This window comes from Bacillus cereus group sp. MYBK95-2, from assembly GCF_051915225.1.
In the GTDB taxonomy this organism is placed as follows: domain Bacteria; phylum Bacillota; class Bacilli; order Bacillales; family Bacillaceae_G; genus Bacillus_A; species Bacillus_A cereus.
Window position 1 is genome coordinate 519,043 of the sequence record NZ_JBQAEH010000003.1, and the last position, 57,003, is coordinate 576,045.

The window sequence follows — 57,003 nt, forward strand, 5'->3', positions numbered from 1 at the left end:
AAAATTAGAGTTGTATAAAGAAAAGTTATAATTCGTGTTTTGAAAGGTATATTGTTCGTGAGATATGAAAAATATACCTTTTTTCTTACAAAATGCTACTTTATTTTAATTCCTTTTGTTTCATCGTTCCCTTCTGAGAAAAAATTCGTTACAATGTAGTTGTATGGTAATAAACTTATGAATTTAAAAAATGTAATGAAAACCGCAAATGAAAATGAATTGATAATCCTCAATTTTAAATGAAAACCCTTTTATACATAAATAACAAGTAAAGTTCCTTCTTTTAAATAAACTCAAACAAAACGATTTGATATAAATGTTTTTTATAGAAGTATGGATGATGTACGGAGGCAATTACAAATGAAAGAAAATAAGAAGAGTAAGAAAAGACGAATCTTTCAAGTATTTTTACTAATGATTTGTTCTGCTATTTTATATGTAAGTTATGCAGCTTACGATATTTGGAGTTATCGTTTTAAAGCAAATGATGACGTGAAAACGGATGCTGGTATCGTACTAGGAGCAGCTTCATGGAACGGAAAACCATCTCCTGTATTTAAAGAAAGAATTAATCATGCGATTTCTTTATATAAGAACGGAAATATTAAAAAGATTATTTTTACAGGTGGTACAAAGTTCGAGGCAGAACTTGAGGAAGCACGTACTGCAAGAGTATATGCAATGAAACAAGGTGTAAAAGAGGAAGATATTTTAATTGAAACTAAATCCCTTTTCACTGAAGAAAATTTAAAAAATGCGAAGCAAGTTGGAATAGAGAACGGCATACAAACATACACGATTGTAAGTGATCCACTTCATATGAAACGCGCAATGAGAATCGCAAAACATATTAATATTGAAGCGTATGCTTCACCAACGCCGACATCAGCATATAAAACGTTAGATACAGAAATACCATTCTTCTTTAAAGAATTATTCTCGTATATTGGATATGTAACCTCTTTGCCGTTAAAAGCATTGAAGGGGGACTAATATAAGAAAAGGATCTATCCTTAAATAGGAACTTTTCTTATTAGTCAAAAACATTGTATTTTTATCGGAATAGTGAAACAATAGAGAGGTAGCTTCATATAATCATAATGACAAAATGAACGGTTTATGAATCGAGCATAAAGGAGATTATAGTATGGCACTCTCATTTGTTGAAACAGAAGAACAGTCTTTAATTATTGAGAAAATAAATAAATTGATTCCGAAGTTCATGGAAAGGGAGCATCAGCTAAGTGAATTAGGATCATTTCCGTATGAAAATATAAATGATTTGAAAGATATCGGATATACGAAATTAACGTTACCGAAGGAATTTGGTGGTAGTGCCATTTCTTTATATGACTTCGTTTTATTTCAAGAGAAAATCGCGGAAGGCTGTGGAGCTACTGCATTATCGATTGGCTGGCATCTTGGCATTGTGAAGGAGCTAGCGGAAAATCGCTCTTGGAATGATGAGATGTTCAAATGGTTTTGCGAAGAAGTACGTAATGGTGCGCTCTTTAACAGGGCAGCAACAGAACCGAAAACAGGGAGTCCGACGCGTGGCGGCAAACCAGAAACAATAGCGGTTCAACAAGGCGAGAAGTGGGTTATAAATGGAAGAAAAACTTTTACAACGATGGCGCCAGTACTTGATTATTTTATTATTTCAGCAAGTATGGAAGGCCGTGAAGAAGTTGGTGAGTTTGTTATTCCAAGAAATACACTCGGTGTATCTATTGAAGAAACGTGGGATAGCGTTGCAATGCGAGGGACTGCTAGCCACGACCTTGTCTTACAAAATGTAGAGATAGACAACCGCTTTTTTACGGATGTAAAAGGCGGGAAAGTGAAACAAAAGGGTATTGGCTGGTTGCTACATATACCAGCATGTTATTTAGGAATTGCACAATCAGCAAGAAATTATGCAGTTCAATTTGCGGAATCATACAAGCCAAATAGTTTAAATCATTCTATTAGTTTATTGCCGAATGTTAGAAAATTAGTTGGAGAGTTAGAACTTGAGCTTATGCAAGCTCGTGTCTTTTTATATCAAATTGCGAAAAAGTACGATGAGGCAGAAGATAAACTATCACTGCAAGCAGAATTAGCAGCTGTGAAATATGCTGTAACAAATGCGGCGATATCTATAGTGGATAAATCGATGCGCATCGTAGGAGCAAAAAGTTTATCAGAAAAAAATCCGCTCCATCGTTACTATTTAAACGTCAGAGCAGGATTACACAATCCACCGATGGATGATGCAACATTGTCTATGCTGGCGGATGCGGCGTTTCGGTCGTGATTTTTGAAGTTTACATTTTATTGTTTATGGATATTATAGTTGTTTTGAAAGCACGGGTTTGATTAGTAATCAAACCCGTGCTTTTTATGTGTATGAAGTACTTAATGGAGATGTAGGTTTTTAATATAAATGATTATCATGGTGTTGTGATTGTTTCTTGTTGAAAAATTCTTATTGTAATGCCAGTTTGGAGGCTGTATAAACATTTTTCGTATTTAATCCCAAATTAAAGGTCTTTCCAAGTTAACCATTCGCAAATATTGTAAAAATTGACCCGCATGGACCGCATCATGATAGGCAATTCGTAATAGCATATCACCTAAATATCGTTGATAGCCAACATCGCTTCGATCAATAAGTCTTGAATCTAGCTCGGCTATGCTTATTGATTGAACATATTCTATGAAGTCAGTAAAGTGTGATTGTGCCAATTCAATTTCTTTTTTTACACAAGTAATTGGCTCGTCATCATACGGGGTACGTATGTCGTTTATTGAACCGTTGTTTTTTATAATCATATGATAGTAAAAAGTTGAGCTCCATACGTGACGAATCATTTCACCAAAGGACATAGCCTCAGGATCAGGCTTCCAATTAAGAAAATTATCGGGAAGAGAATTCCATAATTTTTCTGAGCGCCTTCTCGTTTCTTTTAAATTTAATATACTAAGATCAATTGCATTCATAATACATTCTCCTTTACTATTAAACTTAAAATAATTGTATCAATTTAATAGTTAGGGTATCATCGAAATATGAATGTATATCCGAATATCTCATATATAGCTAAACTAATTGCGGAACCTACAAGAGCAATCATCTTAGATTGTCTAATGAATAATCAGGCACTACCTGCTAGTGAATTGGCTTATATGGCAAAAGTGTCACATCCAACAATTAGTTCGCATCTTTCTAAATTAGTAGAAGGGAATTTACTTACAGTTGAACAACATGGTAGACATCGTTACTATCGACTTGCTAATCAAGAAGTTGCAGAAGTGCTTGAAAAGTTAGGGACAATTGCACCAACAGTTCAAGTTCGCTCTTTAAAACAATCAAGCCAACTAAAACAAATTCGTTATGCTCGAACTTGTTATGATCATCTTGCAGGCAAACTCGGTGTAGAGATAACTGAAAAATTACTAGATAGGCAATTTATAATTTTAGAGGATGGAGAATACATTGTAACGGAACAAGGTAAGAAATGGTTTCTGAATTTTGGAATAAATGTTGATGAGGCAGATACAAAAAGGAGGGTATTTGCAAAACCTTGCCTTGATTGGAGTGAACGGCGTTACCATATTTCTGGTTGGTTAGGGTCTGCAATTGCAAAACTGCTTTTTGAACAGGGATGGATTACGAAAACGGATAAGAACCGAGCTGTCCATCTTACAGAGAAAGGTGTAAAGTTATTGGAAGATCAATTAGGCATTGATATGAAAACTGAGGAAAGAAAAGCTTGAAATTAGAAAAATCCGTCAAAATGAAGGGCTTTTTTCATTATGGTAGGAGTGTACATGAATAATAGGATGTTACCAATAATCGTTGCCAATAAAAAATCTTTCTTTTCATTCTTCTTTTTTAAGTTTTAAAGGAGAAAGCTAGGCTTCTTATTTTTACTAATGTTATAATAAGAAAAAAGCACGAAAAGAGGTCATCTCATGCTAGAGGTTATTGCAACATGTTTAGAAGATGTAAAACGAATTGAAAGTGCTGGCGGGAAGCGGATTGAATTAATTTCATCTTATACAGAAGGTGGTTTAACACCGAGTTATGCTTTTATAAAAAAAGCGGTAGAAGTGGTAAGTATACCAATTCATGTTATGATTCGTCCGCATGCGAAGTCTTTTACATATACGGAAGAAGAAATTGAAATGATGAAAGAAGATATTATAGTTGCACAGAAGTTAGGAGCAGCTGGGGTAGTATTAGGCGTATTAAACGAACGAAATGAAGTGGATGAAGAGAAATTAGCGGATTTACTATCTGTTGTAGATGGAATAAATGTAACGTACCACCGTGCGATAGATGATATAAAAAATCCAGTAGAAGCGATGAGCACTTTAAAGAAGTTTCATAAAGTGACTCACGTTTTAACTTCAGGTGGACAAGGAAATATAGTAGAGAATATTCCGGTGCTTACAGAAATGCAAAAGGTAAGTGAGGGTCAAATTCAGCTTGTAGCTGGAGCTGGCGTGACGAAAGAAAATATAAAGCGATTGCTAGATGAAACTGGAATCACGCAGGCGCATGTCGGTACAGCGGTAAGAGAAGGAAAATCATGTTTTTCTGAAATAGATCCTAATTTAGTACAAGAATTAGTTGAAATAATAAAATAAGTGCTTAAGAAAGAGGAGAAACGATGAAGGAAAATACGAAGAAAGAATTATTCTCTTGGGCTAAAACGATAGGTTTTACCCTTGTATTAATTGCTATTATTCGCGGTGTTTTATTTACACCTTCTTTAGTACAAGGTGAATCAATGATGCCCACTTTAAAAAATAACGAAAGAGTTCTCGTGAATAAGATTGGTTATAGTATAAGTGGATTAGATCGCTTTGATATTATCGTCTTCCACGGGAAAGAAGGATACGATTTAGTAAAACGAGTAATTGGTTTGCCAGGCGATACAGTTGAGTATAAAAATGATGTTTTATATGTAAACGGAAAAGCGATGGAAGAACCATATTTAAAACAGTTTAAAGAAAAAGCAGTAGGCCGTGTATTAACTCCAGACTTTACGTTAGAACAAATCACTGGGAAAACGAAAGTGCCAGAAGGCCAAGTATTTGTTTTAGGGGATAATCGTGAAGTTTCTAAGGATGGTCGCATGTTTGGCTTTATTTCAGAAGATGAAATTGTCGGAAAAGGACAAGCTGTTTTCTGGCCGTTGGAACAAGTAAGAGCGTTATAAAGTGTGGTGAAGTATGGGAGAGATATTCTTCCATACTTTTTTATTTGCTTAAAATCTATTGATTGAATTGAAAGAATATTTTATAATTTTAAATTATATGTTTGTTTCGAAAAACGGAATTTAAGTTCCGTAATTCGGAACGAAAGGGAGATAGAATGAGTATAAATAAAACGGCAGTTAAGACAATGGATATTTTGGAGTTGTTTTATGAGCATGAAGAGCTAAGTTTAACAGAGATGGTTCAGCTTACAAATATGCCGAAAACATCTGTTTATCGTTTAATTGGCTCGTTGGAAGAGATGGAGTTTTTACAAAAAAACGAAAAGGGGAAATATCGTTTAGGGGTCGTATTTTTACGGTTCGGTCAACTTGTTTCACAACGATTATCAGTAAGAAATATAGCAATTCCTTATATGAAAGAACTTAGAGATAGTTTAGGACAGGCAGTTAATTTAATAATTCAGGATGGAAATGACGCAATTTATGTTGAAAAAATGGAAGGTGTTCAGCCGGTACGCGTGTATACGGCGGTTGGAAGAAGAGCACCGCTTTATGCTGGCGCATGTCCAAGAATTTTACTATCGTATTTCTCTGAGGAAGAGAAACGGAGATACATAGAGGAAGTGGATTTAAAACAGTTTGCAGATGGAACAATCGTGGATAAGAAACAATTGTTAGAAGTGTTGCAAATGGCAAAAAAGGAAGGCTACACCATTAGTTATTCTGAGTTAGAAAATCATACAGCCGCGATAGCAGCACCCATTTTCGCGAGCGATGGAACGGTTGTAGCAGGCATTAGTATTTCGGGATTAGCAATTGAGTACAACGAAAGTAACATTTCATATTTTATTGCGAAGGTGAAAGAAACAGCGCATCGCATTTCGAAAGAACTCGGCTTTTTGGCATAGAAAGAGGGAGTAGGATGAAATTTTCTGCGTTAGGGGATCAAGCAATTATTGTTACATTTGGTGAAGAAATTAAGAGGGATATATATGAGAAAGTACAGCGGTTATTTCAAGCACTGCAGCAACATCCGTTTGCAGGAATGATAGAGTGCGTTCCGTCGTTTACTTCATTAGCTGTTTACTACAATGTATACGAAGTATGGAAGGGAAATGAGAGAAGTGAAAGGTCACATGATTACGTTCGCCAGTATATAAAGGAGCTGTGTGATTCTTATAAAGAAGAAGTAAAACAGGATGTGAAACATATTTCTATACCAGTGTGCTACGGGGGAGAATATGGACCTGATTTAGAAGAGGTTGCACATTATAAAGGTTTACAAGTAGAAGATGTGATTCGAATACATAGTGAAACTACATATTTTGTATATATGTTAGGTTTTACACCAGGGTTCCCGTATTTAGGAGGACTATCAAAAGAATTAGAAACACCTAGAAAAGAAACACCACGGTTACAAATCTCTCCTGGTTCAGTAGGTATTGGCGGAAATCAAACAGGTATATATCCGCTTGAAACACCAGGAGGATGGAATATTATCGGCCGAACTCCTATTTCATTATTTAATCCGGAAGAAGAAATACCAACATATATTCAAAGTGGTATGTATTTACGATTTATTCCAATAACGAAGGAAGAGTACGTATCGCTTGAGGGGGCTAAAAAATGGATGTAGAGGTTTTGCATGCGGGAATGTTTACAACAGTCCAAGATTTAGGGCGATCTCATTATCAACAATACGGTGTGCCAGTTGGCGGGGTGATGGATCAAAGTGCACTTCAGATGATCAATATGTTAGTTGGTAATGAAGAGAATGAAGCGGGACTCGAAATGACGATTATGGGACCTAAATTGTTAATAAAGAAAACGACTTTACTTGCGATTGGCGGAGCAGATATGGAACCGTTATTGAATGGAGAACGTATCCCCTTATGGCGTCCAATTTTAGCGGAAGAAGGTAGTATGCTTTGTTTTGGAAAAGTGAAAAGTGGTTGCAGAGCGTATGTGACCTTTGCGGGTGGAATACATATTGAGCGTACAATGGGAAGCAAAAGTACGTACATACGTGCTGCGATTGGTGGTATAGAAGGAAGAATGCTGAAAAAGGGTGACTACTTCCAAATTGGTGCACAACCAGAAATGGCGAATCGTTTCATACAAGACTTACAAAAAGATGAGCGTATAAAAACGAAATGGGCAATTAGCAACAGTGTACTACCAAAGTATAAGAAACATCCTAAGCTTCGTGTCATAGCTGACTTTGAATACGATCAATTTACAGAAGAAAGTAGAAAGGCATTTTTTACGAAAGAGTATAAGGTATCTAATTATGCTGACCGTATGGGCTATAGGGTTGAGGGAGAAGTATTAAATAGGATTGAAGAAAAAGAGATTTTATCGAGTCCTGTTACATTTGGAACCATTCAAGTTCCTAATGGTGGACAGCCGATTATATTAATGGCAGATAGGCAAACGACAGGTGGCTATCCGAGAATGGGAAATATCATTTCAGTAGATTTACCTCTTCTTGCCCAGCTAAAGCCGGGGGACTATGTTTCTTTTGAGAAAATTACGCTTGAAGAAGCGGAACAATTGTACATAGAACAAGAAGTAAATATGAATCTATTAAAGAAATTCATCGCTTTACGAAGCTGAAATTAGGAGGAATACATTATGACTACAATCGATTTAAACTGTGATTTAGGAGAAAGTTTTGGCGCTTATAAAATGGGGAATGATGATGAAATTCTTCCGTTCGTTTCCTCTATAAACGTTGCTTGCGGTTTTCATGCGGGTGATCCGTCTATTATGCGTCAAACTGTTGAAAAAGCTTTGGAGCATAACGTAGCAGTAGGGGCGCATCCTGGATTTCCTGATTTAATTGGATTTGGTAGAAGAAACATGAATGTTTCAGCAAGTGAAGTATACGATTATGTTTTATATCAAACAGGCGCATTAGACGCATTTGTGAAAGCGGCAGGCGGGAAAATGCAGCATGTAAAGCCGCACGGTGCCTTATATAATATGGCGGCGTCTAATCCGGAAATTGCAGATGCAATTGCAAAGGCAATTTATCATATAAATCCAAGTCTATTACTTTATGGATTAGCAAATAGCGAGGCGTTTATACAGGCTGCAGAAAAATACAAAGTAACTCTCGTACAAGAGGCTTTTGCGGATCGTACATATAAGCAAGATGGTACATTAACGAGCCGTACAGAAGAAAATGCGCTTATAAAAGATGAAGACGAAGCGATAAAGCAAGTACTTCAAATGGTGAAAGAAGGCCATGTAAATGCGGTCAATGGAGAGAAAGTAGCAGTTCAGGCGCAAACAATTTGTTTACACGGTGATGGGGAAAAAGCAGTGCAATTTGCAAAAAGAATATACAGAACATTCAAACTTAATGATATTTCTATTTGTGCACCGAAATAAAAAATAGGGGGAAGTGCTAGAAATGATTAAATTAATCGGAATACTACTTGTTGCAGTGGGCTTTTTATTTAGATTAAATACACTTTTAGTAGTTATGGTTGCAGGTATTGTTACTGGTATGGTTTCAGGATTAAGTTTTTATGATGTGATCAGCATGTTCGGTAAATTTTTCATAGAAAATAGATATATGTCTATGCCAATTATATTAACTTTACCGGTAATCGGAATTTTAGAGCGTTACGGTTTAAAAGAAAGAGCAGAAGCACTTATAACGAAATCAAAAGGAGCAACAACTGGAAGAGTATTAATGTCATATTTTACGATAAGAGAATCATCAGCAGCACTAGGGCTTAATATTGGTGGGCATGCGCAAACAGTAAGGCCGCTCGTTGCACCGATGGCAGAAGGGGCCGCGCAAGGTAAATACGGTAAACTTCCTGAAAAATTAAGAGAAAAGATTAAAGCAAACGCAGCAGCTGCTGAAAATACAGCTTGGTTTTTCGGAGAAGATATTTTCATCGCAACTGGAGCTATTTTATTAATGAAAGGATTCTTCGATTCAGTAGGTATGCATGTCGGAGTATGGGATATGGCACTTTGGGGCATTCCGACAGCAATATCTGCACTTATTGTAAGCTGGATTAGATTTAGAAGGTTTGATAAATATATAGAGAAAACAATGAAGGCAGAAGGAAAAGAAGAGAAGGAGGCAATCTAATATGAACATCATCACAATGGATACAATCTATTATGTATTAGGGATAATCGTTGCTTTTATCGCTGTTCGTATCGCATTCGATTGTAAACATCCAAACAGATTCGGTTCTAGTTTATTTTGGGCATTGTTTGCAGTTACATTTTTATTTGGAAATGTAATTCCTTCGTTTTACGTTGGCTGTATCGTGCTCGCTATGGTCGTTTTAGCCTCGCTAAATAAAGTAACAAAATCAGAGGAAAAAGAAGTTCCAGTACAAGAACGTGTGAAACATGCTGAGAAATTAAAAAATAAAATTTTTATGCCTGCACTATTAATTCCTATTTTTACAATTATCGGTACGTTGACCTTAGGGAAAATTAAATGGGGAAATGTCTCTCTTGTTGATCCAGATAAAGTAACATTAGTTGCACTAGCGCTTGGTGCATTACTCGCATTTGTTGCGGCGATGCGTATTACAAAATCAAAAATAACAACACCTGTACAAGAAGGAAGCAGACTATTACAAGCTGTTGGCTGGGCTGTAATTTTACCACAAATGTTAGCAGCACTTGGCGGTATATTCGCGAAGTCTGGCGTTGGACAAGTTGTTTCAGACTTAGTTGGACAAGTGCTACCGACAGAGTATCCGTTCGTTGCTGTTATGGCGTACTGTTTAGGCATGATGCTATTTACAGTCGTAATGGGAAATGCATTCGCAGCGTTTGCTGTTATTACTGGCGGAATTGGCTTACCTTTAATAGTTCAAATGCACGGCGGAAACCCAGCAATTATGGCAGCACTCGGTATGTTTGCTGGATATTGCGGAACGCTGCTTACTCCAATGGCAGCAAACTTTAATATCGTACCTGCGATGCTTTTAGAGCTAAAGGATAAAAATGCGGTTATTAAAGCACAAGTACCAATTGCTCTTTCAATTTTTATCATAAATATGTTTATTATGTACGGCCTTGTATATCGTTTCTAATTAGGAGGATAAAACTATGAAAACAGTATTATTAACAGGGTTTGATCCGTTTGGCGGAGAAAATATCAATCCAGCTTGGGAAGTAGCAAAAGGTTTGCATGAAAAAACAATTGGAGAATACAAGATAATAAGCAAACAAGTACCAACTGTATTTCATAAATCAATAAGCGTATTAAAAGAGTATATAGAAGAACTAGCGCCGGAAATTATTATATGTATCGGACAAGCTGGGGGCAGACCAGATATTACGATAGAACGTGTCGCAATTAATATTGATGATGCAAGAATTGCTGATAATGAAGGCAATCAGCCGGTAGATGTACCAGTTGTAGAAGAAGGAGTGATTGCATATTGGTCTACACTTCCGATGAAAGCAATCGTAAAAAAACTTCGCGAAGAGGGCATACCGTCATCTGTTTCACAGACGGCAGGCACATTCGTTTGTAATCACTTATTCTATGGACTTATGCATGAACTAGAGAAACATGATAAGAAAATAAAAGGTGGATTCATTCACATTCCGTTCTTACCAGAACAAGCGAGTAATTATCCAGGGCAACCGAGTATGTCACTTTCTACTATTCGTAAGGGGATAGAATTGGCAATCGAAGTAACGACGACAGTTGAAGTAGATATTGTAGAGGTTGGGGGCGCAACGCATTAAGTAAAATGAATTGTACAACACCTCCTGTAAACAACTGGTATAATAAGAATAGGAAAATACATAGAGGTGATTTTTGTGCAACAATTTGAAGAAGTACGTTCAATTTTAGAAAAAGCGAAGAAAATTACAGTATTAACAGGTGCTGGTGCAAGTACGGAAAGTGGTATTCCAGATTTCCGTTCAGCAAATGGATTGTATGCTGATGCGAATGTGGAGATGTACTTATCAAGAGGGTACTATAACCGAAGTCCGAAAGAATTTTGGAAGCATTATAAAGAAATCTTTCAAATTAATACGTTCCATCAATATAAACCAAATCGTGGCCATCGCTTTTTAGCTGAGCTAGAAGAACAAGGGAAAGATATTACGATTTTAACGCAAAATATTGACGGTTTACATCAATTAGGTGGCAGTAAGCATGTCATTGATTTACATGGAACACTTCAAACAGCACATTGTCCAAAATGTAAATCAGGCTATGATTTACAGTATATGATTGATCATGAAGTACCGCGTTGTGAGAAGTGTAATTTTATTTTAAATCCAGATGTTGTTTTATACGGAGATACACTGCCGCAATATCAAAATGCGATGAAACGTTTATATGAAACAGGTGTACTTCTCGTTATGGGAACGTCATTAAAAGTACAACCTGTCGCTTCATTCCCGGAAATCGCAAAGAGGGAAGTAGGAGCAACAACTATTTTAGTAAATGAAGAGTTAACAGGACAGGAATATAACTTTGATTTTGTTTTTCAAAATAAGATTGGTGAGTTTGTTGAAGGGTTATCTTCAATGAAATAAGTTATCGAAAAAACTGAGGTATCTGCCTCAGTTTTTTATTTGAGTAATCACTGTTTTAAGCCATATGAAAACATTTTGATAATGTAGTAACAACATCTCTATAATTTATAAAAATCAATTTGCCCATTTTTCTTTTAGAATAATATTCATGTTATTGTGCATTAAGGGAATGGTAATAAATAGGATGTAAAAACAAAAAACTGAAAATTAAATCTTTTATTTCTTTTATAATTAATATAAAATTCTATATATATCATATAAATAAATTTGATACATAATGATTTTGCGTAGAAATGTTAATAGAATGAAGCGAGGGAGCGAAATGAGACAGAAAAAGGAGCAGAAAAAACAATCGAAAAAGAAAAAGACTCATATTCCATTTCGGTTAAATGTACTATTTTTTATTGTCTTTCTTTTATTTTCAGCTATTATAATTCAATTAGGTAAAGTACAAATCATTGATGGAGAAACGTATAGAAATGAAGTAAATAAAAAGGAAGATGTAACGGTAAGCACTCCCGTTCCTAGAGGGAAAATGTTTGATCGGCAAGGTCACGTTATTGTAAATAATAAACCATTGCGAACCGTTACATATACGAAAATGAGAGGAGTAGACTCGAAAGAAGTTTTACAAGTAGCAAGAGATTTAGCCAAACTAATTGAAATGTCGCAAGAGGACATGGATAAGTTAACAGAGACAGATAAGAAAGATTTTTGGATGCAGTTAAATGAAAAGCGGGCAGCGGCGAAAGTAACAAAAGAAGATGAGAGTAAATTTAGAAAGCAAGAAATAGAAGGAAAAGAGTTAGATAAAAAAGTAGAAGAACTGCGCCGGGAAAGAATTACACAAGAAGAACTAAATGAGCTTTCAAAGGAAGATATAGAAGTATTAGTAATTAAAAGCAAAATGAATGCGGGATATAAAATGACGCCGCAAATCGTTAAAAAAGATGTAAGTCAAAATGAATATGCTGTCGTTAGTGAAAGGTTGGCAAGCTTACCAGGGGTAGATACGACAGTAGATTGGGAACGTGAATACCCAAATGATAAAATACTGCGCTCTATACTAGGTAGCGTTTCTAATGAAAATGAAGGATTGCCAAGAGAACAATTAGATTATTATTTAGTTCGTGATTATAATCGAAACGATCGTATTGGTAAAAGTTACATTGAAAAACAATATGAAGATGCACTACATGGAACGAAGGAGCAGTCTAAAAATATTATGGATAAAGCAGGGAAGATTGTTCGAACAGAAAAAGTGACTGAAGGAAAAAGTGGAAATAACTTGATGTTAACAGTCGATATGGATTTACAGAAAAGAGTAGAGGGCAGCCTTGAAAAGAATTTACGAGCCTTTCATGCTGCAGAGCCGATGATGGATCGTGCGTTCGTAGTAATGATGAATCCGAAAAACGGTCAAATTTTATCAATGGCAGGAAAGAAAATTGTAAATAAAGATGGCGGTATGCAAATAGAAGATTATGCATTAGGAACGATGACAAGTTCTTACGAGTTAGGGTCAACTGTAAAAGGGGCTACTTTATTAACTGGATATCAAACAGAAGCGATTAAGCCGTATACACACTTCTTTGATGCGCCAATGTATTTTAAAGGAAGTTCTAAGCCGAAGAAATCGTGGAAAGAATTTGGGGATATTGATGATTTAAGAGCTTTGCAAGTGTCATCGAACGTTTATATGTTTAATACAGCTTTAAAAATGGCAGGCATTAATTATGTTCCAAACAATCCATTAGATATTAAACAAGAAACATTTAATAAAATGCGCTACTATTTTAGACAATTTGGCCTAGGTGTGTCGACTGGTATTGACCTGCCAAATGAATCGATCGGTCAAATAGGTAGAACTGATAACATACCCGGATTTTTACTTGATTACGCGATTGGACAGTATGATACATATACGCCGCTTCAGCTTGCACAATATATTTCAACCATTGCAAATGGCGGTTACCGAATGAAACCACAAATTGTACAAGAAGTTAGAGAGCAACCGAATAGACCAGAGGATGTAGGAAAAGTCGTTCGGTCGATTGAACCAGTTGTATTAAATAGAGTGGATATGGACACTTCGTACATTAATCATGTAAAAGAAGGATTTAGAAGAGTTTTTCAAGAAGCTGACGGAACAGGTACCGGAACGTTTAAAGGTCTACCATATAAACCAGCGGGAAAAACAGGAACAGCTGAGACAGTATATGGTGGAGAAAGTGATATTGGAAGAGATGAGAACAACAACCGAAAAAAATGTTATAATTTAACTCTTGCCGGTTATGCACCATATGATGCGGATCCGGAAGTAGCTTTTTCAGTTGTTGTACCATGGGTGAATGATGATAAATCAGGAATTAATTCTGCGATTGGTAAAGAGATTTTGGATGCGTATTTTGAATTAAAAACAAATAGATCAAATGCAAATTCAATTCCAGTAGAACAACCGAACAAGGCACAGTAAAAATAGTATCACTGCATGGAAACATATTGTGCAGTGATATATTTTTTGAGTTAAAAAGCGCTTTATAAGGTGGGAATGGATATGAAAAAGGAGATTAAGAGAGGCTGGGGAAAGTACATACTATTTATATTGGTGATAGTCATAGGCTACCATTCTTTTACTTTATGTAAGGTGGAAGGGGAATCGATGCAGCCGACTTTATATGAAGAAGACTACGTATTTGTAAATAAAGCGGTAGTACGTCTTTCTAATTTACAACACGGAGAAATTGTCATTATAAAAGAAGAGGATGAATCGAAATATTATGTGAAACGTGTAATAGGGCTTCCTGGTGATGTAATTAACATAACGAACGGAAAGGTATATGTGAACGATAAAAAGCAAGAAGAACCATATACAAACAAAGATTTATTTAACAACACACAAGTGTTTTATAATTTTCAAAAGACAAAAATTCCGCCAAATAAGTTATTTGTAATGGGAGATAACCGCGAAGTAAGTAGAGATAGTCGAAATGGCTTAGGATATATTGAAGAAGATAACATAATAGGCAAGGTGGAATTTGTATATTATCCTTTTTCAAAAATGAAAATGATAGAATAAGTGGGGGATGAGCAAAACCCCACTTATTAAAGTTTCACTTTATTTTCTTTAAAAAACCTTTTGGATTAAATGATATGAAAAATTTATGTTTAGACTCGTCGATTATGAAGTTATTATTTTTAGTTAAAAACTCATCCACAGCTTCCATCGGGCCAGGACCCCAATCGGGAAGAAGCGGATTTCCATTAATGGAGGTATCTTCTACAATCATATAACTGCCAGTAGTGACGATAGATTTATATAGTAATAGTTCTTTGGAGACATGTTCTTTACTATGATCAGAATCTAAAATAACTAAAACCACATCATCAGGTTTGCGCATGCTTACAATTGTTTGGATGGCCTGCACAGAAACAGAAGATGCTGTTAAATACGTAATCCGATTATGTGATGGCCGATTTGGCTGCGGAGTTATATCGATAGTAAGTACGTGACCTTTTCCAATTAAATCTAACATAGAAGCTAAATACAGTGCACTACCACCGTGAAAAGTCCCGCATTCAATAATTAAATCGGGCTTTAATTCATAAATAATTTCTTGATACAAAAAGAGATCAGAGGGAAGTTTACAGATTGGAACCCCGAACCAGTGTGTATCGTTTAACCACACGAGGCTGTTGTAATATTGGTTTAGAAATTCATTGCTTATATTATCGATTTTAAATTCTCCTTTCTAAAAAGGATTCTCTCGTTTGACGTAAAGTGTTTACGCATGAAAGTTGTACTATATATTATGTAGTAAGGAATTGTAAGGCGAGTGTTTTTACTTGAAAATAAGCCAAATAACTCATGTGGAAAATGAAAGGAAATGATCGTATGTACAAATACACAATTTGTTTTATTAGAAAAAGCGATAAAATACTGCTATTAAATAGAAATAAAAAGCCGAATATGGGGATGTGGAATGGTGTTGGAGGAAAAATAGAAGAGAATGAAACGCCATACGAAGGAATAATTAGAGAAACGTTTGAGGAAACGGGTATAGAACTTTCAAGTGTAACGTATAAAGGGACTGTTGTTTTTAAAGGTAAAGATGAGCCCCAGGCTAGTGAAGGAATGTATGTGTTCGTTGCTGATTTTCCAGATGGAATGCAAATGAATACACCATTACGTACGGCTGAAGGATTATTAGAATGGAAAGAAATTGATTGGATATTAGATGGTGATAATAGAGGTGTAGTTAGCAACTTACCAAAATACTTACCGACAGTAATAACAGAAGAAAATAAGTTAAAACATATATTCACGTACGATAACCGGAATATTATTAATTACACAACTGCATGTTTGACAGAAGATGATGCGAACAAGCGATATGAAAAACAACTCATTTCTCAATAGAAGAGGATAGTGAAAAATCACGTTTTTGTTCTCATTATATATACGAAGTGATTATATGTTTCAGAAATACAATTTATTGGTCAGAATTGTAATATGTATGATATAACTTTTCTTATGGTGAAAGAGTAGAGAACATACGTAAACGGAAAAGAGGTGGCTTTGCCACCTCTTTTCCGTTAGTCACGAATCGCCTTAATGATAAACCGATGTTGTTTCACATCAAAATATCCTTTTTGTAAGATAATTTCATGTATACGATATAACTCCTCATAATACCTTTCGACAGTAAAATCAGGAATTTGCCACGGAATTGCTTTTAAATAATAGACGATAGCGCCAATATCATAAAAGCGTTGGAAAGGGAATTCTTCCTTTGCTTCTAAAATAGTAAATCCAGTTTCCTCTAACTCACTACATGCTGCTTCAAGTGACCAACTTGCAAATTCGTTATTTAGCGGTGCGTTAAATTGCTCATTAAGTTCCACACAATCGAGACCACCAACTTGTTGTGTAAGGAAAATCCCATTTTGAGAAAGGATTCTTTTTACTTCAGAAGCAGCATATGATTCATGTTGGTTTAGGATTAGATTAAACTGACCATCTTGAAATGGCAATGCAGTTTCATCGTTCACCTCTACAACAGTAACCCCTAAAGGCTCTAATTTCTTTCGAGCAATTGGCACGTTTGGAGCGTAGCCCTCAGTAGCATAAATAGTTGACGGGAACGGTTGTAACATAGATAAAAACTCTCCGCCGCCAGTCCCCATATCGAGCATTGACTTTGCACGTTGCATAAGCAGGAAAGCAATGCTGCCGTACGACCACGATAAAGGCTCGCTCTTCATTCGACCCGTTTCTGAAATGAAAGAAAAATCCCAACCGCTAAAATGTGTATTTGCACTTTCTAATAAAGTTAAAAATAATGGATCACGTTTCATAATTATGTCCTCCTATTTTTCAATGAATGATATGATGAGAAAGGAGAACGGGAGGACCTCTTATGAAAGAGAAGCGGTTTTACGTTTCGTGTTCGAATAGATTCATATAAATTCGCTCCTTGTGAGAATGGTTATTTATATATTCGGGATAATTGAGTGGAAATCCTTTGAAGGAATAAAAGAAGGCAGTTGTTTAATGAAAAAATAAATTGAGTTATCTATTTTTATAGTGTAATTGTTCATTCATACGCATAAAAAATTATTCTCTCCATAAAATAGTAAAATTATATTGGAGGTTGAATTATGAAAAAATTTAGTGTATTTTCAATAATCTTGATGACTTTTGGACTATTATTATTTGGATTAAATAGGATAATAGATAGCTATTCTGAGCCTATTATCCTATTAGGGTATATTTCTTTTTAAATTGGAATGGTTCTAAGTTTTATAGCAATTGCTAGACGTGAAGATGGAAGAGTAAAATTCATATCACTTATCTTTTTCTTTGTTGTCCTGTTTTTCATTACTTGGTTTGAGCCGGTTCAGGTACTACGAATTATTACTTGGCTAAAAAATATCTATTAAAATCTGAATTATTGGTAAAAATGGGAAACCTTAAATTTAGGTTTCTTTTTATTATATTCGATTATCAATAGTAAAATTTATTAGAGCCATTAATAAAAGAAATAAATATATAAACTGATTGTAAAAATATTTTAATTCTTTGAAAACATTCAACGATTTAGTATTCTTTGTATATGGAATATTTTGTTTATGCGAAAAGAGGGCAAGGTGCTATATGAAAAGAATAAAAATGTAATGTTACTATTGTTATGTTTCTTATGTTTAAGTGGTTGTAATTATGAAGATGAAGATCAGGTGAAAAAATATGTGAAAAAAAAGCACGGAATTGATGTGATTGTAACAGATTGGGGTGCTATACACGAAGGGAATATGGGGCATACATACCATACTGTTCAAGCGAAAAACAATAAAAATATTCAATTTAGAGTAGAGGTTGATGGCTTAGTATACTCAAGAATAAAAGGTGATGAATATCAATACGGAAAAAAAACATATGAGGAATATAAGAAATTTAAACCAATGCTAGAAGAAATTAAAAAATTAGGTTACGTGGAACCTGAAAATAAAAATGTTTTTCAATATATAGTGGATGATGATATAGAGGAGAAACCAACGGATACGTTATTATTAACTTTAAAAATGAGTGACAAGATTGATTACAGTCAATTCCAATCAAAAGAATTAGATCGTTTATATGCTCTAATCCAATTCATTCAGAAGAGTAATAGAAAGATAACAAAACTTGAAATTGAGGATTATAATGGTAAATCTATAGGTTTCCCTTTTCAAAATATACAAAAAGCTATAACGAAAGAAGAACTGCTTTTAACAATGAAAAACACAGTAAACGGTTATTGGACATATTTGGTTCAAACTGAAACCAAAGTAGGCGAAAGATTAAATGAGATACAAAATAGCCACTTTGAAATTGAGGATATTATTTGTCCACACCCGAAAGACGGCAATTGTCTAGAGTATGAATTGACATTAGTTTTCAATGACAGTGAGATAAAATATAGAAATGATCCATATGTAATAGAGGATTTGAGAAAGGTAGTCACTATTCTTAAAGAAGAACTATATTATAATAAGGAATTTAACATATTTTTAAGGAACAAGGATGGAACAAGTTATTCACTCTGGCTATCATCCGAAAAAATTAAGGAAAGTAATAACATAGAAGAGCTAGTAAAATAATGATATAAAGAAGAAATTTAAAGTGCTTTTTACGTTTGTTATTTCTGTATTCAAAAGGAAAACCGCTTATACTTCATTTTTGAAGCATAAGCGGTTTTGTTTAAAATATTTAAAAACAAAAATCTTTTGGTAAAGTACCATTTTTAATAACTGTTCTTAACCCATGTTTTATAATCCAAGGATTAATAGGATGCTGTTTATCACGTAATTGCTGTAACCACTGAAAAACGAGTTCTTTATCTTCTTTCGTAATATCGTTAATATGATTGGCTACAGATTTTTGAACATATTTAGAAGGGTCATTCATTAATGGTTCAAGAAGTTGTAAATTGTACTGAAAATCACCTTTTAGAGCTCCTATTTTTTTAGCCCAAGGAAGCCTTGGTCTTGTACCTTCAGAAACTAATCTCCTAATGTGGCTGTTTTCGTCATGAATCCACTGTTGTAATATGTTTAGTGTATCTTCATGGTATGTTTCAAGAAAGGGCCGAATGGCATATTCAGCAGTATTCCTTTTCGTTATTTCATACATTGCATTAAACGAGATTTTAAAATCGTTAAGCCCATATTTTTCAACGTATTTTGCAACAGGCATGTACATATATCCATTTGTAAATGTGCCTACTTCTGTTGTATTTTCTGGTCCTAATGTTTTCAGTAATATATGTATTGCGGCATTAAAATCTTTTTGTAAAGCATTGTGTAATTCATCTGCAATTACTTCAATACGCTGTTTTAACTCTAAATTTTCAACTTTACAAGCTACAGAATCTACAAAGATGCTTTTAGAGAAACAAGGATCGTGTTTACAAATAGAATCAGCTATTTTTTCTGCTAATTCTTCATTAAATAAAAATTTTAACGGAACATATTTACCCATTTTTTCACCTCGGTGGTCAAATGAAAACAATTTTTATTTTTTAATCGACAATCCATAAACCAAAGTCTCACTCGGAGTCGTAATACTAAAACCTGTCGTCTTATAATCAAGCTTCACTGTATCACCAGTGTAGTCTTTCGTAAATGAATCCATTTGTACGATAAGCTCCGCATCTTCATATACAACATCATCTGCGTTAAATGTATCCCAAATTAAATCGACATCAACGAAAATACTACAAGAGTTTGTCATTGTTCCTCTAATGCGAATGATCTTTTTGTCTTCACGTTCTAATCTATGTATAGCTGCTTTTGCTTCATCAGTAATGCGAATGTTCATTGTATCCCAACCTTTTATTTATATTTCTTCTATTATGGCAAAAACAGGAGCAATAGGGAAGCAAAGAGGTTTGCAACAAAAAACGAGCAAACAAATTTGTTTGCTCGTTTCACTTTATTTTAGTTCACATTTATCAAGTGGAATCACTTTTGTTTTTTTCGTAAATTTATATCCTAACCATAGTACTAAGAAGAGTGGTAAACCGATGTAAGAAACGAGTACGCCATTCCAATCGATTGATTCACCCATAAATGCGCCGTAGTTTTGTCCTAAAATTACGATGATACAAAGTGTAAATGCGAAGATTGGACCAAATGGGAACCATTTTGCTCTATATGGTAAGTCATTTAAATCTTTTCCTTGTGCGATATATGCTTTACGGAAACGGTAATGACTAATTGCAATTCCAACCCATGCGATAAAGCCAGACATTCCTGATGCATTTAATAACCAAATGTATACAACACCGTCACCGAATAAAGAAGCAATGAAAGCGATACTACCGACAATCGATGTTACGATTAATGCGTTAACAGGTACACCGCGGCTATCTAATTTACCAAGAAACTTTGGTGCTTTTCCTTGGCGAGCTAAATCCCAAAGCATACGAGTTGATGCATACATACCAGAGTTACCAGCAGATAGTACTGCCGTTAAAATAACAGCGTTCATAACAGAAGCAGCAAAGGCAACGCCCGCTTTTTCAAAAATAAGTGTAAACGGACTTACTGTAACATCACTTGCAGCAAGGCTTTCAGTTGTATAAGGAATTAATAAACCGATAACGAGAATTGCAAGGATATAGAATAAAAGAATACGCCAAAAGATTGAACGAATCGCTTTCGGAATATTACGCTCTGGATCAGAAGTTTCACCAGCAGCTACTCCTAATAGTTCAGTACCTTGGAATGAGAAACCAGCTGCCATAAACACACCGATAATTGCCATGATACCGCCGTTAAATGGTGCATCTGCAACAGTGAAGTTTTTAAATCCAACCGTTTCACCGCCCATAATTCCAAAAATCATCATAAAACCAACAATTAAAAAGATAATAATCGTAACTACTTTAATAAGTGCGAACCAATATTCAGATTCACCAAACCCTTTAACAGATAAATAGTTTAAAAGGAAAATAATAGCTAAACATAATCCGCTCCAAATAAGAGAAGGGGTATCTGGGAACCAAAATTTCATAATTAATGTTACGGCTGCAAGTTCAGCAGCAATCGTAATTGCCCAGTTATACCAATAGTTCCATCCAAGTGCAAAGCCAAGTGATGGATCAACAAATTTTGTTGCATACGTACTAAAAGATCCAGTAACAGGCATGTAAGCTGCAAGTTCAGCTAAGCTTGTCATTAAAAAATAAACCATAATTCCAATTGCGGCGTATGCAATTAATGCGCCACCAGGTCCAGCTGTATGGATGACACCACCACTGGCAAGAAATAGTCCGGTACCAATTGTACCACCGAGAGAAATCATCGTAAGGTGACGAGATTTTAATCCGCGTTTTAATTCACCTTGTCCTTGTGTAGTTTGCGTTTTAGAGGTAGATTGATTTGTTGCGCTATTCATGTTCAACACTCCTTTTCTTGTAGGTTAGGAAGGAGCGGGGGAGAAAAATACAAAAAACCGCCAAAGGAATTTGGCGGAACGTTTCACAAATAACCACCCCATCATACCCTTCCGTTAAGATAGCACCCCACGTTTACACGGTAATTTTGTAAACGTGACAGTTCTGTTCCTTTCGGAGACAGCCCCAGCTCATATTTCCAGAGAAGAAATATAAACTTCGGCAACTTTTCCTTTCAAACGGAGTCAGCTGACATTCTCTGTGTCTCGTCCGTTTTACTATTAAAAGTCGCAACCTCTACCTCATCGGATTGATGAGGATTTATATATTGCTAAGATTTTTAATATATGGCAATTGTAATGACTTTCTGAATATATTGCAAGATATTTTGTTAGGAAAAGTCAAAAAATATCGGTTATTGTATAGGAAACGCTTGCAAAACTCCACCCGAACCTACTATTATGTAGCAATAAGCAAAGAAAAAATTGTTATACAAATGTTTCGCAAAAAATATTGAAAAACCCTCTAAATTAAAAGAAAATTCAGAAAAATATAATTCGACATTCATAATAAAGTCATATTATTTGTTATAATTAGGGTAACGTTTAAGCAAAAAGGGGAAATCAAAATGAAATTAGAAACAGAAAGGCTCTATATAGTGCCGTGTACAGAAGAGAGGATTCAAGTCGCTAACGAGCAAGGATATAATAGCGGTCCGCATATTGTAGGGCATGTAGAGAATGTGAAACAAGATGAGGCTTTATTACCATGGGGGGCGTGGTATGTTCTTCGAAAAGAAGACGATAGCGTTTTAGGTGATATTGGGTTTAAAGGGAAACCAAACGAGGATCAAACAGTAGAAATTGGCTATGGATTCATTGAGAAATATTGGAATCAGGGCTATGCAACAGAAGCTGTAAAAGAACTAATCGATTGGGCTTTCAAAACAGGTGAGGTAGAAACAATAATTGCAGAGACACTTCTAGATAATTATAGTTCGATGCGTGTTTTAGAAAAGTTACATATGAAGAGAGTAAATGCTACAGAAATGATGATTAATTGGAAAATAGAAAAATAAAAAATACCGCTCTAAATTGAGCGGTATTTTTTATAGTTATGGTAGCATTTGCTTCTGATCATTCGGATACTCAGCCGTTGACGTATTAGGACGATTGGAATGATTACGAACAGCAATGAAAATAGAAATAATAACGACAAGACCAACTGCAACGTAAGAAAGTGAAATAATAGTTGGATCCACTTTAAATGTAGTAAGCAGTGTACGAATGTTTGTAAAGATAATAAGACCACCAACTAATACGCCAAGTAAATGAGAAGGAACGATGCGAACTAGCCATGCCGCGATTGGTGCCGCTACGATACCACCGAGCATGAGAGAAAATACCCAAACCCAGCTTACTTGTTCCCAGCCAAGTGAGATGAAGAAGCCGATTGTTGCAGCGAGTGAAACAGGAAATTCACTCGTATCTACAGATCCAATAACTTTTCTAGCTTCATTTCCTCTTGCTAGAAGAACAGGTGTCGTAATCGGCCCCCAACCACCGCCACCAGTTGAATCAACGAATCCAGCGAATAAACCAAGCGGCACAAGTTGTTTTGCAGACATACGCTTATTTGAAGTGACAATTTGTTTTTGAATGATGAATCGTAATAAAATATAAACCCCTAAAGTAAATAAAAATACGGAAATGTACGGTTTAATTACATCACCAGGTAAATTGCTTAAAAAACATGCCCCAACAAATGCGCCGATTGCCCCAGGTAATGTAAGCCTGGAAACTGTATATTTATCAACGTTTCCAAATTTGATATGAGATGCGCCAGAAGCTGCAGTTGTAACGACTTCAGCTAAATGAACCGATGCGGAAGCTACAGCCGGTGCAATACCAAACATTAATAATAGTGAAGTAGACGTTACCCCATACGCCATTCCGAGTGCTCCATCGATCAGTTGAGCGAAAAATCCAATAATAGCAAAGACAATTAATTTCTGCATAAATAATCCCCCTGTAATAATAAATGAAAAAGACACTTTTCCCGTATGAGAAAAGTGCCTTTGGTTTTTCCAATCAGCAATAATTAAATTTGTTTCATTATAATACATATTAATCGTATAAATCAACTAGGTTTTAAAGTTTTTGAATTGAATGAAAGAAAAATAAAATATACAATAAAAGGATGGAGAGAAAGGGGAGAAAGAATATGTTAGCATTTGATCATCTCGTTCACGCAGTGCAATGTACACCGGAGGAAGCGGCAAAACAAATGCAGGAGCTTGGATTTCATACTGTATTAGGCGGAGAGCATACTACTTGGGGTACTTGGAATAGTTTAAGTTATTTTGACTTATCATACATAGAATTTTTAGCAGTTCAGCATGAAGAAAAAGCGAAAGAAGCAGAAAATCCATTAGTACAAGAAACAGTGGTGAAACTACAAAATGGAGAAGGAATGCTACAAATCGCGATCCGAACAGATGCAATTGAGGAGCTAGCAGTTAACTTTAATAAGTACGGCTTACATACGATAGGGCCATTTGAAGGGAAACGCATGAGAAAAGATGGCCGGCTTTTAGAATGGAAAATGTTATTTGTTAAGCAAGAAGAGAACGGACCGAAATTACCTTTCTTTATACAGTGGAATGAAACGGACGAAGAAAGAAGAAACGATTTACGTAACAGTGGGATGATCACTGAACATAAAAACAAAGTGCAACAAATTGAAACGATTCATTACGCAGTAAAAAACGTTCGAGAAACAGTATGGAAATGGAAAAAAGTAATGGGACTATCTACAAGCTCAGTTGTGAAAAATGAAAAATGGAATGCTGAGAGTCAAAGTGTAGTGTTTGGAAATATTCATGTGCAGTTTTGTGAACCGATTGGAGAAGGGCTAGTACTAGAACATTTGAATAAGAATGGCGAATATCCATTTGCAGTAGAGTTTAAAGGTGGAAATAAACGAGAGCATGAAGTGCTAGGTAGTTTGTACATATATTAATAGAGGTGAACGTTGTGGAAGAAATGCTTAGGGAGATAGAGAGAATACTAGAATGGCCTCGTATGTTAAAAGCGACTGTTATTTCAAAAGGCTTTTCATTCGATGAGAAATATAAAATTGAATTAGAGAGTGGGGCCTCGTATTTTATTAAAGTATGCGATTCATCATATTTTGAACGGAAGCAGGAAGAATATGAATATATGCAGCAGCTAGATTCTTTACATATTCCTATGCCAAAATTAATTCATTTTATTAGTCTTACTAAATTCAATAAATGTGTACAAGTTTTTGAATGGATTGATGGATTAGATGGTGAAGATATATTAAGAACGTTGTCTACAGAAGAGCAGTATAGGGCTGGAAAAAAGGCTGGAGAAGTACTAAAAAAGATTCATTTAGTTGAAAAAGAAGATAAAAGTAATTCATGGGAAATGTCTATATGGAGTAAATATGAGAGATACTTAGAAGCGTTGAAAGAATATGAAGTAGACTTTTTTCGTTTAAATACAGTGATAGATTTTGTAGGAAATCATAAAGATTTATTAAAAAATCGTCCCATCGTATTTTTACATGACGATTTTCATCCGGCTAATATAATGATTGACCAAAATGAGTTTCGGGCTGTCATTGATTTTGCTAGATTCGATATTGGTGATCCTATTCATGATTTTTATAAAGTAGCACTATTTACAACGAATATAAGCAAACCATTTGCGGTTGGACAAGTTCACGGTTATTGCGGAGGAGAACCTGATCTACATTTTTGGAAACTGTACTCATTATATGCAGCAATGATATTCCCGGCTGATATCGTATGGACAAACCGAAGCACACCATATTTATTAGATGATATGAAGGAAAGATTAAATGGAATTTTAGAAGATCATAATGATTTTTCATCCTATATTCCAAAATGGTATCAATCAAGCGAATTTAATAAATAAAGGAGTAATTTATATGGATAAAATAGCAGTAATTTCAGATATTCACGGTAATATTCAAGCATTAGAATCCGTGTTGAATGATATTAAATTAAGAGGAATCGAGCGCATTATTTGTCTTGGAGATTTAGTAGGAAAAGGACCTCATTCCAGTGAAGCAATTGAAATCATTCGTAAAGAATGTGAAGTAGTCGTAATGGGAAACTGGGATGATTTTATTACAAAGCCGACTGAATTTGAAGCATTAAAATGGCATCAAAAACAATTATCGGAAGAACAAAATGATTATTTAAGAAGTTTACCATTTTCAATCGAATTTTTTATGAGTGGAAAACTCATTCGTATGTTTCACGCTTCACCGAGAAGTTTATATGAAAGAATTCAACCACACGCTTCAAGAGAAGAACGTATTAGTATGTTCGAAAATAGTGATCTGACAGAAAATATAGAAGGAGAAAGAAAACCAGATGTCGTTTGTTACGGTGATGTTCACCAAGCGTTCGTTCAAAATTTCAGAGGGAAAACGTTATGTAATGCCGGTAGCGTAGGAAACCCACTTGAAATAACGCAAGCTTCCTATTTAATATTTGAAGGAACATATAATGAAAAAGAAGCGGCGAGCTTTTCTATTCAACTTGTACGAGTACCGTATGATATTGAATTAGCTATCAGATTAGCAGAAGAACTCGAAATGCCAGAAATTGAAGAGTATAAGCAAGAGTTACGGACGGCCTTATATCGGGGGTTTAAGGGGAAGTAAGCTAATAATATATCAACGATTTTTCAAATATATCTATCATAACTTAAAATATATCAACGATTTTTTCGATATATCAACGATTCGACAAAGGATATCGATTTACCGACAAATAGTGACATGAATTGTTATTTATAATTATATTATGTAAACTAATTATAAAGGGAGATATCATGAACCGAAAACAACGAATCAAAGAAATTGCAAATCATATTGTAAAGCTAAACTTAACCTATCCAACAAGAGTTGGAGTAAGTGGTATTACAGCATCAGGAAAAACAACATTTGCAAACGAATTAGCAGAAGAAATAAAAAAACGAGGATTACCAGTAACACGCGCAAGCATTGATGATTTTCATAATCCAAGAGTGATTCGCTATGCAAAAGGAAAAGAATCTGCAAGAGGGTATTATGAAGATGCACACGATTATACAGCTTTCAAAGAAAGATTATTAATGCCTTTAGGACCTAACGGGAATTTACAGTATGAAACGATTTCTCATAACTTAATAACGGATATGTCTGTACATAATGAGCCGCTATTGGCCACGCAAAATATGATATTCATAGTAGATGGAACGTTTCTATTGAAAAAAGACGTTGCGTATTTATTTGATTACAAAATCTTTGTAGATACAAATTTTGAGATTGCGAGAAAACGTGGTGCTAAGCGGGAAACTGAAGCTTTTGGAAGTTATGAAGAAGCAGAGAAGATATTTTTGAACAGATATCATGCGGCCTGTAAGATGTATATAGATGAGCATAATCCAAAAGAGTGTGCGAATGTTATATTTAAGAATAGTGATTTAGGAAATCCAGAAGTTATATTTCATGAAAGAGCGTAATACATAATCAGAAATATATGTATAGCCTTTTGTTTATTGTTATAATTAAATTAATTTTATGAAGCAAATAAAAGGGGATAAGACAATAAAAAACGCAAAAAGGGGACAAGAAATATAATGAATGAAGTACTCGAACTAAAAGAAGAACTACTACAAATTAAAAATAACAATTATGCTGTACCAGAAGACGTAGATGCATATCCATATGCGCAGTGGATGCTAGATTATATCGGATCACCAGATGCTGAATTACGTGATGATTTTATTTATAGTACGCTTCATACATGGATTACAAATGATGTGTTTAGACAAAAAGAATTACGAGGGTTAATGCTACAAGCAATTAGTCCTGATTATTTATTTTATAAAATTGGTGAAAAGGGAACAGACTCTGTATTTAAACGTGCATTCTCCGTATTAATTCCACCACTTATTTTATCTGTTCATGAAAGAGAACCGTTGTTATCGGAAGAACAATTGTACAGTGTGGCAGAACAAGTGTTGGAATATGTATATTTAGAAGAAGATGTAAGGGGCTACGTAGAAGGAAAAGGCTGGGCACACTCTACTGCACATGCAGCAGATGCGCTTGATGCTTTAGCGCGTACAATCCAAAATCGTGAGTTCTCATATGCAATATTAGCTGCCGTTCGTCAGAAGGTACGCTTACATGACTATGTATACATTCACTTTGAGGATGAGAGATTAGTAGCACCAATTATGTCGTTACGTAACCAAAATCTTTTAACTGAAGAAGAGTGGAGCAACTGGTTACATAGTATAGCAATTGTTGAAGACATCCCGCATCCTCAATATGATATTTTAGTACAAAATATTAGAGCTTTCTTAAGAAGTTTATATTTTAGAGTTTTAGAGACAGAGGGTAGCACAGCCTTTACAGATGATATATTGGAGACTTTGAAAGGGTTGCGTAGGTATTAAAAATACGTTTTTCTAAGAGGAAAGTACATAAAACCACTACCTCCCAACCATACTAATAAAATGTGTTGGAGGTGAGTTTAATGGACAAAAAAGATTTTGAAAAAGTGTATAATGATTATTTACATCAAGGGGAAGAGCAAGCTCAATTTGAAATAGCTCAGGAAGTTACTTCAGGAGCAGAACAAATTGTTGCTGTTCGTAAAAATGATGAAGGTGATTTGATTGCTTTTAAAACAAGTAGCGGGAGAGAGTTAGATTATATGACTGCTCTTAATGAAGCGAAATCAGGGAAGTTAGCTCATGTGGACGTATTTCATAAGTATGGCAGAGATATTATACGTAGTGAACCGGATGGAATAAAAGAAAATAACTTAGATAATTTACCTTCATTTTAAACGGGTAAACCTCAAGAAGAGAATGTTCATTTGGATATTCTCTTCTTTGTTTTGCGAAGTTTTCCTAGCAAATAGACGATTCATTTTTAAAGTGCGATCATACTTTTAAAGAGCGCTCTAAATTTCTCTTTATCTTCTGCTGTAAATGGTTTCGGTCCTTTTGTACGCTTACCACTTTTTCGAACCATTGAACTTAAATATCGTGTTTGTAACAATTGTTCAATGTTATCATTCGTATACTTATAGCCTTTATGGTGTAGTACGATACAGCCTTTTGCTAAAGCGAGCGAAGCAAGACCGTAATCTTGTGTTACGATTAAATCTTCTTTTTTTGCTAACTGCATAATTCGGTAATCAGCAGCATCTGCTCCGGAATCAACATATATTGTTTCCACACCTTTCGGCTGCTCTGCATTAGAATAATGAGAAAAACTAGTAACGAGTGTAACAGGAATTTCCGCATTCGTAGCTTCAAAAATAATTACATCTTTTACAGGACAAGCATCTGCATCAACGTAAATTTTCATTTTTACCACTCCTATAAAGTGAAACTTTAATCAGTGGGGGGATTTACCCTCCACTGATTATTAGTTGAACCAATCGGGCATTTACGGGCAGTTAATCTCCCACATAACTTCTTTGTTACAGCTGAATTTTGAGCTGGGAGTTTTATTGCCCGTTAATGCGGGGTAACTAGGTTCGTGTTGATAATAATGGTAGATTTTTCTTTTGTCAAACGAGAAAGCTTTATCTCACGTTATTTTTCACAAACCAAAATAGCCTCCCGCAAACGAGAAATCCCTTCCTCAATTTGATCAATATTCACTTTTCCATAAGATAAACGAATATAACCATCTTTCGCGCCGAAAATACTACCCGGCATAAAGGCGATTTCTTGTTTTAAACTTTGCATAATGAGTTGTTTTTCGTTTATAGGTTCTTTTAATTTCCCCCAAATGTATATACCACCAGTAGGGTTTGAAAAAGAGATTTTGTCGTGAAGTTGCTCATTTAAGGCGCGAACGATAACGTCTCTTTTTTCCGCTAATTGTTTTCGTAACGGTACGATATGCGACTGAAATGGCACAGTTTCGAAAAATTGCTGCATAAGCCACTGCGGGAAAATACTCATACCTAATTCCATTTGGTGTCTTGCGTCGGATAACCTTTCTACTACAGACTGCGGGGCAACAAGCCAACCAACTCGTAAGCCTGGTGCAATCATTTTTGATAAAGAATGTACATAAATGACAGTTCCGTTTTCATCTATTGATTTCAAAGTAGGACAAGGTTGTTTCTTTTCTAGCGTAAGTAAACTAGACGGATCATCTTCAACGATTGCAATTCGTAAATCTGCACAAAGTGATAATAGTTTTTTTCTACGGTTTGGATGAAGCATCGTTCCCGTAGGGTTTTGGAAATTTGGATTTAAAAAGATCATTTTAATACGGTGTTTTCTATATAACTCCTGTACATCATCTGGGTTAATCCCATGTTCATCAACAGGTAATGGGAAAATACGAATACCTGCTGATTGGAATAGAGGCAGGGAATAACAGTGTGAAGGACTTTCGAAAGCAACAGCATCACCTGGATTTAATAAACATTGTACGATAAGATGAAGTGCTTGCTGTGCGCCAGATGTAATCATAATGGATTGTTCAGTCGCCTCAACTTTTAAATATTCTTTCATATATTTTACGACCGCTTGTCTTAGCGGGAGATAGCCTTGCGGATGATCGTAACTTAATGAATGCGTTAACGGTTGTTCACGTAAAATCGCTTGTAGTTGATCGTGGGGATAAAGATTACAACCGAGCTCTCCGTTTGCAAAATCAATAATATTTTCATTTTGTTGTACTTCTGCCCGAATATGGCGAAGTAGTGGTAAGTTTGGTAAAAAAGTACCACCTTCTACGAAATTTCTCCAGTTCGGCGTTAATGTTGGAGAAACACCCCACATATGTGTACTCACGCGTGTTCCTTTACCAGTCGTACTCTCTACAATTCCCATAGCACGTAGTTCATTATAAGCAGTCGTTACTGTACTTCTGTTTACATTTAACTGCGTAGCTAATTTCCGTTCTGAAGGGAGGAAGCTTCCTGGAGGAAGTTCTCCATATGTAATACGTTTTTCAATAAAGTCAACAACTTGCTGATAAATAGGGATTTTACTGTCACTATCTAGTTTCCATTCCATAAAAAACGCCTCCGTATCTCTTATATACATCAAGTATAGCAAATTGGCTGGGTAAAAAAACAGCCAATTGGACGGTGTTATATCCAGCCAATTTTACTATGCTAAATAGGGAAGGGGAGATTCGGATGAAACGATGGCAAATGGAATGGCTCCTAGTATCAGTTGCATTAGTATGGGGAGCAAATTATACAATAGGAAAGTATGGAGTGGCATATATGTCATCCATTCAATTTAATAGTTTACGATTTTTAGTAGCATCACCGGTATTATTACTTATTACATTTTTAATGGAACGCTCATTACGTATTGAAAGAAAAGATTGGTTACGATTAGTAGCAGTCGGTATCGTTGGTACGGCAATGTATCAAACGATGTTTATGCTATCTGTGAAATATACTTCAGCAACGAACGCCTCATTATTAATTGCGATGTCACCTATTTTTACAGGGATATTAGCAGTATTGCACAAACAAGAACGTTTTTCGATGAAAGTACAAATTGGTTCAATAGTAGCGTTTATTGGTGCAGCATTCGTTTTATTAACAGGACATACAGGAGGAACTACTTACGAATATGCGTGGCTCGGAAACATAATTGGATTAGTCGCAGCGATTGCGTGGGGATGGTATCCAATATTAGCGCAACCTCTTATAACAAAATATTCCGCAATGAGAGTCACATCATGGTCTACTTTAATTGGAATTGTACCTCTCGTTATATACTGTTTATTCAACGTAAATACATTAACGTGGCCAGTAGACATGCCAAGCTGGGGGTCTCTAGCATATTCAATCGTCTTCGCGACAATCTTCGGACTTGCAATGTGGTATGTCGGTATTAGCAAAATAGGCTCAACGAAAGTAATGGTTTATATGTATCTTGTACCATTGTTCGCAGTTATCTTCGCGGCAGTAACTATCGGAGAGCAAATCAACATGATGCAACTCGTTGGCGGACTTATAATCTTTATCGGCTTATATGTTGTAAAAAAGGGTGGAATTCAAAAGCCAGCTCTCAATTTGAAAAAAGTAAGTTAACAATAAAAAGGATCTCTTTCATATAGAAGGAGATCCTTTTGGTTTTTGTAATAAAAGCGCTTGTTCAACAGCCCATTTTTGATGATCATGAATGAGAAGCTCTACAGCAAGTAAAGGAGACATCCACCGCAAAACATGATCTTCCTCACAGTTTTCAGTTTGTGTCTGCACCATGTTCGCAATATAAAAAAATCCATCGTTTAAATAATATGTATCTTCTTTTTCCGCATAAAAATATCGCATTGCATCACCGATATATTGATTAATTTCAATTGCCCATCCTAATTCCTCCAGTAGTTCACGATGTAAGCATTCATCTTTTGTTTCGGTACCTTCCATACCGCCACCAGGTAAAAAATAACGGTCTCCTTTTTGGATAATAGCAATGTTTGAAGAAGTTGAGTTAAAAATAATTGCATAACAACTAGGCCGTAATACATATTGCTCAGTAGGCTTTTTATAACCAAAAATAAGTTTAGATATCATAAAACACGTCACCTCTCTATAAAATACACAAAAGGAATAATAAGGTAAAAACAGAATTGTATAAGTATAATCTTACGAGATTGGAGTGATAACAAAATGATAAATCGAAAGTGTTCGCGCTGTAAAGAAATTACAGGTACATTGCACGGTGGTAAAAAAATTAAGGAAGAATTTCTATGTGAGGACTGTTTACAAAAAGGAATTGCGAGTGGAGAAATCGAATTATCACAAGTGGAAGAAAAACAAACTTCGTATCTTTCTATAAAAATATTCAAAATAATGAGTGTGATTTATTTAATAGGATCTATTTTAATGGCTTTTTCAACTGGTCCATTTATACATAATATAGGATTTGATGAAATGTCCATTTCAGGGCCAGAATTAGGTTTAATAAGTATTGTTATGCTAGGTTCTTTATTCCAGTCTATTCTTGTATTTTGCGGGATATGGGTATTCATCCTTTTAGTAGAAACAGTCATTAAAATTTATGAAAAAATGAAGTGAGTGAGAGGGAGAAACATATGCGAGTAAGAAACATCCAAGGGGAAGATTATGTAAAGATTCATTCTGTTTTAAATGATTGGTGGGGCGGGAGAGACATGGCTGCCATGTTGCCAAAATTGTTCTTCATTCACTTTCAAGAAACGAGTTTTATTATTGAAGAAGAGGGAGAAACGTTAGGTTTCTTATGCGGATTCTTCTCACAAACGCATAAAGAGGAAGCGTACGTTCATTTTATTGGAGTAAATCCGAAGTATAGAAGAAGAGGAATCGCATCGACATTGTATTCTTATTTCTTCGATGTAGCTCGTGCAAACAATCGTAAAGTTATAAAAGCAATCACGTCACCGGTTAATAAAAAATCGATACAGTTTCATAGGGAGATTGGCTTTCAAATTGAAGCTGGAGATGATGAGATAGAAGGTGTATCGGTACATACAAATTATGATGGGAACGGCGGTAGTAGAGTTTTATTTTTGAAACATGTGTAGAAAAATAAGCTTTACCAAAACCCACTGAGTTAAATGTATATGAAAATGTTATCCGTTGCATAAAGAATAGCTGACTTTGTTAGCTTGATAGAAGCTAGTATGATAGTCGAAAGGAATTTCCATAACATAATTTCATCTAAAAAAGAGGGATCTATATGAATTTTGAGAGGGATAGATATTTTTTACAGATGGCATTGGAAGAAGCAGAAAAGGCATTAAAAGAAAACACATATCCAGTAGGAGCAGTTATTGTTGATGGAAATAATAATGTCATTGCAAGAGGAAGGAATAGAGTGCATCCAGAAAAAGACATAACAGCTCACGCAGAGTTAGACGCTATTCGCAATGCAGGGGAAGCAATGTTTGATGCAAAAATAAAAAATGAGAGGTTTACTATTTATAGCACGTTGGAACCGTGTCCAATGTGTACAGGTGGTATTTTATTTGCAAAAATACAGAGAGTAGTCTGGTTACTAAATGATGACTTAGGTTTTGGTGGATATAAAAAGATAAAAAATGCTTTAGTTTTCGAAGGGAAATTTAATAAAATCGACATGGTGGAAGAACCATTTGAGGACTTAAAAACAAGACAAAGAGAACTTATGAGACAATGGGAGCTAAATCCCAATAATATTATTAACTTGCGTAGGGCTATAAAAAAATAGTTATTTCTTTAAATTAAATTAGGATAACGCCACATTACCATCAGCTTAAAAAATATAGTGAAATTATATCGATTTAACAATAAAATATGGAAGAATCTATTACGAATAGAAAGCCGTCCTAAAAGTATTCTAGGATGGTTCTTTTTGTTGTGAGGAGCTAAAAGTATGGAGAGTAAACAAAGTAGAAATGAATACTTACGACGCATTTATAAAGTGCAAGATTATATAGAATCAAACATAAATGATTCACTTTCAATTGAAGAGTTAGCGGATGTAGCAGGATTTTCAAAGTTTCATTTTCATCGGATTTTTAAGGGGATAGTAAACGAGTCATTATCACGGTATGTAAACCGATTGAAGTTAGAAAGGGCCACACATCTACTTACATATCGGACAGATATGACGATTACAGATATTGCGTATCACTTCGGATTCACAGATTCAGCAGTTTTCTCCCGAACATTTAAAAATTATTACGGCGTAAGTCCATCTCAATATCGAAACGACAATAGCAAGAATTGCAAAGACGTAAGGGGAATTCCTCAATACAATGAATGTAAGAAGGTTCGAGGAAATGTTGAAATTGTAACAGCAGACAATATAAACGTCGCATACATAAGACATATCGGTACATATGAAGAGTTAACTATAGCTTTTCCGAAAATGATAGAGAAATTATTTCATTACGCAGCTAAGCAAAACTATCATGTATTTGAGGATACGAAAGTATTAACCATTTACCACGATCATCATGAATTTACTGAGGACTATCATTTAAGAACAAGTTTATGTGTAACAATTTCAGATGAATCCACAGTAGAAACGAACGACGTTGGAATAATGGTAATACCTTCTGGAAAGTATGCAGTAGGACATTTTGAAATATGCCAAGATGAATATAAAGGAGCATGGGACTTTATATATGGTGAGTGGCTTCCAAATAGCGGATATAAACCGAGAGATTCGTATCCTTTTGAAGTATATAGAAATGACCCAAAGCAGCATCCAAAGCATAAACATATAGTTGATATATATGTACCTATCGAACCTTTTTAATTATAGGTTAAAGGGGAAGGAATAATGAAAACTGCTGAAAAGTTAGATCAGATTATAAAAGAAGAATATGAAAATATGAATGGTATGTTAGTAGTGCAGAAAGGTAATGTTATTTTTGGAAAATATTATAACGGTTACGGTCCAGATGATGCATTTCACATAGCGTCAGTCACAAAAACGATAATCTCTGCGCTAATTGGGATATGTATAGATAAGGGCTATATAAAAAGCGTTGATCAAAGAGTAATAGAATTTTTCCCGGAATATAACGTTAATTCATCTGAAATAACAGTACGACATCTGTTGACAATGACAGCTCCACATCCTTTCGTAGACTGGCAGGAGCTGTTAGAAGAACTATGTATGCAACGAGATTGGGTACAGTATACGTTAAATAGGATAGGACAAGGCGGAGAAATTGGGGCTTTTAAATATTGATCTGCAGGAGCTCATATACTATCAGCGATCATAACGAACGCAACAGGAAAAAATGCGCGTGAATTTGCGAATGAATACTTATTTCAGCCACTCGGCATGAGAGAAATTCCAAACTACAATATGAAAGCATTTGGATTTGATGACTTATTCGGAAAAGATGTGAAAGGATGGGTTCACGATCCAAATGGTATTTCGAAGGGTGGCTGGGGACTAACGTTAACGGTTAGAGATATGGCGAAGTTTGCACAGATGTATTTGAATGAAGGTATTCATAATGGAAAACAAATACTATCAAAATCATGGATAAAAGAATCGACAGAAATGAACCCAAATCAATATGGTTACTTATGGTGGTTACGAGAAGAAGATGGAATCTTTTCATACTGTGCAATGGGTGATGGGGGGAATATGATTTGTTGTATTCCAGAGAAGGAATTGGTGGTGGTGATGGCTTCTGAAGTTGTGCCAGAAGCAAAGGATAGATGGAGATTAATCAAAGAGTATATACTTTTAAAAGAGTAATGGTGAACTTGTAGAAAAATTTAAACGAGCCCCGTAACTTTCCTCAATAAAAAATCGTTAAACATTAGGAAGGGTTATTAATCAAGAATGGGGGAGAACTATGAAGATATTAATTCTAGGCGGTACACGATTTTTAGGAAGAGCATTTGTAGAAGAGGCTTTGAACAGAGGGTATGAAGTTACATCATTTAACCGCGGAACAAACAAAGAAATCTTTCCTGAAGTGGAGCAGCTTATCGGTGACAGAAATAACGATGTATCAAGTTTAAAAAATCGAAAGTGGGATGTTGTCATAGACACGTGTGGATTTTCTCCACATCATATTAGGAATGTTGGAGAAGTGCTCAAAGATAATATTGAACACTATGTATTCATCTCAAGCCTTTCCGTATATAAAGATTGGATTCCGCATGACATAAAAGAAGATTATATATTACAGCCCGAACCGACGGATGATCAAATAAAGGCTGTAGAGAATGGTGAAGTTTCACCTTATGAGTATTATGGTGCACTGAAAGTATTATGTGAAAAAGAAACAGAGAAGTATTGGCCGGGGCGTGTGTTACATGTAAGAGCAGGACTTCTTTCAGGAATGTTTGATTATACAGATCGACTTCCATACTGGATTCAGCGTGTAGCAAAAAGAGGTAACGTGTTAGTTCCAGGAAGAAAAAATCGTCCAGTGCAGATAGTTGATATAAAAGATGTAGCGAGATTTGGACTCAACATGGCAGAAAATAATAAAGCAGGTACATTCAATATAACAGGTCCGAATGATGAATTGACGATGGAAGAGCTATTAAATACGTGTAAAAAGGTTACGAATAGTGATGCTGAATTTGTTTGGGTAGACGAATCGTTTATGAGTGAACATAATGTGCAGCCTTGGACAGAAATGCCATTATGGCTTCCGGAAACTTTTCCATTAGAAGGGGAAAAGAAGCCGTGGAGAGGTGGATTTTCTATTAGTATTAAAAGTGCGGTTAATGAAGGGCTTACTTTTAGAAGAATAGAAGAGACAGTTACAGATGTGTATGAGTGGATGGAGAGTACGGAAGAATGGGAATTAAAAGCAGGTATTTCAGGCGAGAGGGAGAAGGAATTGTTAGAAAGATGGTATCAATAAATTTAGCGGAGTTCTTTGAATATGCTTGATTGCACATAAGGAGGAAAAGGTGATGTGGAAAGACACCATTCACAGTATCTCATCAAATTTAAGCTTGAAAAACCCAGCTACGAAGGATGAACTTACTGATATACAAAAATGTTTACATGTGGAGTTACCGAATGATTTATATCAATTATTACAGGAAACAAACGGTATAGAAGGTGAATACGGTGACTTTATATGGTCTGCTTCAAAAATTAAAACTGAAAATATGAGTATGAGAAATATAGTTGATTTTAAGGATTTATACATGCCTTTTGACTGTTTATTATTTTTTGCTGATGGGGGAAATGGTGATTTGTTTGGCTATTCTATTTTGAATGGAAAAGTACAAAGAGATGATATATATGTATGGAACCATGAAAATGATAGTAGAACGTGGGTTGCTCCTTCTTTAAAGACTTTTATGGAGTGGTGGGAGAGTGGAAAGATGATAATTTAAATATAGTATCAAAAAAAGTGCCTTGTTACTAAAGAAACAAGGCACTTTTTCACGAATAATTAATCTACCACTCAATCGGTTCTTCCCCATACATCTCCCATAGCCTAGGAAACATCTTTTTTAAACCTTCTTCATCGTCTTCATTCCAGTCAAATTCAAAATCTACATCGTCGAATTCTTCATTAGATAAGACATGGTAAAGTGTAAAGTAAGTATCATCTTCGTCACCAGTTTTTTCTGCATATACAGTGAAACCGAAATATAAAGAAAGTTCTTCTATTTCTGGGACGTCATACTCACTCAAATTTTCTAATACAGGAATTAATCGTTCTGGATCTTCAATACAAGCTTCGTATGTCTCTTTTCCTTGATATAATAACCATCCGCGGAAGTAATCGAAAGTATCATCTGAACAGCCACCCATAATAATATAGGTTGCTGCCCATAAACGGGAGGTATAGGAGTCTTTCAAAAGGCGATGCATATGCGTATCAAAAGCTACAATTTCATGTACTGTACGTTTAGCAAGGTGAGAAGTAAGCCATTCTATTTGTTCTTCTTGGTCCTCACCTTTCGTTTTTGCACGATGAAGTAGCTCCCAAAATTCTTCTTCGGTTATCGTTTTTTCTTTTATGTAATCTTCCCCAGGCAACGGGTCTGTATATCCTTTTTTACGTTTGGAAGCAACTAGTTTATTAGCTTCATTCATACATTCTTCTTCTGTTTCAAACTCTTTCGCTTTCACACTGCCAGCTGTGCCGATTTTTCCGTAAAACACAACATAGTCTTTTTCTTTCACAACGATTTTCCAAAACTTATTTGATTTCTCAGTTTGCTGGATTAATAACGTTTCCATCCGTACCCCCATAATGTTTTCTAGTGTGCAATATGATTGTAACATATGTATATACACTTGTAATGATGAAAAATAATAGTTTAGAAAATTCAAAAACCGTTGAATGGAGTGGATAAATTTAGTAACCTTATTTGTACAGTAATTACATAATTGTTTTGTAATAATTCGATATTTATATAAGGGGGCGTTACGGATGGATCTTACGTTTAAAGTTGAGGTAACATGTTTTAACTACCGAGTCGGAGCAATTTGTAAACAGGATAATAAAATACTTATTCTGCAAGGTGACGGTGAAGATTTTTGGTACGTACCGGGCGGAAGAGTGAAAATGTTAGAAAACAGTGAGGATGCGTTACAACGGGAACTTGCAGAAGAACTAGCTGCTCCTATTAAAGGGAAGAGAATAATATGGTCAGTAGAAAATTTCTTTACACTTTCTGAGCAAAAGTTTCATGAGATTAGTTTTTATTATGAAGTAGATCTACATGAATTACCTGTAAATGGAGCGGATCAATATATTTTGGAAGAAGAGGATAGAACATATTTGTTTAAGTGGGTGCCGGTAGAAGAGTTACATGCATATAATTTACAGCCTGCATTTATAAAAGAGAAAGTAAAGAATATAGCAGTTCATACAGAACATATCATTTTACAAGATTAAATGTATTCGGAGGAGAAAAGGATGAAGGGGATTAAAAAAGAGATACATATAAATGACAAAGTAATTTATTACACACATATCGAAAAAGGTTCTAGTACCGTTTGCTTTATGTTTTCAGGTTCAGGATACAATTATGATAAGCCGTTATTTTATTACGCGACGATGCTTATGCTTGAACATAAAATTGATGTTGTACATATTCATTATTCTTACGACGAACAAGTAATGAATAAACCAATGGAAGAAGTAACAAAAATAATGATGGATGATATTAATCCTGTAATGAAGGAAGTATTAAAAGCTGAGCAATACAACGATACTATATTTTTAGGGAAGTCACTCGGAACAATTCCAATTGCGAATGATTTAATGAAGAGAGAAGAGTTTTTACAGTCGAAAATGATATTACTGACACCGTTACTGACGTTTGATACGATTTTTGATTCTATCTTGCATAGTAATCACGAAGGGTTTTTAGTTATGGGGGATAAAGATCATCAATACAATGCAGATCAAGTTGATCAGCTACATAAAACAAATTTACAGATTGAAGTTGTCAAAAATGCAAATCATTCTGTAAATGTTGGGGGATATGAAACGGAAAATTCAATTGAGGCTATAGCGAAAATAATAGGAAAACTTAAAGAAGTTGTTAGGACAAACTAACCTATTAATACATGCAAAAGAGGTGCGAATTGCACCTCTTTTACTTTAATAAGCCTTCAAAACATGAAGTAAATAATCCTTACGATTCAGCGGATTATAATCAACACGTTTTCGAGTAGGGAAGGGAGCCATAAGCTTTGTGAAACCAGCTGGCTTCGTTGTAAATATGCCTTTTCAGTAAATGAATGTAGCATTCGTTTGAAATTCTCTGTTTTCGCAACAGGTAATAATCCTGTTAACTGGTAAGAGTTATTACTTAATATAGGTTCTCTAAAAGTTGCTGGAATAGTAGCAAGTTTATACATTGCGGTACTAATTGCTTGCTTCGGTACAGTTAATTCAAACTCGTTTACTGGTTCATATACATATGTTTCAGCTTTCTTTAAAGCATCCATTAGTACGAGTGGTGTTAAGTTTCTAAAATCACTCGCTGTTGTAACAGGACTAGCATAACCAGTATGTGTTAACGTGACAGAAATGTCCGTAACTTCCCATCCGTATAAACCTTGTTTTAACGTTTGAAATACAGTATCTTCAATTGCTTTATGAAATGCTAAAGGTAGTGAGCCAAGTTCAACGCCTAATTTATATGTTATGCCAGAATTAAGTTCACCACGTTCGACTTTGAATCCAACTGTTGCGTAAAAAGGATTCGCTTTTTCACCCATGACTTCAACGGAATTCCCAATGCCAATTGGTTTCTCCATACATACAACTCGCGTACTTGAAAAAGTAACCTGCAAATTATATTTCTCATAAAGTGTTGTTTCGATAACCTCTTTTTGTACTTCACCGAAAAGGCGAATATAAAGTTCATTATGAATATCATCTTTCCACACTTTAATGAGCGGATCTTCTTCACATAGTTCCATAAGTGCAGCGTATAAATCATGAATTCGTTCTTTTGGTACTGCATTGATGGCTGCTTCCATTTGTGGTTCGGCAAAGTGAGTATCTTTTATATAATCCGTACGTTCACCGATAATATCACCAATTTTAATATCATTCAGTCCCCACACTTTACAAAATTCACTGCTAGGAACGGTAGTAGTTTGAACGGCATCTCCATTATGAAATATGCACATTTTTTTTATCTTTTCCTTATGTGGTAGAGACTCATCGCGCTGTATATCAACATATTTTCTAACATGTAAGCTACCTGAAAAAACTCTTATATACGCAACCTTTTCTCCAGAAGGTTCACGTTCAATTTTAAAAACAACACCAGATAATGGTTCCTCTTGTGCCGATGTAAGAGCTGGCATTAGGGCCGGAAGTTTTTCAAGTATTTCAGTTACTCCTATACCTGTCATTGCTGAACCGAAAAAGATTGGATACACATTTGCTTGCTGTATTTGCTGTTCTAGTTTTTCTCTTAATAGTGCGTCCGGTATTATTTCGTTATTTACATATGATTCAAGTAACGATTCATTAAATGGTGCTAACAGTTCCATACAATCGTCATATGATTTGTATTCAATGATCCGGGCTTCTTTCGTTCCTTCGTTTAGAACAGAGTAGAAGGGGAATGCTTCATTTGAAAGAACCTCTTTTATTTGTTTCATAACTTTTTCAGTGTTTGCGCCACTACGATCAATTTTATTAACGAATAAAATAGTCGGTATGTTTAGTTTCTGTAATGTTCGCATTAAAATTTTTGTTTGTGCTTGCACACCTTCAACGGCAGAGATAACTAAAATCGCACCGTCTAGAACGCGGAATGATCGCTCCACTTCAGCGATAAAATCAGCGTGTCCAGGTGTATCAATGACATTTACTTTTACATCATCAATAAAGAAAGAAACGACAGATGCTTTAATCGTAATGCCGCGTTGTCTTTCTAATTCCATTGAGTCAGTTTGTGTATTACCACTATCTACTCGGCCAATTTCTTTAATCACATTCGTTTCATAAAGAATACGCTCAGTCAAACTCGTCTTGCCAGCGTCTACGTGCGCGACAATCCCTATATTTATTGTTGTCATTTATGAATATCCTCATTTCATTTTCCATTTTCATTTCCTCATTTCTATTTGTGTATTGCCGCATTATCAATCACTCTCCAGTCATTTAAATTATTACTATTATAGTGCAATTAACATTATTTGTAACGCTACAAAGCGCCTTAATTTGGAAAAAATAAAATGAAAACAAAATGCTTGCATTCTAAATCGATATAGATTATATTAATTGACATATCAACTATTGATACATCAAATGTTTTTATTTTGATTGTAAAGGAGGGTTAATTTGACAAGTTCATGCTCAAAAGAAGCGATTATTTTATATAAATTACACTTTCTAAATAAAGAAGTAAGTTCGAAATTTGAAGGGTGTACGGGTATGAGCCAGTCTCGATTAGAGCTTATACTTCAATTATTTGAAGTAGGTGAAATTAGTCAAAAAGCACTTCAGCAAGAAGTGAATATTGATAATGCTGCGATAACAAGGCATTTAAAGCAGCTTGAGGCCAATGAAATGATTGTAAGACGTAAAAATCCAGATGATAACAGAATTACGTTAGTTTCTCTTACTGAAGAGGGGCGAAATAAAATTCAGGCGTTTCAAGAGGAAAAAGAACGTTTTGCCGCATCTGCATTTAAAGGATTAAGTGAGGAAGAACGCGATAATCTTTTAAATATGTTAAATCACATTCAAGAAAATATAAAAGAATTATAAAAAAGGGAGAATACAACTATGACTAACTCAGTAAAAACAAATGATTTTAACGAAATTTTAACAGGACGTCGTTCAATTCGTAAGTACGACCCTTCAGTGAAAATTAGCAAAGAAGAAATGACAGAAATTCTTACAGAAGCAACACTTGCACCATCTTCAGTAAACATGCAACCATGGAGATTCGTAGTGATTGAAAGTGACGAAGCGAAAGCAACACTTGCGCCACTTGCGAAATTCAATCAATCTCAAGTAGAAACATCTTCAGCAATGATTGCTTTATTTGGTGATTTAAACAATTTTGATAACGCAGAGGAAATTTACGGTACAGCAGTAGAGCGTGGCTTAATGCCAGCAGAAGTAAAAGAAGACCAAATGAAAAAACTTTCAGCTTACTTCTCAATGGTTACACCAGAAGTAATGAAAGATACGGTATTAATTGACGGTGGTCTTGTAGCAATGCAATTTATGCTAGCAGCTCGTGCGCACGGTTATGACACTTGTCCAATTGGTGGATTTGAAAAAGACCAAATCGCAGAAGCATTTGGACTAGATAAAGAACGCTACGTACCAGTTATGTTAATTTCAATCGGGAAAGCTGCAGACAGTGGTTACCAATCAGTACGTCTTCCAATTGAAAAAGTTGCAGAGTGGAAATAATTTTATAAAAGAACTTCAATAAGTGAAAGATGAGAGGGGAAGCACCATGATTATTATTCACGCAATATTTCAAGTAGACCAAGCAAAACAACAAGCATTTTTAGAAGAAATTCAGCCACTCATTCATGGTTCAAGAGAAGAAAGTGGAAATGTATCTTATGACTTATATAAAGATACAGAAAAAGAAAGTGTTTATACGATGGTAGAAGTATGGAAAGATGAAGCAGCAGTTGCGAGCCATAATACGAGTGAACACTTCACATCTTTCGTTAGTAAAGCAGCACAATTTTTAACTGCTCCTCTTGATATAAAAGCTTATAATGGAGAGTTAGTAAAATAATAAGGTAGAAAAAGATGACTTTAGCATATGGCTGAAGTCATCTTTTTTGTATAAGTAGAATCCATTTTGGACTCAGTTATGTTGATTGATAAGTGTTGCTCGTATCCTCAGTAACTGTGGTGAATTGTATGTTAAATTCGAACATTTGGTTTATTGGGATATTTTTCCGTGTTATAATTTTCTTGTAAATAAAAGGTAGAGGGGAGTAAGTAATGGGAGAATTTCAAAGTAATTTGCATACGGCAACGCAACTTGCAACGAAAATGAGAAATGCTTCAGATAGGATGCAAAGTGCTACTAGTCGCTCTATAAATAAGGCAACGCGTACGACACTATCTGTGAACTTCCAAGCACAAGAAGCAAATCAACAAAATTTACAAATCACGAAACAGTTTTGCGCTGCTTTTCAACAAACGATTGATAATATCCATTCCGTAGCAAATGAATTTGAGAAAATGGATACAGGACTTCAAAAGACTTTTCAATAATGTAACAACCTACGTAAAGGGGAAAAGGTAGGGAGAAAAGATGAGTCAAGAAATTGAAACGAAAATCAGTCAATGTAATCAAAAATTACGAATTATATTTGAAGAACAAAATAAAAACCGAATTGCGCTGCAAAATCAAGAACGAGCTGAGGTTAGTTTTCATGTATGGAAAAATAGAAGTAATCGTTTATTTAACCGAATACTAGAAACTTGGCACGGCGACAAAGAAGTGTTTCACCTTTTTACGAATATGCGGCAAGAAATCGGACAGTATGAAAGAAAACTTACATTCGAATTAGAAAATGAAAAAGAGACGTTGCTTAAAGAAAAACGGCATCTCAGTGAGAAAGAAAACGACCTTTCCTATGAACAGCAGCAACTACAAAGGGAGGCAAATACATGAGTTTAAACATGTATTTGGGAGAAGTACAAAGTCAAACTCAAAGTATGAACGCTATATGTAATGCTACGATTCAAAGTATGGAACAAGTCATTCAATCTATTGATGCCTTTGCGATAGACACAGTATTACAAGGACAAACATACAGTAGTGCAAAATCCTACCTTGTCCAAACATTTCGGCCATTAGCGCAAGGAATTATATGCTTATGTGAAGAATTAATTCGCCAAAACGAAGCATTTCCAAATGAGTTCCAAGCGAAAGTTGTTTCGACAGATGTGATTGAACAAGAAATAAGAGAACAAATAAGGGGAATTAATCAATCGATTACAAGTATAGAAGCAATAGAAGTACTTACACCAATGCCCGGAGTAGGTGCAATTGTAACGGTATTAGGTACAATGAGAAAAAAACTGGAAGAAAAACTAGAGCATTTATATGAATTCAATCATTCATCCAGCAACAACTACAGCACCGCTCTCCAATTAGCAGCTAGCATCACAGCCGGACTCGCTGAAGTGCAAAGTGGGAAAGGATTTAGTCCTGTGAGTGGTACGTTTAGTACACAAGGGTTGAATATGGATTGGGTGAGTTCGATTCAGGGGATTATAGAAGAAACAGCTCGAAAAAATGATCAGTCAATTAAAGATATAGAAACAAATAACATAATTGAGAAGAAATCTCCGGTTAGAAATGCTTGTGACGATGCGACAGACAGTATAGTTGGCACGTTTGAAACAGCGAAAAAGATGTGGGAAGCTATTCAAAGAGGATCGGGGAAAGCTATTGGTGATGAAATCGAGTCCGCAATAGCTTTAAGTAATATGGACATAGGAACTTTTATTAATGTAACCTATGCACTTTTCCATTTGGATGAAACTGCAAAAAATATGTGGCATGCATTTTCAAATAAAATAAAACGAGATATGATAGAGGGAGATGCAGAGAGTCGTACAGAATTGACTACCTATGGATTAACACAAATAGCTACCACAATATTAGGCGATAGGGCACTAAATAAAGTAGGCCATATCACAAAAGGAGCAAAAGCATCAAGTGGAGTAAGTACATTTGCTAATGCAGTAAAATTAGCAAAAGAATTGAAGCCTACGCTTGAAATGTTACAATCATTTAAGAGAAATGCTTCCTATGCATTCTCTAGTGTTGGTGGAACTATTGTAACCAAAATACCTCAAGGCGAATTATTAGAAGCTTTTTATAAGTTTGCGAAGTCTAAAGATGGTGGTAAGGGTACGGGTAAAACTGGTGAAATAGCTAAGGAATCTGGAAAAGTAGCCCAAACATTAGAAGTAGCTAGAGCACAACAGCGTAAGGTAATAGGATCAGTAGAAAGTGGCGAAGTAGCTTTAAAAACAACGAAGCGTAAAGGGAATTATGGTGAAATGAAGATGGATGACTTTTTTGAAAGTCAAACATATACCAGAATTAGTGATGATCGTGTAATAACATTAGATCAAAAAATTGTTAAGGGAATAGATGCTGTATATGAAAATTCATCTCCGCCACCTAAGTATGTGATAGCGGAGGCTAAGTATAATACTGCGCAACTTTCAAATACAAAAGATGGAAAGCAAATGAGCGAAACATGGATAGATGGTTCTAGACGTTTGGAATCAACTGTTGGAGAAGAAATGGCAGATAAAATTCGAGAAGAAATGCTTTTGAATCCTGAAAATGTACAAAATATACTAATTAATGTTGATAAGGATGGTAATGTGGTTAAAAGCATTTTGGATTCTTCTGGGAAGAAAATAATTGAGTGAGGAGAATGAAATGAGAGATATTTTAAAAAATGAAGATTATTTCGAGGGTTATTTAAATAGACAGAATAATAGAATAGAAAAGTATAAAGAATTAGCAATAAAAGTAAAAAATGAAAGACCAAATGATTTAGGTAGTATTAAAAGAGCTTATGGATATATTGAATCAATTTGTATTGATAAATTTAATTGTTTATATTCAATGGGAAGACCTATGGAAGTACTAAGAGATTTTTACCCCGAAATAATTGAGGCGATGAAAAAGGGATGGAGTGGCAAATATAGATATATAGATTTATTGTGGGTTCTTTCTATTGGGATAATGCTAGATGTTTCAAAAGATTATATAATTGAATTAGAAAAATTGGTAGAAAAAGAGAAATTGAATGATTATTTGATTGATTTTTTATTTAGTTATAAAGATGAAAATTGGGAAGGGAATAACACGGAATTTATCTTTGCAGACCCATATAAATCAATTTATCGTGTGGTTAATGCAAAGAATAAAGAAGAATCAGTAAAAGAATTGAAAGAATATTTAGAGGGAAAATGGTATAAGGGGCATAGTGATACAGGCTGGTATGATTCACATGAAAATAAAAATGATATCTACAATGGTTATTGGAGTTACGAAAGCGGAGCAATCGTAAAGATTTTAAAATTAGATGATTCAAGTTTAAAAAATACTTTATACTACCCTTATGATATGGTGCATTATCAAGGAAAATAAATGTAAAAATCCACAGTGTTCAACTTTTTACACTGTGGATTTTTTAGTTTGTGTTAAAGTAGCTATAAGGGTAATGTTGGTAAGGGATCTAGTGAGCTAGAAGTAAGATTGATGCAGAACTAATTAGGAATTATCACTGGATTTTTTTATCTAAATATCCATAATAAATGGATTGAAGTTCAGAGGTTATTTAAATGATGCTGGGGAGATAACTAACTTTTTCCCAATTCTAGACTGATATTATCAAGATACAATATTTATAGGAGGATAAAATGAATAGTAATTTTGAATTTATTGAAGATAAAGAGAAAAATGATCAATTGATGTCAATATATTTTAACTTTATAAACGGTAAGTACTTGGAAAGAGCTTTGAGTTTTTTTGTAAAAAAAGAGGGGTTTGGACAAGAAATAGTATTCGTTCATTTTCAGTCTGATTTAGATGGATTTGATATGTCACAGCTACCTACACCTTTAGATGATAAGCATGTGTTAGTTGAATTAGATTCTCCAGCTGTTGAGTTTGAACAACAAGTGTATTTGGACTTTGAAACTTTTTATAATTATTTGGAAGAACATGTGAAAAAAGAAGTGGAAAAAAATCCAGAAAGAAATGGATTAATGGATTTATTAGTGCAAGTTAAGCGTAGCTTAAATTTGTAATATCTTATAGCCATTTTACTAGATTCGTAGGGCAGAAAAAGAACTTTTTGAAGAACGCGTTTTTATTAGGATTTTATTATATTTCAATAAGGAAGATTGTCTGATATTGAATAAGTAAAGAGGAAGTTATAGATGAAAAAGAATCAACAAAAGAGACTTCATATTTGAGGTCTCTTTTGTTGATTTAAATTGAAAATTATTATTTAAGCGAATTCTTTTTTGTACCTCGTATTTCACATACACATAGGCTTTATTTGCTGTTACATAGTATGTTTTTCAACGTCAAGAAACATTAGACAAAGCAGGACAATATTATTAAATAGCCGGGTCTATTGTAGAAATATTTGAAGGTATTTTGCTCATAGGCGGATCTAATTTCTTAACTATCGTGGCAGAAGTAGGAACTGGTGGGTTAGCATCACCAATTGTTATTCCATTAGATATAGCAGCAACAGCTACTGGGGCAAGTCTTTTTGTACATGGTGGATTTGTTTGGAATAAATCGATTCAAAATACTAAGGATACTCTTCAAAAAATCCAGTCTTCTGGTGGAGGTAAGGGTGCGAGTAATCGAATACCTTCTTATGGAAAAGATTCTGTACCTAAAGGTCCATACCGTGAAGTAAATGGTTATCCAATAAAAGTGAAAACAGGAGCTCAAGAAAAGCATATTCCTGATACACCGAACTATAAACAAGAATTAGCAAATGGAAAAAATAAGAGCATTTTCTATGGCGATAATAAAATAGCGCAAGAATTGCTTGATAAGTTCGCCGGGAAAGGTGAACTATTAAAAAACGGTAGAGAAAGAGTAGACTTTGGTGAGCCAATAGGAAAATATTATGACCGCAATACTGGTGAATACCATGAGACTACTAAAGGGTTGATTCATTATGGAAAAGATGGCGCTCATATAGTACCATCAAGACCATAAAAATCATAAGAAAAGAGGATGCAAATGGGGTACGATTCTTTAATTGGAACATTAATAAATTATGAACATAGTGACATGATACTAGAATGGAAAAGTGGATTGAGGATTATTGGAGAACTAGATACAGTTTTTGAAACAGACAATGGACTAGATGAGGATGATATAAATTATACAGAATATGATGCAGCTGTATTTAGAGTAAATAATATTTTATCTCGACCTAATACAAACGAAGGTACTGTATATAATTGGTTAAAACAAGAAAAAAGTTCATTGGTTGAAATTTCTCTCTATGATGATCCGCCAAGTGCAGTGTTTTTAACTGACGGAAAAAGAGTATGGGAAAGAAAAATGTGTAAATAATAGGTGGCATTTAAACTGTTACCTTATTAGTCAAATTAGATTTAGTTAATTTTGATATATGGTTTTTAAAGGAATCAGAACAGGCTACTAACATATACTCTGGTATGAAGAAAAGATATCCTAATCGTAAGCTGATTCCTTTTGCTAAAAGAGTTGATAATGATGATACTGCATGTTTTGAAATCGGCAAAGGAAGTAAAGTTCAACTTATTCATGAATTTGCTTCTGAAGGCTTTGAACAAAGAAAAGAGTTTGATGATTTTTGGGAGTGGGTCGAAGCTGCTATGAAAGAAATGATTGATTACAATCGGAGTGAAGAAATTGAATAAACAAAAATTCTATACAAATTTAAGTAAAGAAGTATCTTATGCTTTACGTCATGCTCCATGGGAATACGAATTGGAGTTAGATGAGAATGGGTGGGTTTCTGTTGAGCAACTTTTACAAGCACTTCACCAATCCATTGAATGGAGCGATGTGAAGATAGAAGATTTAAAAATAATGATTGAGAAATCTGAGAAAAAAAGGCATGAGCTAAAAGAAAATAAAATTCGTGCGTTGTATGGACATTCTATTCCCATGAAAATAGTAAAGGAAGAAGGCGTTCCACCTAAATTTCTTTATCATGGTACATCTCCTCGCTTTTTAAATTCTATTGAATTAAATGGGCTATCACCTATGTCTAGACAATATGTCCATCTTTCTGAAGATATTGTAACTGCTGAATTAGTGGGGAAAAGAAAAGATAAGCATCCTATTATTTTAGAAGTTAATACTGAAAAAGCTAGAGAAGAAGGCGTTAAATTTTATTTAGGAAATGAAAAAGTTTGGTTAGCAGATGAGATTCCTAGTGAGTTTATCGCAATTAATAAGAATTAATTGAATCTATTCTACTAGCTTATGACGGCAGGAAAAATTTTTTCTTTAGGATATATATTTGAATGAACCATGTTATCTGTCTTAAAATAAACAAATAAATGGCGAGTTACTTATGGAAAATAATCAACAAGAGAGACTTCACATTTGAGGTCTCTTTTGTTGATTTAAATTGAAAATTATTATTTGAGCGAATGCACTTTCGTACCTTGCATTTCACAGGCACATAGGCTTCAATTGATGCTATATAGTATGTTTTTCAATGTCAAAAAACATTAAAAAAAACAGGGCAAAATTATTAAATAGCCGGGTCCATTCTAGAAATGTTTGAAGGTATCTCGCTCATAGGCGGATCTAATTTCTTAACTATCGTGGCAGAAGTAGGAACTGGCGGGTTAGCATCACCAATTGTTATTCCATTAGATATAGCAGCAACAGCTGCTGGGGCTAGTCTTTTTGCGCATGGTGGATTTGTTTGGAATAAATCGATTCAAAATGCTAAGGATACTCTTCAAAAAATCCAGTCTTCTGGTGGAGGTAAGGGTACAGGTGTTGATGGTCAGGGAGCCAGTGTAGCAGGGAACATTGGAAAAAATGATAAACTAGCAAGTCAAGGGCATGTTGATGCTGGCGTTTCAGGTGCTCCAAAAGTTGATGCAGGAAAACAGGGTAAACATGTTCCTGGTCATGGGAATAATGTCTCAACCAAATCGCAGTGGGGAGCAGGGAAAAATGGAGTAGTAGAGACACAAGAAGCATGGGTGAAAGGAACACCAGTAAAGCCAGACGGAAGTGTTAGAGTGCATGATTTTGGAAAGCCAATAGGTCCAAATGGAGAAACGAGGGTAAAGGTTCATATGGATGGTAAAGGAAATATACATGGGTACCCTGTACAATAAAGGAGAATAATTATGAGTGATGAGATACTAAAAGTTGTTAATAAATTATATAAACAAGGTGATTTCCAATATGTTTTGGGGAAATTTGTTGATAAACATTTTTGGGATGGAGAAATTAATAAAATATCAAATATAAACGTTGATAATATTACTGATTTTAGTTATTCAACATGTTTTTCTTACATTCTTCTACCACTAGATGTGAAATTTCGTTTTGGTACTGTAGAATTCAGTGAGTACGTTCGGAAGCAATCAGAAATTAATTGTGTAATGCTAATGATTTCGGCAATCGCGCCATATGCAGTGGTTAAATATTTAAGATATAGATATACTAATGGTACAATCGAGCTAGTTGAAGAGTCCTCGCCATACAATGATGAATCTAAGAAAATAGGAAGTAGTATTTTAAAATTATTAGATAGTAACGGAATAAAGAATCTTGATAAAGAAACGTTAAGTATTGAAGTGGAGGATGTTTCGTTAGAGTTAAAGGAAACAGGTGTTACTATATATAATTGTCTATTTGAAGATGAGTATTAAAAAGAAACATTAATGATTGTGCAGAAACCAAAGAAGGGATATAAATAATAGAGGTAGATTAGTAGTTGTTAAGAAGTGATTACAGTTCGAAAATGTAGTCTCATTAAAAAGAGTGACCCTCTTTAGAAAACTTTTATGAGTGTACTCCATAGGGTAAATGTCCGAATATTTGTTAAAAATCGTTACGAAAATTACAATTTATGTAATAGGAAGATGAAAGTTAAAAATTTCTAGGGATAAACCAGTTTCAACACTAGGGCAAGTTAAAGGTGGATGTAGCTTCAGATATTAAAAAGATGAAATTAAAGTATACTGTGAAGAACAAGGATTGTACTCGATGTATATTTTTAGAGATAAAGAAATTAATTGCGCAAAAATGAATGAAGAAGCATCAGAAATAGACAGGGTGGGCTTGCGAGAAATGTGGGCTCACCTTTCGTCTGTTCAAATTGATTATGTGGTGGTGCTAAACTAAGCAAAACTAAAGATGGAAGACAAATGTCAAATGATTGGTTGAATGGTGCGAAGACCCGAAAAAGTAGAATATTGAAGGCAGTTGATGGAGATGCAAAATTAGCATCAAAGATTACGAAAGCATTACAAGATCAGGAAGTTGAGAGAGTGTTATCAAAGGTTGATAGTAGTGGAAATGTGAAAACATTTAGAATAGATGCAAAGGGTAACATTGTTGGAGAATGGCCATAATTTAGAAGCGAGGAGGAATTGAATGGTATGAGAGATTATTTATGTATAGAAGAAAAGTGTAGAGAAGGAATTGAATATCATAAAGAGTTTATAGAGGAAAATAGAGAAGATATTAAAAGTTTAGAAGAAGATACTAAAAATGGAATTCAAAGATATTCTAAAGATAATAAGAGTATTATAGAAGGGACATATCTAGCCAATTTTAGATATGAGATGGAGGATATTAGGGCAAAGTATTCTTCAGGGGAAGATGTTAGTGTAATAGAAGAAGATTTTTATAATGCAATTTATGATTTAGAGAATACAGGAAGTAGGGAAATTGGATATTTAAGTCTGATTTGGATGATTTCCTTAGGGATTTTGTTAGAAACGGATAAAAAGAATATAGAAAGATTAAAAAAGATAGTTGATAAAAAAAATGTGAATGATGCAGTAATCGATTTCCTCTTATGCGCTAGTGATATCGGATACACAAACATGACGAATAGATATTATAAAGAAAATCCATATGCAAAAATGAGAGAGATTATAGAATTTGCACAAACAGATAAAAAAGAAGCGTCTAAAAGATTGCAAACGTACATGGAGAAAGAATGGTTTAAAGGCCATTATGATTATGAATGGAAAAATGCGCATAAAGAACCTGGATATGTAGGGTATTGGAGCTTTGAGACAGCTGCAATAGTAAAGATACTCGAACTTGATGATACAAGTTTAAAAGGTAATAACCATTATCCATATGATTTGGCACATTATAAAAATGAAATGAAATTTAAGCATATAGACCTAGGTGAATATCACTATGAAGATGAGACAGAAGAAATCGAGGATATAGTAGAAGGAATTGAACATAATCCTGCATTGGAAAACATGATTCCGCCAAAATGGCATTCATTGGTCAATGAATTAATACATGATTATGAGAATATGAATGATAGTAATTTTTATGAAAAATACAAAAAAACGATAGGAATAGGTCAAGTGTGGTTCTTACCACAAGAGTATGAAGAAGAAAATGAGCAAAAAAATCTATTAGGAAGTTTAATTGTGTTTGCCCTGACGGTAAGAGATTATATATTACAATTGGACTATAAAGAAGATTTAGAGGACTACATTGATAATCTTAAAAATTTCTGGAATGTTTCAGAAACAAAGTTAGTTCAATTTATGTTAGAAAATGATCAAAATTATTATGCATGGGTACCAAAAGAAGCAAGTATCCCAAATATGTATGAAGTGAAGATTGAGAGTGTCGATGTAGAGGAAGTTCTATAACGAACAAATCGAAATGGTTTTTATTATATGTAATATTAGAATGCATTTTACTAGTTAATTGAAAACAATGCATGCGTGGGAGAAAAAAGGATGTATTGTTACTAAAAATTAGAGGGAAAGAAGGCTGTTGGATTGAGTTAAGCGCCTCATTGCCAATATACGACAATAGGTGCTTTTTTGCGTGCAGTGAAGAAAAAATATAAGTTTTCTTTTTGCTCTATTTCATATTTGAATTACATGTTATAATTTGGAAAAAATATATTCTTAATTTTTAGATAATTAAAAGGTGGTAGATACTATATGAGTACATTAAAGAAAATTACTAATAATATTTCGAAGGTTATTATAGGAAAAGACGAATCGATAGAACTAGCAGCCATTGCTCTAATAGCAAGGGGACATATTTTATTAGAAGATGTACCTGGGACAGGAAAAACAACATTAGCGAAAAGTTTGGCTAAAAGTGTGGACGCTAAATTTCAAAGAATACAATTTACAGCGGATACTTTGCCTGGAGATGTTATTGGCCTTGAATATTTTCATGTGAAGGAATCGGATTTTAAAACGAGATTAGGTCCTATTTTTGCAAATATCGTATTAGTGGATGAAATTAATCGAGCTGTACCGAGAACACAATCTTCGTTACTTGAGGTTATGGAAGAGCGTACTGTTACAATTGCGAAACAGACACATTCATTACCAGAACCTTTTTTAGTTATAGCAACGCAAAATCCACTCGAATCAGCGGGCACATTTCCTTTACCTGATGCTCAATTAGACCGATTTTTACTTACGATTCGCCAAGGTTATCCTACGAGAGAAGCTGAAAAGGAAATGATGAATCGGTTTCAAATGAATGATCCGTTAGAAACATTACACTCTATTATTTCAAGTGAAGAAATTATTATGATGCAAAAGCGTGCAAGAGAAGTGTTAGTAGGGAATGATGTGCAAGATTATCTTCTTGAAATTATTGAAGCAACTCGTAACCATGAGTTAATTGAAATTGGTGTAAGCCCTCGGGGAACGTTGGCATTTATGAGAGCGATTCAAGCACGGGCAATATTAAATGAAAGAGATTACTGTACGCCAGATGATATTAAGACGCTCACTGCATCAGTTTGTGCTCATCGTTTAACGTTAACGATTGAGGGAGAGATGAAAACGACGAAAGAACAAATTATGAAAGAAATTCTTCATACGATTAGTGTGCCAGTGGAGAATGTACGATGAATCAACAGCTTGTGTATACACCTTTAGCGGAGCCTTTCGTAATGGGGGTTATGTCAGTTGTAGCCGTTATTTTAAGTGTATTTTCAAGTAATCTACTGTTTTTATCTCTCGTATTTTTATATGTAATTTTAATAGGTGCTATGCATGTATATATACGTAAAGTATCTCGTGTTGAATGGGAATACAGTCAAGGGAATTCGAATGTTTTTATAGGTGAAACGAATATGTGCAAAATGAAAATTTCAAACAAGTCGATATTTCCTATTCTTAATATCGTATTTCGATTTAAATGTGAAAATAAGCTAACTTGGAATCATGATGAAATAAATAAAAATCATAGTACAGGTTCAAATTATTATATGAATTTTAATTTAAAAGGAAGGGAGTCAGTTTCATTTGATTTGCAAGCTGTAGCGTTAAAAAGAGGCATCGCGAAATGGGAAGAAGTTGAAATTGTTATTACTGATCTCTTTGGATTTATAACGAACCATATAACATATAAACAAGTTGATACGCCCTCTTATTTAGTCTTACCAGCTGTTCCGAAAATACAAGTTCCTGAATTACAAGAATGGTCACGAGGATTTCGAAAAGCGATGTCTTCACCCTTATATGATGAAACGAAAGTAATGGGAGTAAAGTCTTATGAAAATGAAGATTTTCGTTCCATCCACTGGAGTGCAACAGCGAAAGCAGGGATGATAATTGCGAAAAAGTATGAGCGAACACAATGTGATAAATACGCGATTTATCTCAACTTGCAAAATAAAAGTGGTGTTTCTTTGCGAAATGATATAGAGGAACTAATTGAATTAACAGCAGGTATATGCAAACAACTTCTTATGCAAAACTGTTCGTTTGAAGTATGGATCAATAGTGTAAAAGATAACGGTTTGCTACATATAAAAAATGGGGATAATCGGAAACATTTGCAAAATGTATTAAGGGTACTTGCCTCGATATCAGACCAAGATACGCCTATATCTTCTTCTTACTTTTACACAGCAGGCTTTCGTCGAAAGGAACTGGATGCGGTTCCTTTAATTATTGGTACTTCACCAAAAAAATACAGTAGAACGAATAAATGGATTGTAATGAAAGAATAAGAAGGGGCTTATGTCATGGTGAATAAAAAGCGGCATATGAAAGTGAAGTTATGGAGTGTAAGAACTTTAATCATACTTTTCTTTGCGATTAGTGCGATAACGTTATCGCAAGGTGTTGTGTATGTACAAGACATAGTAAAAGAGCGTTTTTTCAGTAAGACTAAGACAATATCGGAAAGAAATTATGACTTTACTAGTATAGGTGAAAATTTTGATGATTCCAAAATAGATGAAGATGAATATGAAGAAGTAAAAGATACGGGTATAAGAACGAAAACGGGTAAAAAATTTCAACCTTTCGAAAGAGAAAGTCTATGGAGTGACGTGCTTTCTGTTCTTTCAAATGTATGGATTACTATAGTTTTTTATGTGATAATCGCAATATTAATTATATATGCCATCTACAAGTATATTAGGAACAAATTGACGAGAACAGAAATAGTACAGGAGAAAGAATCGATCACAAAGCAAACTGCGGTAAGAAGCATAAAGAATGAAAAAGTCATTCATCAGTTAGAACGGCCGTTACCGACAGATAAGATAAGAAAAACGTTAGTTGAATGGGAAAGAACATTACCATTTCATGAACAGAGAAGGTCCTATGAAACGATACAACAATGGTTAAAAAGAATTTGTAGAACAAGGGATATTATCTCGTTATATGAGTCTGTTCGTTATGGCGAAAAGACGTATACGGATTTAGATGTGGAAGAAATAATGAAGTGGGTAGAGGGAGACGGGAAGGTGGATACATAAATATCCACCTTTTCTATTTTTATACGGAAATTTGATTAACATGAATTATTTTCTTATATGAAACCGTCTTCAAATAGGTAAACAAAATTAACTTTATTTACTTATACTTCATTACATGTTAACCTATACTTAATTTTTATAAATTATAATTAATTTTTGATTTTTTAAGGGTGTGAAAATGTAATGAAATCGGTATTAAAAAGCATACTTATTTCCTTTGTTTTTTCAGCAGTAGGTATGTGTTGGTTACTGTACGTATTATTCAAAGGAGACGGAGACTGGTTATTGTCTTGGATAGGTGTATTAATGGCATATTTATCTTTATATACTTTAATAGATTTATATTGTAAAAATACATACGATAAAAAAATAAATAAATGGCTTATAAAAACATCGGTGACTAGTTTTAGTTTTGCTGTATTAGGAATCTCATTTTGTATCATACATGAGCTATTAACACCGTGGAGTCTTAGTTTAATGGTGTGGTATTGGTTGCTAATGTTAGTATTATTTTTAACAACTATAATATCATTAATCAGTTTAGTATTTGTTAATCGTAAAAATCACAATTTCACCGTTGGATATAGAATGCTCATACTTCTAAATATATTTCTTACACTAGGACCAGTATTATGGCCGCTATTACTTTCTATTATTGGAAATGGTATGAATGCTAGTGCGGGCTGGTAAAAAGGAATATAAATTAGTTGTGTAAAGAATAGGATGAAAAGTTGATATAGAATTTTAAATGTTTAAGAGAACATGTTTACATAAAAAATGAAAACATGTTCTCTT

Annotated in this window: 62 protein-coding genes, 6 pseudogenes and 1 riboswitch (1 of these 69 only partly in view); of the genes and pseudogenes, 56 read left to right on the plus strand and 12 right to left on the minus strand. The window is 34.6% G+C overall.

All coding sequences use genetic code 11. The features are described 5' to 3' along the window. From ACTFN4_RS13975 to ACTFN4_RS13985, 3 genes are all read left to right on the plus strand, one after another. Nucleotides 1-31, plus strand: partial view of a GNAT family N-acetyltransferase gene (locus tag ACTFN4_RS13975; RefSeq protein ID WP_000402586.1) — the final stretch only. The gene continues 557 nt to the left of window position 1, outside the view; 31 of the gene's 588 nt are visible here — the last part of the coding sequence; its start codon lies off the left edge, out of view; the stop codon is at nt 29-31. Between the two features lie 329 nt (nt 32-360). Next, the gene (locus ACTFN4_RS13980) at nt 361-993 is read left to right on the plus strand and encodes a YdcF family protein (protein ID WP_000662215.1); all 633 of its coding nucleotides are present in this window, start codon (nt 361-363) and stop codon (nt 991-993) included. 154 nt (nt 994-1,147) lie between these two features. Continuing rightward, nucleotides 1,148-2,296: an acyl-CoA dehydrogenase family protein gene (locus tag ACTFN4_RS13985; RefSeq protein WP_071740776.1), complete on the plus strand. Its 1,149-nt coding sequence runs from the start codon at nt 1,148-1,150 to the stop codon at nt 2,294-2,296. A 215-nt stretch (nt 2,297-2,511) separates the two neighbouring features. On the opposite strand, the gene ACTFN4_RS13990 is transcribed toward ACTFN4_RS13985, so the two are convergent. After that, a complete protein-coding gene (locus tag ACTFN4_RS13990; protein WP_000991272.1) occupies nt 2,512-2,982 on the minus strand; it encodes a DinB family protein in 471 nt (156 codons plus the stop codon). Nucleotides 2,983-3,051: 69 nt separating this feature from the next. Here ACTFN4_RS13990 and ACTFN4_RS13995 point away from each other — a divergent pair, with 69 nt between their 5' ends. The 13 genes from ACTFN4_RS13995 (at nt 3,052) to lepB (ACTFN4_RS14055) (ending at nt 14,835) form a co-directional block, all read left to right on the plus strand. Further along, on the plus strand, nt 3,052-3,759 hold the full coding sequence (locus ACTFN4_RS13995) for a metalloregulator ArsR/SmtB family transcription factor (protein WP_439962455.1): 708 nt from the start codon (nt 3,052-3,054) through the stop codon (nt 3,757-3,759). Nucleotides 3,760-3,957: 198 nt separating this feature from the next. After that, complete coding sequence (locus ACTFN4_RS14000) at nt 3,958-4,635, plus strand: copper homeostasis protein CutC (protein WP_000895121.1); 678 nt, start codon at nt 3,958-3,960, stop codon at nt 4,633-4,635. 23 nt (nt 4,636-4,658) lie between these two features. Then, nucleotides 4,659-5,210: a signal peptidase I gene (gene lepB, locus ACTFN4_RS14005; RefSeq protein ID WP_000662501.1), complete on the plus strand. Its 552-nt coding sequence runs from the start codon at nt 4,659-4,661 to the stop codon at nt 5,208-5,210. A gap of 155 nt (nt 5,211-5,365) precedes the next feature. After that, on the plus strand, nt 5,366-6,118 hold the full coding sequence (locus tag ACTFN4_RS14010) for an IclR family transcriptional regulator (RefSeq protein ID WP_000026367.1): 753 nt from the start codon (nt 5,366-5,368) through the stop codon (nt 6,116-6,118). Nucleotides 6,119-6,132: 14 nt separating this feature from the next. Continuing rightward, nucleotides 6,133-6,846 carry a 5-oxoprolinase subunit PxpB gene (gene pxpB / locus ACTFN4_RS14015; protein WP_000672283.1) on the plus strand — a complete coding sequence of 238 codons (714 nt, stop codon included), beginning with the start codon at nt 6,133-6,135 and terminating at the stop codon, nt 6,844-6,846. Continuing rightward, nucleotides 6,837-7,826 carry a biotin-dependent carboxyltransferase family protein gene (locus ACTFN4_RS14020; RefSeq protein ID WP_439962457.1) on the plus strand — a complete coding sequence of 330 codons (990 nt, stop codon included), beginning with the start codon at nt 6,837-6,839 and terminating at the stop codon, nt 7,824-7,826. The genes pxpB and ACTFN4_RS14020 overlap by 10 nt, the downstream gene beginning before the upstream one ends. Before the next feature lie 18 nt (nt 7,827-7,844). After that, complete coding sequence (gene pxpA, locus ACTFN4_RS14025; protein ID WP_000207321.1) at nt 7,845-8,606, plus strand: 5-oxoprolinase subunit PxpA; 762 nt, start codon at nt 7,845-7,847, stop codon at nt 8,604-8,606. Nucleotides 8,607-8,628: 22 nt separating this feature from the next. After that, nucleotides 8,629-9,324, plus strand: a complete 696-nt coding sequence (locus ACTFN4_RS14030; protein ID WP_000593392.1) for a DUF969 domain-containing protein — start codon at nt 8,629-8,631, stop codon at nt 9,322-9,324. A 1-nt stretch (nt 9,325) separates the two neighbouring features. After that, the gene (locus tag ACTFN4_RS14035) at nt 9,326-10,288 is read left to right on the plus strand and encodes a DUF979 domain-containing protein (protein WP_001021642.1); all 963 of its coding nucleotides are present in this window, start codon (nt 9,326-9,328) and stop codon (nt 10,286-10,288) included. A gap of 16 nt (nt 10,289-10,304) precedes the next feature. Continuing rightward, nucleotides 10,305-10,952, plus strand: a complete 648-nt coding sequence (gene pcp / locus ACTFN4_RS14040) for a pyroglutamyl-peptidase I (RefSeq protein ID WP_000859709.1) — start codon at nt 10,305-10,307, stop codon at nt 10,950-10,952. A 66-nt stretch (nt 10,953-11,018) separates the two neighbouring features. Next, nucleotides 11,019-11,756 carry an NAD-dependent protein deacylase gene (locus tag ACTFN4_RS14045; protein ID WP_074554685.1) on the plus strand — a complete coding sequence of 246 codons (738 nt, stop codon included), beginning with the start codon at nt 11,019-11,021 and terminating at the stop codon, nt 11,754-11,756. Nucleotides 11,757-12,078: 322 nt separating this feature from the next. Further along, nucleotides 12,079-14,232 carry a peptidoglycan D,D-transpeptidase FtsI family protein gene (locus ACTFN4_RS14050; RefSeq protein WP_001249190.1) on the plus strand — a complete coding sequence of 718 codons (2,154 nt, stop codon included), beginning with the start codon at nt 12,079-12,081 and terminating at the stop codon, nt 14,230-14,232. Nucleotides 14,233-14,313: 81 nt separating this feature from the next. After that, nucleotides 14,314-14,835: a signal peptidase I gene (gene lepB, locus ACTFN4_RS14055; RefSeq protein WP_002094069.1), complete on the plus strand. Its 522-nt coding sequence runs from the start codon at nt 14,314-14,316 to the stop codon at nt 14,833-14,835. A gap of 34 nt (nt 14,836-14,869) precedes the next feature. On the opposite strand, the gene ACTFN4_RS14060 is transcribed toward lepB (ACTFN4_RS14055), so the two are convergent. Next, a complete protein-coding gene (locus tag ACTFN4_RS14060) occupies nt 14,870-15,493 on the minus strand; it encodes a cephalosporin hydroxylase family protein (RefSeq protein ID WP_265736937.1) in 624 nt (207 codons plus the stop codon). 158 nt (nt 15,494-15,651) lie between these two features. On the opposite strand from ACTFN4_RS14060, the gene ACTFN4_RS14065 reads away from it, so the two are divergent. Then, complete coding sequence (locus tag ACTFN4_RS14065) at nt 15,652-16,176, plus strand: NUDIX hydrolase (RefSeq protein ID WP_002182860.1); 525 nt, start codon at nt 15,652-15,654, stop codon at nt 16,174-16,176. A gap of 176 nt (nt 16,177-16,352) precedes the next feature. On the opposite strand, the gene ACTFN4_RS14070 is transcribed toward ACTFN4_RS14065, so the two are convergent. Next, nucleotides 16,353-17,114: a class I SAM-dependent methyltransferase gene (locus ACTFN4_RS14070; protein WP_439962459.1), complete on the minus strand. Its 762-nt coding sequence runs from the start codon at nt 17,112-17,114 to the stop codon at nt 16,353-16,355. Between the two features lie 303 nt (nt 17,115-17,417). Between ACTFN4_RS14070 and ACTFN4_RS14075 the strand changes: the two are divergent. Next, nucleotides 17,418-17,699, plus strand: a pseudogene (locus ACTFN4_RS14075) (hypothetical protein). A 234-nt stretch (nt 17,700-17,933) separates the two neighbouring features. Beyond that, nucleotides 17,934-18,896 carry a hypothetical protein gene (locus ACTFN4_RS14080; RefSeq protein ID WP_439962491.1) on the plus strand — a complete coding sequence of 321 codons (963 nt, stop codon included), beginning with the start codon at nt 17,934-17,936 and terminating at the stop codon, nt 18,894-18,896. Nucleotides 18,897-19,005: 109 nt separating this feature from the next. On the opposite strand, the gene ACTFN4_RS14085 is transcribed toward ACTFN4_RS14080, so the two are convergent. From ACTFN4_RS14085 to ACTFN4_RS14095, 3 genes are all read right to left on the minus strand, one after another. After that, nucleotides 19,006-19,776 carry a DNA alkylation repair protein gene (locus tag ACTFN4_RS14085; RefSeq protein ID WP_060851972.1) on the minus strand — a complete coding sequence of 257 codons (771 nt, stop codon included), beginning with the start codon at nt 19,774-19,776 and terminating at the stop codon, nt 19,006-19,008. Between the two features lie 33 nt (nt 19,777-19,809). Continuing rightward, nucleotides 19,810-20,115 (minus strand): iron-sulfur cluster biosynthesis family protein, encoded by a 306-nt coding sequence (locus ACTFN4_RS14090; protein ID WP_002026004.1) that lies wholly within the window; start codon nt 20,113-20,115, stop codon nt 19,810-19,812. 114 nt (nt 20,116-20,229) lie between these two features. Beyond that, complete coding sequence (locus tag ACTFN4_RS14095; protein WP_001083397.1) at nt 20,230-21,696, minus strand: amino acid permease; 1,467 nt, start codon at nt 21,694-21,696, stop codon at nt 20,230-20,232. 112 nt (nt 21,697-21,808) lie between these two features. Further along, a riboswitch (Lysine riboswitch) is annotated at nt 21,809-22,002 on the minus strand. Nucleotides 22,003-22,322: 320 nt separating this feature from the next. On the opposite strand from ACTFN4_RS14095, the gene ACTFN4_RS14100 reads away from it, so the two are divergent. Then, a complete protein-coding gene (locus tag ACTFN4_RS14100) occupies nt 22,323-22,772 on the plus strand; it encodes a GNAT family N-acetyltransferase (RefSeq protein WP_000764600.1) in 450 nt (149 codons plus the stop codon). A gap of 36 nt (nt 22,773-22,808) precedes the next feature. Here the strand turns inward: ACTFN4_RS14100 and ACTFN4_RS14105 are convergent, their stop codons facing one another. After that, nucleotides 22,809-23,819, minus strand: coding sequence for a sulfite exporter TauE/SafE family protein (locus tag ACTFN4_RS14105; protein ID WP_002024365.1), 1,011 nt, complete (start codon nt 23,817-23,819; stop codon nt 22,809-22,811). A 98-nt stretch (nt 23,820-23,917) separates the two neighbouring features. On the opposite strand from ACTFN4_RS14105, the gene ACTFN4_RS14110 reads away from it, so the two are divergent. The 6 genes from ACTFN4_RS14110 (at nt 23,918) to ACTFN4_RS14135 (ending at nt 28,595) form a co-directional block, all read left to right on the plus strand. After that, on the plus strand, nt 23,918-24,715 hold the full coding sequence (locus ACTFN4_RS14110) for a VOC family protein (protein ID WP_439962460.1): 798 nt from the start codon (nt 23,918-23,920) through the stop codon (nt 24,713-24,715). Nucleotides 24,716-24,729: 14 nt separating this feature from the next. Beyond that, on the plus strand, nt 24,730-25,659 hold the full coding sequence (locus ACTFN4_RS14115) for an aminoglycoside phosphotransferase family protein (protein ID WP_000392077.1): 930 nt from the start codon (nt 24,730-24,732) through the stop codon (nt 25,657-25,659). Nucleotides 25,660-25,672: 13 nt separating this feature from the next. Continuing rightward, nucleotides 25,673-26,416, plus strand: coding sequence for a metallophosphoesterase family protein (locus ACTFN4_RS14120; protein ID WP_000357656.1), 744 nt, complete (start codon nt 25,673-25,675; stop codon nt 26,414-26,416). Between the two features lie 170 nt (nt 26,417-26,586). After that, on the plus strand, nt 26,587-27,258 hold the full coding sequence (locus tag ACTFN4_RS14125) for a hypothetical protein (RefSeq protein WP_439962462.1): 672 nt from the start codon (nt 26,587-26,589) through the stop codon (nt 27,256-27,258). Nucleotides 27,259-27,375: 117 nt separating this feature from the next. After that, nucleotides 27,376-28,200 carry a DUF2785 domain-containing protein gene (locus ACTFN4_RS14130; RefSeq protein ID WP_439962463.1) on the plus strand — a complete coding sequence of 275 codons (825 nt, stop codon included), beginning with the start codon at nt 27,376-27,378 and terminating at the stop codon, nt 28,198-28,200. A gap of 80 nt (nt 28,201-28,280) precedes the next feature. Next, nucleotides 28,281-28,595 (plus strand): DUF3892 domain-containing protein, encoded by a 315-nt coding sequence (locus ACTFN4_RS14135; RefSeq protein WP_000358161.1) that lies wholly within the window; start codon nt 28,281-28,283, stop codon nt 28,593-28,595. Between the two features lie 86 nt (nt 28,596-28,681). Here ACTFN4_RS14135 and ACTFN4_RS14140 read toward each other — a convergent pair whose 3' ends face one another. Together ACTFN4_RS14140 and pdxR are read right to left on the minus strand one after the other, a co-directional pair. Further along, nucleotides 28,682-29,122 carry a YaiI/YqxD family protein gene (locus tag ACTFN4_RS14140; protein WP_063245364.1) on the minus strand — a complete coding sequence of 147 codons (441 nt, stop codon included), beginning with the start codon at nt 29,120-29,122 and terminating at the stop codon, nt 28,682-28,684. Nucleotides 29,123-29,352: 230 nt separating this feature from the next. Further along, nucleotides 29,353-30,795 carry a MocR-like pyridoxine biosynthesis transcription factor PdxR gene (pdxR, locus tag ACTFN4_RS14145; RefSeq protein ID WP_033695858.1) on the minus strand — a complete coding sequence of 481 codons (1,443 nt, stop codon included), beginning with the start codon at nt 30,793-30,795 and terminating at the stop codon, nt 29,353-29,355. Between the two features lie 125 nt (nt 30,796-30,920). Here pdxR and ACTFN4_RS14150 point away from each other — a divergent pair, with 125 nt between their 5' ends. Further along, nucleotides 30,921-31,832 carry a DMT family transporter gene (locus tag ACTFN4_RS14150; protein WP_063245366.1) on the plus strand — a complete coding sequence of 304 codons (912 nt, stop codon included), beginning with the start codon at nt 30,921-30,923 and terminating at the stop codon, nt 31,830-31,832. Nucleotides 31,833-31,850: 18 nt separating this feature from the next. Here the strand turns inward: ACTFN4_RS14150 and ACTFN4_RS14155 are convergent, their stop codons facing one another. Then, the gene (locus tag ACTFN4_RS14155) at nt 31,851-32,318 is read right to left on the minus strand and encodes an NUDIX hydrolase (protein ID WP_088363868.1); all 468 of its coding nucleotides are present in this window, start codon (nt 32,316-32,318) and stop codon (nt 31,851-31,853) included. 96 nt (nt 32,319-32,414) lie between these two features. Here ACTFN4_RS14155 and ACTFN4_RS14160 point away from each other — a divergent pair, with 96 nt between their 5' ends. From ACTFN4_RS14160 to ACTFN4_RS14190, 7 genes and pseudogenes are all read left to right on the plus strand, one after another. Continuing rightward, nucleotides 32,415-32,822, plus strand: a complete 408-nt coding sequence (locus ACTFN4_RS14160; protein WP_000610489.1) for a DUF3980 domain-containing protein — start codon at nt 32,415-32,417, stop codon at nt 32,820-32,822. Nucleotides 32,823-32,839: 17 nt separating this feature from the next. Beyond that, the gene (locus ACTFN4_RS14165; RefSeq protein WP_029442687.1) at nt 32,840-33,310 is read left to right on the plus strand and encodes a GNAT family N-acetyltransferase; all 471 of its coding nucleotides are present in this window, start codon (nt 32,840-32,842) and stop codon (nt 33,308-33,310) included. Between the two features lie 155 nt (nt 33,311-33,465). Then, a complete protein-coding gene (locus ACTFN4_RS14170; RefSeq protein WP_001008618.1) occupies nt 33,466-33,975 on the plus strand; it encodes a nucleoside deaminase in 510 nt (169 codons plus the stop codon). Between the two features lie 165 nt (nt 33,976-34,140). Then, complete coding sequence (locus ACTFN4_RS14175; RefSeq protein ID WP_000444280.1) at nt 34,141-35,031, plus strand: AraC family transcriptional regulator; 891 nt, start codon at nt 34,141-34,143, stop codon at nt 35,029-35,031. A gap of 24 nt (nt 35,032-35,055) precedes the next feature. Then, nucleotides 35,056-35,991, plus strand: a pseudogene (locus tag ACTFN4_RS14180) (serine hydrolase domain-containing protein). A gap of 100 nt (nt 35,992-36,091) precedes the next feature. After that, nucleotides 36,092-37,117 (plus strand): SDR family oxidoreductase, encoded by a 1,026-nt coding sequence (locus ACTFN4_RS14185; RefSeq protein WP_000697724.1) that lies wholly within the window; start codon nt 36,092-36,094, stop codon nt 37,115-37,117. A 52-nt stretch (nt 37,118-37,169) separates the two neighbouring features. Beyond that, nucleotides 37,170-37,601 (plus strand): SMI1/KNR4 family protein, encoded by a 432-nt coding sequence (locus ACTFN4_RS14190; protein ID WP_000265342.1) that lies wholly within the window; start codon nt 37,170-37,172, stop codon nt 37,599-37,601. Between the two features lie 64 nt (nt 37,602-37,665). Here the strand turns inward: ACTFN4_RS14190 and ACTFN4_RS14195 are convergent, their stop codons facing one another. Beyond that, a complete protein-coding gene (locus tag ACTFN4_RS14195; RefSeq protein WP_227900608.1) occupies nt 37,666-38,457 on the minus strand; it encodes a DUF4240 domain-containing protein in 792 nt (263 codons plus the stop codon). Between the two features lie 193 nt (nt 38,458-38,650). On the opposite strand from ACTFN4_RS14195, the gene ACTFN4_RS14200 reads away from it, so the two are divergent. Both ACTFN4_RS14200 and ACTFN4_RS14205 read left to right on the plus strand, forming a co-directional pair. Then, nucleotides 38,651-39,118, plus strand: a complete 468-nt coding sequence (locus tag ACTFN4_RS14200; RefSeq protein WP_439962464.1) for an NUDIX hydrolase — start codon at nt 38,651-38,653, stop codon at nt 39,116-39,118. A 21-nt stretch (nt 39,119-39,139) separates the two neighbouring features. Continuing rightward, complete coding sequence (locus ACTFN4_RS14205; RefSeq protein ID WP_000676199.1) at nt 39,140-39,784, plus strand: hypothetical protein; 645 nt, start codon at nt 39,140-39,142, stop codon at nt 39,782-39,784. Between the two features lie 45 nt (nt 39,785-39,829). Here the strand turns inward: ACTFN4_RS14205 and ACTFN4_RS14210 are convergent. Beyond that, a pseudogene (locus tag ACTFN4_RS14210) lies at nt 39,830-41,769 on the minus strand (GTP-binding protein). A gap of 265 nt (nt 41,770-42,034) precedes the next feature. Between ACTFN4_RS14210 and ACTFN4_RS14215 the strand changes: the two are divergent. From ACTFN4_RS14215 to ACTFN4_RS14310, 20 genes and pseudogenes are all read left to right on the plus strand, one after another. After that, a complete protein-coding gene (locus ACTFN4_RS14215; protein ID WP_000204162.1) occupies nt 42,035-42,463 on the plus strand; it encodes a MarR family winged helix-turn-helix transcriptional regulator in 429 nt (142 codons plus the stop codon). Nucleotides 42,464-42,481: 18 nt separating this feature from the next. Then, a complete protein-coding gene (locus ACTFN4_RS14220; RefSeq protein WP_000185391.1) occupies nt 42,482-43,120 on the plus strand; it encodes a nitroreductase family protein in 639 nt (212 codons plus the stop codon). A gap of 46 nt (nt 43,121-43,166) precedes the next feature. Next, on the plus strand, nt 43,167-43,460 hold the full coding sequence (locus ACTFN4_RS14225; RefSeq protein WP_400154800.1) for a putative quinol monooxygenase: 294 nt from the start codon (nt 43,167-43,169) through the stop codon (nt 43,458-43,460). Nucleotides 43,461-43,672: 212 nt separating this feature from the next. Beyond that, complete coding sequence (locus ACTFN4_RS14230; protein ID WP_439962465.1) at nt 43,673-43,948, plus strand: TIGR04197 family type VII secretion effector; 276 nt, start codon at nt 43,673-43,675, stop codon at nt 43,946-43,948. Nucleotides 43,949-43,988: 40 nt separating this feature from the next. After that, a complete protein-coding gene (locus ACTFN4_RS14235; RefSeq protein WP_098213942.1) occupies nt 43,989-44,351 on the plus strand; it encodes a DUF3958 family protein in 363 nt (120 codons plus the stop codon). Then, the gene (locus tag ACTFN4_RS14240; protein ID WP_439962467.1) at nt 44,348-46,132 is read left to right on the plus strand and encodes a T7SS effector LXG polymorphic toxin; all 1,785 of its coding nucleotides are present in this window, start codon (nt 44,348-44,350) and stop codon (nt 46,130-46,132) included. Before ACTFN4_RS14235 ends, ACTFN4_RS14240 begins: the two co-directional genes overlap by 4 nt. Nucleotides 46,133-46,142: 10 nt before the next feature. Further along, complete coding sequence (locus tag ACTFN4_RS14245; protein WP_439962468.1) at nt 46,143-46,859, plus strand: PoNe immunity protein domain-containing protein; 717 nt, start codon at nt 46,143-46,145, stop codon at nt 46,857-46,859. 272 nt (nt 46,860-47,131) lie between these two features. Beyond that, the gene (locus ACTFN4_RS14250; protein WP_086388290.1) at nt 47,132-47,521 is read left to right on the plus strand and encodes a hypothetical protein; all 390 of its coding nucleotides are present in this window, start codon (nt 47,132-47,134) and stop codon (nt 47,519-47,521) included. Between the two features lie 319 nt (nt 47,522-47,840). Continuing rightward, nucleotides 47,841-48,455: pseudogene (locus ACTFN4_RS14255) on the plus strand (polymorphic toxin type 50 domain-containing protein); the annotation flags it as partial. Between the two features lie 24 nt (nt 48,456-48,479). Further along, nucleotides 48,480-48,818 (plus strand): hypothetical protein, encoded by a 339-nt coding sequence (locus ACTFN4_RS14260; RefSeq protein ID WP_000540189.1) that lies wholly within the window; start codon nt 48,480-48,482, stop codon nt 48,816-48,818. 26 nt (nt 48,819-48,844) lie between these two features. Beyond that, a pseudogene (locus tag ACTFN4_RS14265) lies at nt 48,845-49,147 on the plus strand (hypothetical protein); the annotation flags it as partial. Then, nucleotides 49,140-49,697: an RNA 2'-phosphotransferase gene (locus ACTFN4_RS14270; RefSeq protein WP_439962469.1), complete on the plus strand. Its 558-nt coding sequence runs from the start codon at nt 49,140-49,142 to the stop codon at nt 49,695-49,697. The pseudogene ACTFN4_RS14265 and the gene ACTFN4_RS14270, both read left to right, overlap by 8 nt. A 299-nt stretch (nt 49,698-49,996) precedes the next feature. Continuing rightward, a pseudogene (locus ACTFN4_RS14275) lies at nt 49,997-50,593 on the plus strand (hypothetical protein); the annotation flags it as partial. Nucleotides 50,594-50,605: 12 nt separating this feature from the next. Beyond that, nucleotides 50,606-51,133, plus strand: coding sequence for a hypothetical protein (locus ACTFN4_RS14280; protein ID WP_439962470.1), 528 nt, complete (start codon nt 50,606-50,608; stop codon nt 51,131-51,133). Nucleotides 51,134-51,631: 498 nt separating this feature from the next. After that, nucleotides 51,632-51,838, plus strand: coding sequence for a hypothetical protein (locus ACTFN4_RS14285; RefSeq protein ID WP_000063994.1), 207 nt, complete (start codon nt 51,632-51,634; stop codon nt 51,836-51,838). Nucleotides 51,839-51,865: 27 nt separating this feature from the next. Continuing rightward, nucleotides 51,866-53,113, plus strand: coding sequence for a PoNi-like cognate immunity protein (locus ACTFN4_RS14290; RefSeq protein ID WP_439962471.1), 1,248 nt, complete (start codon nt 51,866-51,868; stop codon nt 53,111-53,113). 300 nt (nt 53,114-53,413) lie between these two features. Then, on the plus strand, nt 53,414-54,346 hold the full coding sequence (locus ACTFN4_RS14295) for an AAA family ATPase (RefSeq protein ID WP_439962472.1): 933 nt from the start codon (nt 53,414-53,416) through the stop codon (nt 54,344-54,346). Next, nucleotides 54,343-55,452: a DUF58 domain-containing protein gene (locus ACTFN4_RS14300; RefSeq protein WP_087875505.1), complete on the plus strand. Its 1,110-nt coding sequence runs from the start codon at nt 54,343-54,345 to the stop codon at nt 55,450-55,452. Before ACTFN4_RS14295 ends, ACTFN4_RS14300 begins: the two co-directional genes overlap by 4 nt. Nucleotides 55,453-55,467: 15 nt before the next feature. Next, nucleotides 55,468-56,208 carry a signal peptidase II gene (locus tag ACTFN4_RS14305; protein WP_439962474.1) on the plus strand — a complete coding sequence of 247 codons (741 nt, stop codon included), beginning with the start codon at nt 55,468-55,470 and terminating at the stop codon, nt 56,206-56,208. A 183-nt stretch (nt 56,209-56,391) separates the two neighbouring features. Next, nucleotides 56,392-56,898, plus strand: a complete 507-nt coding sequence (locus ACTFN4_RS14310; protein ID WP_000843838.1) for a DUF3902 family protein — start codon at nt 56,392-56,394, stop codon at nt 56,896-56,898. The last annotated feature ends 105 nt before the right edge of the window (nt 56,899-57,003 follow it).

Bases quoted from the DNA above. Each gene is read 5' to 3' on its own strand.
- ACTFN4_RS13980 (WP_000662215.1), top strand. From the start codon at position 361: ATGAAAGAAAATAAGAAGAGTAAGAAAAGACGAATCTTTCAAGTATTT.
- ACTFN4_RS13985 (WP_071740776.1), top strand. From the start codon at position 1,148: ATGGCACTCTCATTTGTTGAAACAGAAGAACAGTCTTTAATTATTGAG.
- ACTFN4_RS13990 (WP_000991272.1), bottom strand. From the start codon at position 2,982: ATGAATGCAATTGATCTTAGTATATTAAATTTAAAAGAAACGAGAAGG.
- ACTFN4_RS13995 (WP_439962455.1), top strand. From the start codon at position 3,052: ATGAATGTATATCCGAATATCTCATATATAGCTAAACTAATTGCGGAA.
- ACTFN4_RS14000 (WP_000895121.1), top strand. From the start codon at position 3,958: ATGCTAGAGGTTATTGCAACATGTTTAGAAGATGTAAAACGAATTGAA.
- lepB (WP_000662501.1), top strand. From the start codon at position 4,659: ATGAAGGAAAATACGAAGAAAGAATTATTCTCTTGGGCTAAAACGATA.
- ACTFN4_RS14010 (WP_000026367.1), top strand. From the start codon at position 5,366: ATGAGTATAAATAAAACGGCAGTTAAGACAATGGATATTTTGGAGTTG.
- pxpB (WP_000672283.1), top strand. From the start codon at position 6,133: ATGAAATTTTCTGCGTTAGGGGATCAAGCAATTATTGTTACATTTGGT.
- ACTFN4_RS14020 (WP_439962457.1), top strand. From the start codon at position 6,837: ATGGATGTAGAGGTTTTGCATGCGGGAATGTTTACAACAGTCCAAGAT.
- pxpA (WP_000207321.1), top strand. From the start codon at position 7,845: ATGACTACAATCGATTTAAACTGTGATTTAGGAGAAAGTTTTGGCGCT.
- ACTFN4_RS14030 (WP_000593392.1), top strand. From the start codon at position 8,629: ATGATTAAATTAATCGGAATACTACTTGTTGCAGTGGGCTTTTTATTT.
- ACTFN4_RS14035 (WP_001021642.1), top strand. From the start codon at position 9,326: ATGAACATCATCACAATGGATACAATCTATTATGTATTAGGGATAATC.
- pcp (WP_000859709.1), top strand. From the start codon at position 10,305: ATGAAAACAGTATTATTAACAGGGTTTGATCCGTTTGGCGGAGAAAAT.
- ACTFN4_RS14050 (WP_001249190.1), top strand. From the start codon at position 12,079: ATGAGACAGAAAAAGGAGCAGAAAAAACAATCGAAAAAGAAAAAGACT.
- lepB (WP_002094069.1), top strand. From the start codon at position 14,314: ATGAAAAAGGAGATTAAGAGAGGCTGGGGAAAGTACATACTATTTATA.
- ACTFN4_RS14065 (WP_002182860.1), top strand. From the start codon at position 15,652: ATGTACAAATACACAATTTGTTTTATTAGAAAAAGCGATAAAATACTG.
- ACTFN4_RS14070 (WP_439962459.1), bottom strand. From the start codon at position 17,114: ATGAAACGTGATCCATTATTTTTAACTTTATTAGAAAGTGCAAATACA.
- ACTFN4_RS14080 (WP_439962491.1), top strand. From the start codon at position 17,934: ATGTTACTATTGTTATGTTTCTTATGTTTAAGTGGTTGTAATTATGAA.
- ACTFN4_RS14085 (WP_060851972.1), bottom strand. From the start codon at position 19,776: ATGGGTAAATATGTTCCGTTAAAATTTTTATTTAATGAAGAATTAGCA.
- ACTFN4_RS14090 (WP_002026004.1), bottom strand. From the start codon at position 20,115: ATGAACATTCGCATTACTGATGAAGCAAAAGCAGCTATACATAGATTA.
- ACTFN4_RS14095 (WP_001083397.1), bottom strand. From the start codon at position 21,696: ATGAATAGCGCAACAAATCAATCTACCTCTAAAACGCAAACTACACAA.
- ACTFN4_RS14100 (WP_000764600.1), top strand. From the start codon at position 22,323: ATGAAATTAGAAACAGAAAGGCTCTATATAGTGCCGTGTACAGAAGAG.
- ACTFN4_RS14105 (WP_002024365.1), bottom strand. From the start codon at position 23,819: ATGTATTATAATGAAACAAATTTAATTATTGCTGATTGGAAAAACCAA.
- ACTFN4_RS14110 (WP_439962460.1), top strand. From the start codon at position 23,918: ATGTTAGCATTTGATCATCTCGTTCACGCAGTGCAATGTACACCGGAG.
- ACTFN4_RS14120 (WP_000357656.1), top strand. From the start codon at position 25,673: ATGGATAAAATAGCAGTAATTTCAGATATTCACGGTAATATTCAAGCA.
- ACTFN4_RS14125 (WP_439962462.1), top strand. From the start codon at position 26,587: ATGAACCGAAAACAACGAATCAAAGAAATTGCAAATCATATTGTAAAG.
- ACTFN4_RS14130 (WP_439962463.1), top strand. From the start codon at position 27,376: ATGAATGAAGTACTCGAACTAAAAGAAGAACTACTACAAATTAAAAAT.
- ACTFN4_RS14135 (WP_000358161.1), top strand. From the start codon at position 28,281: ATGGACAAAAAAGATTTTGAAAAAGTGTATAATGATTATTTACATCAA.
- ACTFN4_RS14140 (WP_063245364.1), bottom strand. From the start codon at position 29,122: ATGAAAATTTACGTTGATGCAGATGCTTGTCCTGTAAAAGATGTAATT.
- pdxR (WP_033695858.1), bottom strand. From the start codon at position 30,795: ATGGAATGGAAACTAGATAGTGACAGTAAAATCCCTATTTATCAGCAA.
- ACTFN4_RS14150 (WP_063245366.1), top strand. From the start codon at position 30,921: ATGAAACGATGGCAAATGGAATGGCTCCTAGTATCAGTTGCATTAGTA.
- ACTFN4_RS14155 (WP_088363868.1), bottom strand. From the start codon at position 32,318: ATGATATCTAAACTTATTTTTGGTTATAAAAAGCCTACTGAGCAATAT.
- ACTFN4_RS14160 (WP_000610489.1), top strand. From the start codon at position 32,415: ATGATAAATCGAAAGTGTTCGCGCTGTAAAGAAATTACAGGTACATTG.
- ACTFN4_RS14165 (WP_029442687.1), top strand. From the start codon at position 32,840: ATGCGAGTAAGAAACATCCAAGGGGAAGATTATGTAAAGATTCATTCT.
- ACTFN4_RS14170 (WP_001008618.1), top strand. From the start codon at position 33,466: ATGAATTTTGAGAGGGATAGATATTTTTTACAGATGGCATTGGAAGAA.
- ACTFN4_RS14175 (WP_000444280.1), top strand. From the start codon at position 34,141: ATGGAGAGTAAACAAAGTAGAAATGAATACTTACGACGCATTTATAAA.
- ACTFN4_RS14185 (WP_000697724.1), top strand. From the start codon at position 36,092: ATGAAGATATTAATTCTAGGCGGTACACGATTTTTAGGAAGAGCATTT.
- ACTFN4_RS14190 (WP_000265342.1), top strand. From the start codon at position 37,170: ATGTGGAAAGACACCATTCACAGTATCTCATCAAATTTAAGCTTGAAA.
- ACTFN4_RS14195 (WP_227900608.1), bottom strand. From the start codon at position 38,457: ATGGAAACGTTATTAATCCAGCAAACTGAGAAATCAAATAAGTTTTGG.
- ACTFN4_RS14200 (WP_439962464.1), top strand. From the start codon at position 38,651: ATGGATCTTACGTTTAAAGTTGAGGTAACATGTTTTAACTACCGAGTC.
- ACTFN4_RS14205 (WP_000676199.1), top strand. From the start codon at position 39,140: ATGAAGGGGATTAAAAAAGAGATACATATAAATGACAAAGTAATTTAT.
- ACTFN4_RS14220 (WP_000185391.1), top strand. From the start codon at position 42,482: ATGACTAACTCAGTAAAAACAAATGATTTTAACGAAATTTTAACAGGA.
- ACTFN4_RS14225 (WP_400154800.1), top strand. From the start codon at position 43,167: ATGATTATTATTCACGCAATATTTCAAGTAGACCAAGCAAAACAACAA.
- ACTFN4_RS14230 (WP_439962465.1), top strand. From the start codon at position 43,673: ATGGGAGAATTTCAAAGTAATTTGCATACGGCAACGCAACTTGCAACG.
- ACTFN4_RS14235 (WP_098213942.1), top strand. From the start codon at position 43,989: ATGAGTCAAGAAATTGAAACGAAAATCAGTCAATGTAATCAAAAATTA.
- ACTFN4_RS14240 (WP_439962467.1), top strand. From the start codon at position 44,348: ATGAGTTTAAACATGTATTTGGGAGAAGTACAAAGTCAAACTCAAAGT.
- ACTFN4_RS14245 (WP_439962468.1), top strand. From the start codon at position 46,143: ATGAGAGATATTTTAAAAAATGAAGATTATTTCGAGGGTTATTTAAAT.
- ACTFN4_RS14250 (WP_086388290.1), top strand. From the start codon at position 47,132: ATGAATAGTAATTTTGAATTTATTGAAGATAAAGAGAAAAATGATCAA.
- ACTFN4_RS14260 (WP_000540189.1), top strand. From the start codon at position 48,480: ATGGGGTACGATTCTTTAATTGGAACATTAATAAATTATGAACATAGT.
- ACTFN4_RS14280 (WP_439962470.1), top strand. From the start codon at position 50,606: ATGAGTGATGAGATACTAAAAGTTGTTAATAAATTATATAAACAAGGT.
- ACTFN4_RS14285 (WP_000063994.1), top strand. From the start codon at position 51,632: ATGTCAAATGATTGGTTGAATGGTGCGAAGACCCGAAAAAGTAGAATA.
- ACTFN4_RS14290 (WP_439962471.1), top strand. From the start codon at position 51,866: ATGAGAGATTATTTATGTATAGAAGAAAAGTGTAGAGAAGGAATTGAA.
- ACTFN4_RS14295 (WP_439962472.1), top strand. From the start codon at position 53,414: ATGAGTACATTAAAGAAAATTACTAATAATATTTCGAAGGTTATTATA.
- ACTFN4_RS14300 (WP_087875505.1), top strand. From the start codon at position 54,343: ATGAATCAACAGCTTGTGTATACACCTTTAGCGGAGCCTTTCGTAATG.
- ACTFN4_RS14305 (WP_439962474.1), top strand. From the start codon at position 55,468: ATGGTGAATAAAAAGCGGCATATGAAAGTGAAGTTATGGAGTGTAAGA.
- ACTFN4_RS14310 (WP_000843838.1), top strand. From the start codon at position 56,392: ATGAAATCGGTATTAAAAAGCATACTTATTTCCTTTGTTTTTTCAGCA.